General features: G+C 39.9%; 51 protein-coding genes and 1 pseudogene. 16 read left to right on the forward strand and 36 right to left on the reverse strand.

All coding sequences use genetic code 11. The features are described 5' to 3' along the window. Window positions 1-207: 207 nt before the first annotated feature. On the reverse strand, window positions 208-621 hold the full coding sequence (locus tag H5183_RS08905) for a hypothetical protein (protein WP_145241341.1): 414 nt from the start codon (window positions 619-621) through the stop codon (window positions 208-210). Between the two features lie 1,275 nt (window positions 622-1,896). Between H5183_RS08905 and H5183_RS08910 the strand changes: the two genes are divergently transcribed. Next, complete coding sequence (locus H5183_RS08910; RefSeq protein WP_182731485.1) at window positions 1,897-2,358, forward strand: M14 family zinc carboxypeptidase; 462 nt, start codon at window positions 1,897-1,899, stop codon at window positions 2,356-2,358. Between the two features lie 106 nt (window positions 2,359-2,464). Here H5183_RS08910 and H5183_RS08915 read toward each other — a convergent pair whose 3' ends face one another. The 13 genes from H5183_RS08915 to H5183_RS08975 all read right to left on the reverse strand — a co-directional run bounded on the left by H5183_RS08915 (window position 2,465) and on the right by H5183_RS08975 (window position 13,949). Beyond that, the gene (locus tag H5183_RS08915; protein ID WP_182731486.1) at window positions 2,465-3,595 is read right to left on the reverse strand and encodes a PepSY domain-containing protein; all 1,131 of its coding nucleotides are present in this window, start codon (window positions 3,593-3,595) and stop codon (window positions 2,465-2,467) included. A 74-nt stretch (window positions 3,596-3,669) separates the two neighbouring features. Then, window positions 3,670-3,843 carry a TonB-dependent receptor gene (locus H5183_RS08920; RefSeq protein ID WP_182731487.1) on the reverse strand — a complete coding sequence of 58 codons (174 nt, stop codon included), beginning with the start codon at window positions 3,841-3,843 and terminating at the stop codon, window positions 3,670-3,672. Window positions 3,844-4,066: 223 nt separating this feature from the next. Beyond that, window positions 4,067-4,279, reverse strand: a complete 213-nt coding sequence (gene nqrM, locus H5183_RS08925; protein ID WP_149982042.1) for a (Na+)-NQR maturation NqrM — start codon at window positions 4,277-4,279, stop codon at window positions 4,067-4,069. An 84-nt stretch (window positions 4,280-4,363) separates the two neighbouring features. Next, window positions 4,364-5,395 (reverse strand): FAD:protein FMN transferase, encoded by a 1,032-nt coding sequence (locus H5183_RS08930; protein ID WP_182731488.1) that lies wholly within the window; start codon window positions 5,393-5,395, stop codon window positions 4,364-4,366. A 97-nt stretch (window positions 5,396-5,492) separates the two neighbouring features. After that, complete coding sequence (gene nqrF / locus H5183_RS08935) at window positions 5,493-6,722, reverse strand: NADH:ubiquinone reductase (Na(+)-transporting) subunit F (protein ID WP_145241329.1); 1,230 nt, start codon at window positions 6,720-6,722, stop codon at window positions 5,493-5,495. Window positions 6,723-6,741: 19 nt separating this feature from the next. Continuing rightward, window positions 6,742-7,350 (reverse strand): NADH:ubiquinone reductase (Na(+)-transporting) subunit E, encoded by a 609-nt coding sequence (gene nqrE, locus H5183_RS08940; protein ID WP_145241327.1) that lies wholly within the window; start codon window positions 7,348-7,350, stop codon window positions 6,742-6,744. A 10-nt stretch (window positions 7,351-7,360) separates the two neighbouring features. After that, complete coding sequence (locus H5183_RS08945) at window positions 7,361-7,993, reverse strand: NADH:ubiquinone reductase (Na(+)-transporting) subunit D (protein WP_145241325.1); 633 nt, start codon at window positions 7,991-7,993, stop codon at window positions 7,361-7,363. Beyond that, the gene (locus H5183_RS08950) at window positions 7,993-8,757 is read right to left on the reverse strand and encodes a Na(+)-translocating NADH-quinone reductase subunit C (protein ID WP_145241323.1); all 765 of its coding nucleotides are present in this window, start codon (window positions 8,755-8,757) and stop codon (window positions 7,993-7,995) included. Before H5183_RS08950 ends, H5183_RS08945 begins: the two co-directional genes overlap by 1 nt. After that, the gene (locus tag H5183_RS08955; RefSeq protein WP_145241321.1) at window positions 8,750-9,952 is read right to left on the reverse strand and encodes an NADH:ubiquinone reductase (Na(+)-transporting) subunit B; all 1,203 of its coding nucleotides are present in this window, start codon (window positions 9,950-9,952) and stop codon (window positions 8,750-8,752) included. The genes H5183_RS08950 and H5183_RS08955 overlap by 8 nt, the downstream gene beginning before the upstream one ends. A gap of 4 nt (window positions 9,953-9,956) precedes the next feature. Continuing rightward, the gene (locus H5183_RS08960) at window positions 9,957-11,300 is read right to left on the reverse strand and encodes a Na(+)-translocating NADH-quinone reductase subunit A (RefSeq protein ID WP_145241319.1); all 1,344 of its coding nucleotides are present in this window, start codon (window positions 11,298-11,300) and stop codon (window positions 9,957-9,959) included. Between the two features lie 376 nt (window positions 11,301-11,676). Next, window positions 11,677-12,870, reverse strand: a complete 1,194-nt coding sequence (fabV, locus tag H5183_RS08965) for an enoyl-ACP reductase FabV (RefSeq protein WP_182731489.1) — start codon at window positions 12,868-12,870, stop codon at window positions 11,677-11,679. A gap of 100 nt (window positions 12,871-12,970) precedes the next feature. Next, a complete protein-coding gene (locus H5183_RS08970) occupies window positions 12,971-13,282 on the reverse strand; it encodes a BolA family transcriptional regulator (protein WP_145241315.1) in 312 nt (103 codons plus the stop codon). 73 nt (window positions 13,283-13,355) lie between these two features. Further along, a complete protein-coding gene (locus H5183_RS08975; protein ID WP_182719114.1) occupies window positions 13,356-13,949 on the reverse strand; it encodes an alpha-ketoglutarate-dependent dioxygenase AlkB in 594 nt (197 codons plus the stop codon). Between the two features lie 42 nt (window positions 13,950-13,991). Between H5183_RS08975 and H5183_RS08980 the strand changes: the two genes are divergently transcribed. Genes H5183_RS08980 through H5183_RS08995 form a run of 4 tightly spaced genes read left to right on the forward strand, consistent with a single transcriptional unit; the run spans window position 13,992 to window position 17,743 of the window. Beyond that, the gene (locus H5183_RS08980; RefSeq protein WP_145241311.1) at window positions 13,992-15,140 is read left to right on the forward strand and encodes a methyltransferase; all 1,149 of its coding nucleotides are present in this window, start codon (window positions 13,992-13,994) and stop codon (window positions 15,138-15,140) included. A 2-nt stretch (window positions 15,141-15,142) separates the two neighbouring features. Continuing rightward, entirely contained in the window at window positions 15,143-15,697 is a 555-nt protein-coding gene (locus H5183_RS08985) for a YajG family lipoprotein (protein WP_182731490.1), read from the forward strand. A gap of 2 nt (window positions 15,698-15,699) precedes the next feature. Beyond that, window positions 15,700-16,320 (forward strand): peptidylprolyl isomerase, encoded by a 621-nt coding sequence (locus H5183_RS08990; protein WP_145241308.1) that lies wholly within the window; start codon window positions 15,700-15,702, stop codon window positions 16,318-16,320. 43 nt (window positions 16,321-16,363) lie between these two features. Beyond that, the gene (locus H5183_RS08995) at window positions 16,364-17,743 is read left to right on the forward strand and encodes an AmpG family muropeptide MFS transporter (RefSeq protein WP_182731491.1); all 1,380 of its coding nucleotides are present in this window, start codon (window positions 16,364-16,366) and stop codon (window positions 17,741-17,743) included. Window positions 17,744-17,809: 66 nt separating this feature from the next. Here H5183_RS08995 and H5183_RS09000 read toward each other — a convergent pair whose 3' ends face one another. The 9 genes from H5183_RS09000 to H5183_RS09040 form a co-directional block, all read right to left on the reverse strand. After that, complete coding sequence (locus H5183_RS09000; protein WP_016708680.1) at window positions 17,810-18,049, reverse strand: helix-turn-helix domain-containing protein; 240 nt, start codon at window positions 18,047-18,049, stop codon at window positions 17,810-17,812. Between the two features lie 885 nt (window positions 18,050-18,934). Further along, window positions 18,935-19,273 (reverse strand): iron-sulfur cluster insertion protein ErpA, encoded by a 339-nt coding sequence (erpA, locus tag H5183_RS09005; protein ID WP_058560150.1) that lies wholly within the window; start codon window positions 19,271-19,273, stop codon window positions 18,935-18,937. Between the two features lie 203 nt (window positions 19,274-19,476). After that, window positions 19,477-19,869 carry a diacylglycerol kinase gene (locus H5183_RS09010; protein WP_145241304.1) on the reverse strand — a complete coding sequence of 131 codons (393 nt, stop codon included), beginning with the start codon at window positions 19,867-19,869 and terminating at the stop codon, window positions 19,477-19,479. Between the two features lie 29 nt (window positions 19,870-19,898). Then, window positions 19,899-21,602 (reverse strand): ShlB/FhaC/HecB family hemolysin secretion/activation protein, encoded by a 1,704-nt coding sequence (locus H5183_RS09015; protein ID WP_182731492.1) that lies wholly within the window; start codon window positions 21,600-21,602, stop codon window positions 19,899-19,901. After that, on the reverse strand, window positions 21,599-23,278 hold the full coding sequence (locus tag H5183_RS09020; RefSeq protein ID WP_182731493.1) for a phosphoethanolamine transferase: 1,680 nt from the start codon (window positions 23,276-23,278) through the stop codon (window positions 21,599-21,601). The genes H5183_RS09015 and H5183_RS09020 overlap by 4 nt, the downstream gene beginning before the upstream one ends. Window positions 23,279-23,752: 474 nt before the next feature. Beyond that, window positions 23,753-25,045: an ATP-binding protein gene (locus H5183_RS09025; RefSeq protein ID WP_145241298.1), complete on the reverse strand. Its 1,293-nt coding sequence runs from the start codon at window positions 25,043-25,045 to the stop codon at window positions 23,753-23,755. Window position 25,046: 1 nt separating this feature from the next. Beyond that, window positions 25,047-25,736 carry a winged helix-turn-helix domain-containing protein gene (locus H5183_RS09030; protein ID WP_182731507.1) on the reverse strand — a complete coding sequence of 230 codons (690 nt, stop codon included), beginning with the start codon at window positions 25,734-25,736 and terminating at the stop codon, window positions 25,047-25,049. 26 nt (window positions 25,737-25,762) lie between these two features. Then, window positions 25,763-26,194, reverse strand: a complete 432-nt coding sequence (locus H5183_RS09035; RefSeq protein ID WP_259397151.1) for a DUF3019 domain-containing protein — start codon at window positions 26,192-26,194, stop codon at window positions 25,763-25,765. 11 nt (window positions 26,195-26,205) lie between these two features. After that, window positions 26,206-27,039 (reverse strand): MipA/OmpV family protein, encoded by an 834-nt coding sequence (locus tag H5183_RS09040; protein ID WP_145241294.1) that lies wholly within the window; start codon window positions 27,037-27,039, stop codon window positions 26,206-26,208. A 458-nt stretch (window positions 27,040-27,497) separates the two neighbouring features. On the opposite strand from H5183_RS09040, the gene H5183_RS09045 reads away from it, so the two are divergent. The 4 genes from H5183_RS09045 to hemL all read left to right on the forward strand — a co-directional run bounded on the left by H5183_RS09045 (window position 27,498) and on the right by hemL (window position 32,097). Beyond that, complete coding sequence (locus tag H5183_RS09045; protein ID WP_145241292.1) at window positions 27,498-29,180, forward strand: chloride channel protein; 1,683 nt, start codon at window positions 27,498-27,500, stop codon at window positions 29,178-29,180. Window positions 29,181-29,199: 19 nt separating this feature from the next. Continuing rightward, a complete protein-coding gene (locus H5183_RS09050; RefSeq protein WP_145241290.1) occupies window positions 29,200-29,634 on the forward strand; it encodes a CopD family protein in 435 nt (144 codons plus the stop codon). Window positions 29,635-29,770: 136 nt separating this feature from the next. Next, entirely contained in the window at window positions 29,771-30,787 is a 1,017-nt protein-coding gene (locus tag H5183_RS09055; RefSeq protein ID WP_145241288.1) for an aspartate carbamoyltransferase, read from the forward strand. Window positions 30,788-30,816: 29 nt separating this feature from the next. Next, window positions 30,817-32,097 carry a glutamate-1-semialdehyde 2,1-aminomutase gene (gene hemL, locus H5183_RS09060; RefSeq protein WP_149982051.1) on the forward strand — a complete coding sequence of 427 codons (1,281 nt, stop codon included), beginning with the start codon at window positions 30,817-30,819 and terminating at the stop codon, window positions 32,095-32,097. Between the two features lie 71 nt (window positions 32,098-32,168). On the opposite strand, the gene mrcB is transcribed toward hemL, so the two are convergent. The 5 genes from mrcB to H5183_RS09085 all read right to left on the reverse strand — a co-directional run bounded on the left by mrcB (window position 32,169) and on the right by H5183_RS09085 (window position 37,987). Continuing rightward, window positions 32,169-34,517, reverse strand: coding sequence for a penicillin-binding protein 1B (gene mrcB / locus H5183_RS09065; protein WP_182731494.1), 2,349 nt, complete (start codon window positions 34,515-34,517; stop codon window positions 32,169-32,171). A gap of 145 nt (window positions 34,518-34,662) precedes the next feature. Continuing rightward, on the reverse strand, window positions 34,663-34,824 hold the full coding sequence (locus H5183_RS09070) for a YqaE/Pmp3 family membrane protein (protein WP_145241282.1): 162 nt from the start codon (window positions 34,822-34,824) through the stop codon (window positions 34,663-34,665). A 176-nt stretch (window positions 34,825-35,000) separates the two neighbouring features. Continuing rightward, window positions 35,001-36,230 carry an ammonium transporter gene (locus H5183_RS09075; RefSeq protein ID WP_145241280.1) on the reverse strand — a complete coding sequence of 410 codons (1,230 nt, stop codon included), beginning with the start codon at window positions 36,228-36,230 and terminating at the stop codon, window positions 35,001-35,003. Between the two features lie 9 nt (window positions 36,231-36,239). Then, the gene (locus tag H5183_RS09080; protein ID WP_016708666.1) at window positions 36,240-36,578 is read right to left on the reverse strand and encodes a P-II family nitrogen regulator; all 339 of its coding nucleotides are present in this window, start codon (window positions 36,576-36,578) and stop codon (window positions 36,240-36,242) included. Window positions 36,579-36,754: 176 nt separating this feature from the next. After that, window positions 36,755-37,987, reverse strand: coding sequence for a diguanylate cyclase (locus tag H5183_RS09085; protein ID WP_182731495.1), 1,233 nt, complete (start codon window positions 37,985-37,987; stop codon window positions 36,755-36,757). Window positions 37,988-38,255: 268 nt separating this feature from the next. On the opposite strand from H5183_RS09085, the gene H5183_RS09090 reads away from it, so the two are divergent. From H5183_RS09090 to serA, 5 genes are all read left to right on the forward strand, one after another. Further along, window positions 38,256-39,773 carry a S10 family peptidase gene (locus H5183_RS09090; protein ID WP_182731496.1) on the forward strand — a complete coding sequence of 506 codons (1,518 nt, stop codon included), beginning with the start codon at window positions 38,256-38,258 and terminating at the stop codon, window positions 39,771-39,773. A gap of 107 nt (window positions 39,774-39,880) precedes the next feature. Beyond that, window positions 39,881-40,438, forward strand: coding sequence for a hypothetical protein (locus H5183_RS09095; RefSeq protein ID WP_145241274.1), 558 nt, complete (start codon window positions 39,881-39,883; stop codon window positions 40,436-40,438). A gap of 20 nt (window positions 40,439-40,458) precedes the next feature. Then, window positions 40,459-41,055: a 5-formyltetrahydrofolate cyclo-ligase gene (locus H5183_RS09100; protein ID WP_145241272.1), complete on the forward strand. Its 597-nt coding sequence runs from the start codon at window positions 40,459-40,461 to the stop codon at window positions 41,053-41,055. 53 nt (window positions 41,056-41,108) lie between these two features. Next, window positions 41,109-41,762 carry a ribose-5-phosphate isomerase RpiA gene (gene rpiA / locus H5183_RS09105; RefSeq protein WP_182731497.1) on the forward strand — a complete coding sequence of 218 codons (654 nt, stop codon included), beginning with the start codon at window positions 41,109-41,111 and terminating at the stop codon, window positions 41,760-41,762. 13 nt (window positions 41,763-41,775) lie between these two features. Next, complete coding sequence (serA, locus tag H5183_RS09110) at window positions 41,776-43,005, forward strand: phosphoglycerate dehydrogenase (RefSeq protein WP_145241268.1); 1,230 nt, start codon at window positions 41,776-41,778, stop codon at window positions 43,003-43,005. 241 nt (window positions 43,006-43,246) lie between these two features. On the opposite strand, the gene H5183_RS09115 is transcribed toward serA, so the two are convergent. Together H5183_RS09115 and H5183_RS09120 are read right to left on the reverse strand one after the other, a co-directional pair. Beyond that, window positions 43,247-45,331, reverse strand: coding sequence for a pectinesterase family protein (locus H5183_RS09115; RefSeq protein WP_182731498.1), 2,085 nt, complete (start codon window positions 45,329-45,331; stop codon window positions 43,247-43,249). A gap of 64 nt (window positions 45,332-45,395) precedes the next feature. Beyond that, entirely contained in the window at window positions 45,396-46,388 is a 993-nt protein-coding gene (locus H5183_RS09120; RefSeq protein WP_310736579.1) for a pectinesterase family protein, read from the reverse strand. Window positions 46,389-46,875: 487 nt separating this feature from the next. Here H5183_RS09120 and H5183_RS09125 point away from each other — a divergent pair, with 487 nt between their 5' ends. Together H5183_RS09125 and H5183_RS21770 are read left to right on the forward strand one after the other, a co-directional pair. Next, entirely contained in the window at window positions 46,876-49,593 is a 2,718-nt protein-coding gene (locus tag H5183_RS09125; protein WP_145241265.1) for a TonB-dependent receptor, read from the forward strand. A gap of 1,051 nt (window positions 49,594-50,644) precedes the next feature. Beyond that, window positions 50,645-50,940, forward strand: a pseudogene (locus H5183_RS21770) (hypothetical protein); the annotation flags it as partial. 98 nt (window positions 50,941-51,038) lie between these two features. On the opposite strand, the gene H5183_RS09130 reads toward H5183_RS21770, so the two are convergent. The 6 genes from H5183_RS09130 to radA all read right to left on the reverse strand — a co-directional run bounded on the left by H5183_RS09130 (window position 51,039) and on the right by radA (window position 57,371). Further along, on the reverse strand, window positions 51,039-52,253 hold the full coding sequence (locus H5183_RS09130; protein ID WP_182731499.1) for a beta-propeller fold lactonase family protein: 1,215 nt from the start codon (window positions 52,251-52,253) through the stop codon (window positions 51,039-51,041). Between the two features lie 102 nt (window positions 52,254-52,355). After that, window positions 52,356-52,772, reverse strand: coding sequence for a hypothetical protein (locus H5183_RS09135; protein ID WP_182731500.1), 417 nt, complete (start codon window positions 52,770-52,772; stop codon window positions 52,356-52,358). Between the two features lie 128 nt (window positions 52,773-52,900). Then, window positions 52,901-53,221 carry a hypothetical protein gene (locus H5183_RS09140; protein ID WP_182731501.1) on the reverse strand — a complete coding sequence of 107 codons (321 nt, stop codon included), beginning with the start codon at window positions 53,219-53,221 and terminating at the stop codon, window positions 52,901-52,903. An 84-nt stretch (window positions 53,222-53,305) separates the two neighbouring features. Further along, on the reverse strand, window positions 53,306-53,593 hold the full coding sequence (locus H5183_RS09145; protein WP_133469023.1) for a hypothetical protein: 288 nt from the start codon (window positions 53,591-53,593) through the stop codon (window positions 53,306-53,308). A gap of 1,301 nt (window positions 53,594-54,894) precedes the next feature. Beyond that, the gene (locus H5183_RS09150) at window positions 54,895-55,827 is read right to left on the reverse strand and encodes a hypothetical protein (protein WP_182731502.1); all 933 of its coding nucleotides are present in this window, start codon (window positions 55,825-55,827) and stop codon (window positions 54,895-54,897) included. Window positions 55,828-55,985: 158 nt separating this feature from the next. After that, window positions 55,986-57,371 (reverse strand): DNA repair protein RadA, encoded by a 1,386-nt coding sequence (gene radA / locus H5183_RS09155; protein ID WP_182719606.1) that lies wholly within the window; start codon window positions 57,369-57,371, stop codon window positions 55,986-55,988. Window positions 57,372-57,671 lie beyond the last annotated feature (300 nt).

Raw genomic sequence — 57,671 nt, forward strand, 5'->3', positions numbered from 1 at the left:
TACAACTCTAAATAAAAGCGTAAAAACAACGGTTTGAATATTCCTCAGGTAACTTTTTAGCGCCATAAAAAATACTAAGCATCAAAAAAGCAATAAAGGAATTTGAGGGTGTTGGTTGAATCGCAGGAACACTGCGGCTAAGCGTTATTACAGCGGACAGAATCAGCAGATTAGTTAAAAAGCCAAACTATCTATAACGAGTAGCGTTCAACCATTAACAAGAGGTGGAGCACGACAACCATGAGCGCTGTGTACTACTAAAGATGTTTTTGTTTGACGAAAAGCAAAGGCTGCTTTGCGTAAAATAACCCCAGCACGACGCGCTGGGAAAAAGTGAAAAATCAACCAACATAAACCAATGAGTAACTGGCACGACACAACTGGATATGCCAAAAAGCCCAATACATTAATTAAAGATGACTCATATACAGCCCCTTCAGTTAATAAGCTTTTTAGCTCTGTCGCATCTTCAATACTACCATTTACCAGCATGGCTGAATTAATTAATAAAATAACTAATACAGAAAATAGCTCTCGTCCGGCAAAAAGTGCACGCGCACGCAACTGCCATCTACTAAGCGTAGAGTGCGTTTTTGCTGGCGGACAATTTTGCGAATTCAAACGTATATGGCCTTATTGGTTATATATTACGAAGTAAAGCGACTGGCTTTACGCTATTTTCCACTTCGTTGTTATGATCTTCATCAATAAAGTTTCAGTAATTACTGAAATTTCGAGAGGATTATAACAAAGTCAACACAAGCTACAAGTATAAAACAACATAGCGGGCTAACTTTTTATTAATATGTTGAATTGCAGCTATAAAAAAAGCGCCATACTGGCGCTTTAAAAATAACTTAAATGATAATTGGCGGCTTTTAGAAAATAAAAAGCAACTCAAGCTAAGTTATCCCCTAACTTGAGTCGTCTTTTTGACAACATCTTCACACACAATTATAAAGATTCGTTTAATAGCGTTTACCGCTATTGAATTTAGTATTGGCTGCTTCGCCATCTAACTGCGTGTCGGTTAAAATAAAAAGCAACTCAAGCCAAGTTATCCCCTAACTTGAGTCGTCTTTTTGACAACATCTTCACACACAATTATAAAGATTCGTTTAATAGCGTATTCGCTATTGAATTTGGTATTGGCTGCTTCGCCATCTAACTGCATGTCGGTTAAAATAAAAAGCAACTCAAGCCAAGTTATCCCCTAACTTGAGTCGTCTTTTTGACAACATCTTCACACACAATTATAAAGATTCGGTTCTAATATTTTTCAATACGTATTGTAGATTCACTGATGAACAATAAGTTCATTTAATCGCGTGGCAGTAAATAAAAGCAGTTCAAGCTCAGGTTAACTAAACTTGAACTGTCTTTTTGACAACATCTTCACACACAATTATAAAGATTCAGTTTTAGCGTTGTTCAATAAACACTGTAATTCAGTGACAAACTTTCAGTTCGTCCAATCATGTGGCAGTAAAATAAAAACAGTTCAAGCCCAGTTTGTACTAAACTTGAACCGCCTTTGACAACATCTTCACACACAATTATAAAGATTCTTTGTAAGCGGCTTGTTCATTTCGCTTCCTTGAAACTAAATTTAGTGTAATAGCTCAAAGCTTACAACTGATAAAAATAAATCTGATAGATGAAAAAAATTAACTCATAGACTTTAGTCTAAATTTTAACCCTAAAATCAACTTAAATGTTCACAAAAAACTTTATCAAAAGATATTATTTTATAATAAACAATCAATTGAAAACAAAGCCCGCTAAGCATCACAGTTATGAGAAATGATTTCACTTAAAGTGAAGATAATTTTGGACCGATCCAGTTTAATATTATATTCTCAAAAAATTGCAAAATAAGAATAACAGGATATTAATATGATTCGCAAAACCATACTAGTTGGCTTACTTAGTTACTCATTTAGCTTAACTGCCGCACCAATCGCAATGCACCAAATTAAAGGATTAAACAAAGCAGCGATTACACACGCTGATCTTGCTCCTTTACTAGATACGTTAGCTGCTCACCCCAGCATAGAGCGAAAAAATTTAGGTCAATCATTCTTAGGTAAATCAATTGATGTATTTTATATTGGCTCGGGGCCAATCAAAGTTATGATGTGGAGCCAAATGCATGGTGATGAAAATACGGCAAGTGCCGCATTAACGGATTTTTTAAGCTATGCAATCGAAACAAAAAATAATGCATGGCGAGAAAATTGGCAAAACAAACTATCACTGATGATCATTCCTATGGTCAATCCCGATGGCGCACAGCTGCAAACCCGTTTTAATGCGCAAGGAATAGATTTAAACCACGATGCTAAAGCGTGGAGCTAAAGCACACTTTTTACTACGCAACGATAAACACATCGAATACGCCGTATTAGGTAGTCAACTTATAAAACTTTAAATTTAAGTACGTTAGCCCTGTTCTCAGGGCTTGTTATTTTTTGCGATCTTTTTTGGCTGTATTTTTACGTAGATAATAACGATACCAACCTAGCCAAGCCAACCCTAAACTTGCCAACGAGGCGATGATCCATAGTACTTTAAGGCTTAGCCCACCTACACTGCCATTATGCAGTGGATGTAGCCAGTTTTTGATTTGGTTACTTGTTCCTTGCTGCCTAAGATCGAAGACCTTCACTACCTCACCTGAGCGCGGATTAATATCAATATAACTGTTTGGAAAACGTGTCGATTTATCATCACTTACCTGCATGCGCAGTCGATAATAGCCTTGGTTTACGCTGGGAGTTTCTATCCATGCAAGTCGCGCTTTAGGCAGTTGTGTTTGTGCTATTTTCACAGCCTGAGTAACACTAATTTGCGGGTTTGAAAAAGTTAACTGTGGTGCTGGTCTTGCAGCACTTTCGACTTTACCCAGTGCCCAGCCAAGCAAGCCATTGGTCTCTTTGGGCAAGGCTAGCATCGCACCGGTACTAGTAAGAATAAGCAAGGGTAACAACACCACTAAACCGATTGTTTTATGCCAATCGTACATGCGTCCTAATAAAGCAGCGCGGCGCTTAAAACGCAATTGCCTCAACCAAAAACCTGACTTAGGCCACCACGCAACTAAACCTGTGAGTAATAAGAGCGCGCTGCCAATTCCAAGGTAACCGACAATAATTGTCCCTGTACTGCCAAGTAGTAAAGTAAAGTGCAAGTTATACAGCCAAGTTACTAGGTAATCGCCCCAAAATGACTGTCTGAGCAAGGTGCTGCCATCAGCTGACAACCACACCATCATAGGTGCAAAATCCTGCCCTTGAGTCTCTTGAGGGTTATAATAGCGCGCCGGAATGAATTGTTGTTCAGGGGTTACTTCAAACCGCCACGGTCCCAGCTTATCTGGATACTGCATGCGTAATGTTTTTAATGCAGTGTTGTAATCACACGGTTGCTGCGCTGCATTTGCTAATTCCGGATGCAACCAGGTATCTATTTGCGGATAATAAACAAGTGCAGCTCCTGACAAGCAAAGGATCACAAAAAACATGCCAAGGCTTAACCCCAACCATAGATGAAGTCGCCTTGCCAACTTGCGCCACGCGAGTAACTGCTTACCCATTAATACTTAAACTTAATTGCAACAGATATAGCACGACCTTGTGCTGGGCTATGCAGAGTTTACGAGTCATCCCACTATACATATTCATAATACTCATCAGTTAAATTATCAACTTGCGTGCTTAACATCAGTGCCGAATTAACGTCATAAGTTGCTTTAAGCCTAAGTAGTGAAAAGTCACCATATCGTCCTTGGCTATTACTTAGTGCTAATTCGTAATCAGAAAGCGCACGCAGTGTCGCAGCCAAATTTAATTGCGTTGTTAATTAAGTTGTTAATTGATAATCAATGCCTGCAGTGAATAAACGATTAGGAATACATCATATTATACAGTCCATACGAGCTTCACTGGGTGTGACATATTGTCGCAGTGGTCGATTACTTGCCACATTTTAGCCGTAAGTGGGCATTAAAAAAGCGCCTGTTATTAAAGAGGCGCTTTTTAATGTATATTTGCTAGCTATCACGAGCTTATAATATTTGGTTTTCTTTCCAAACTTGCTCTTTTGCCATACGCTTTTTGCGTTTGTCGCATGGGTCATCACAATCACAGGCTTTATCAATGCCTACAGAGCCTAAACCACCACAGCTGCTGGCCATAGATTTCTTTTGCACTATCATGCCCACAGCCATCGCTGCGACAATTAAAAGCAGTAAACCAAACGTAAGAAGAAAAAGTGACATTGCTTAGCCCCTATTGATCAGCAATAAAATAATGCTTGATGATAATCACCAAGCTGTTGCTATTATAAACTGATTTAAACCGCGCTACAAATAGGGTTTAAATGCAGGGCTCGAATAAGTCACTAAGCCATCTTTTGATTTGCCGATCAGATAAACCGGTAAATCATTTTTTTCAGCATAGGCTTTGGCTTTATCCATCCCCATCACAGTCAGTGCTGTTGCAAGGCCGTCAGCTGTCATCGCTGATGGATGCAATACAGTAACCGATACTAGATCATGGCGACTTGGCATACCGGTTGCCGGATCAATTAAATGGCTATAGGTAATACCATCCATCTCATAGTAAATGCGATAATCACCCGATGTCGCAATGCCGTTATTACCCGGCGCTAATACACGGTGCACTTTACGCACACCAGGCTCAGCATCCGGTTGCTCAATAGCGATACGCCAATCTTGATCATTCGGTTTTTTACCTGATACACGTAACTCACCACCAATCTCAACCATATAATCAGTTAAGTCATGGCTTTCTAATAATTCAGCTACTTTATCTATCCCATAACCCTTTGCAGTAGAAGAAAATGATAATTCTAACCCCGCTACTGTTTTCGCCAGGCCTTGCTCAGTCAGTATTAGTTTATCAACCCCAATTTGTGCAACCATGGCTGCGAGTTCTTCATCTGTTGGACGTTTTGTTGGTTTTTTATCAGGACCAAAACCCCATAAATCAATCAGTGGTCCCATGGTCACATCAAGAGTCTTAGTAGACTCACCTAAGCGGATGGACTCGCTTACAACTGCTCTAAAATCACGGCTAATAGGCATAACTTGACCTGTGGGAAGACGATTAAAAGTGTTGATTTCAGAATCATCAATATAAGTCGACATTGATTGATTTATATCTTTGAGCAACAGAGTTACTTCTGGTAATAAATTTAATGAATCCAGCTTTTGTTGCTTGGCGAAGACCTTAATATGGTAAGTAGTACCCATAGTTTTACCTTCAAGGTATAACTCTTGGGGCTCATCATTTTGGCCACAGCCACTAATGAGTAAAGTGAGGGTAAGAAAAAAGATGGCAATCATGCCTTGTCGGTGAAAAACTCTATTCATAGCAGCCTACTTAAGTAATGGAAATAAAAAAGCCCCGTAACATATATTGCTACGAGGCTGATATTCTAACCAAAACTAAACTGTTTTGATACGGGTGTTAGCCACCGAAATCATCTAGTAAGATATTTTCGTCTTCAACACCTAAGTCTTTCAACATAGTGATAACAGCGGCGTTCATCATTGGAGGACCACACATGTAGAACTCACAATCTTCTGGCGCTTCGTGATCTTTAAGATAGTTCTCAAATAACACGTTATGGATAAAGCCAGTATAGCCTTCCCAGTTATCTTCTGGTTGTGGATCTGAAAGCGCGGTATGCCATACGAAGTTATCATTTTCAGCCGCTAGGCCGTCAAAATCTTCAACATAGAACATTTCACGCTTAGAACGTGCACCATACCAGAAACTCATCTTACGCTTAGAGTTCAAACGCTTAAGTTGGTCAAAGATGTGTGAACGCATAGGTGCCATACCAGCACCACCACCTACAAATACCATTTCAGCATCAGTATCTTTTGCAAAGAACTCACCAAATGGACCAGAGATAGTTACTTTATCACCTTCTTTAAGTGACCAAATGTACGATGACATTTTACCACAAGGTAAGCTTAAATCTCTTGGCGGCGGCGCAGCGATACGCACGTTAAGCATGATGATGCCTTCTTCTTCTGGGTAGTTAGCCATTGAGTAAGCACGAATTGTTTCTTCGTCTACTTTTGACTCCAGCTTGAAGAAACCAAAATGGTTCCAATCGCCACGATACTCTTCTGGTACATCGAAATCAGCATATTTAACGTGATGCGCAGGGGCTTCAATCTGAATATAACCACCGGCACGAAACGGTACTGACTCGCCATCAGGGATCTGTAGTTTAAGCTCTTTAATGAAAGTTGCTTTGTTATCGTTAGAAATAACTTCACAATCCCATTTTTTAACACCGAAAATTGACTCTTCAAGTTCAATTTCCATGTCGTTTTTAACATTTACCTGACACGCTAAACGACAGCCTTCACGGGCTTCACCTTTAGAGATGTGATCAAGTTCAGTTGGTAAGATATCGCCGCCACCAGAATGAATGTGTACACGACACTGACCACAAGAGCCACCGCCACCACATGCAGATGATACGAAAATACCTGACTCAGATAACGCGCCTAAAAGCTTGGTACCTGCAGATGTTGTAATGGCTTTGTCTGGATCGCCATTTACACCAATGATGATGTCACCGCTTGCAACTAGCTGAGATTTAGCACCAATGATGACTAAAACTAGCAGTACAACGATAGCGATGAAAACACCAACGCCTAAGAAAATCTCATAACTCATGATTTATCCTCGCTACCTATTAAAGTGAAATGCCAGAGAATGACATAAAGCCAAGACCCATCAAGCCAACAGTGATAAAGGTAATACCTAAACCACGTAAGCCGTCTGGCACGTCTGAATATTTCATTTTCTCACGGATACCAGCAAGCAAAGTAATTGCTAGCGCCCAACCCACACCAGAACCGATACCATAAACCACTGATTCAGTGAAGTTATAGTTACGTTCAACCATGAAAGATACCGCACCAAAGATTGCACAGTTAACTGTGATCAATGGTAGGAAGATACCTAACGCGTTATAAAGTGCTGGGAAGAACTTATCTAATGCCATTTCAAGAATTTGTACAAGTGCCGCAATAACACCGATAAACGTCAAGAAACGTAAAAAGCTAAGATCCGCGTCAGGATAACCAAGCCACTCAAGTGCACCAGGTGCAAGAACCGCATGATAAACCAAGTTGTTAACTGGTACTGAGATACCCAGTACCACGATAACTGCCACACCTAGACCGATAGACGTTGTAACTTTCTTTGATACTGCAAGGAAAGTACACATACCTAGGAAGAAGGCCAAAGCTAAGTTTTCAATGAAAACTGCTTTTACGAATAAACTAATATAATGTTCCACAGTCTGCCCCTTACCCTTTCGCTTCTACTTGGTCTTTCTTATAAGTACGAAGTACCCAAATGAATAAACCAATGATGAAGAATGCACTAGGCGGTAAAATCAATAGACCCATAGGTTGATACCAACCACCATCTTGTACAAGAGGGATGATTTCAACACCAAATAATGACCCTTTACCAAATAGTTCACGAATAAAGCCAACAGTCAGTAACACTACTGAGTAACCTAAGCCATTACCGATACCATCAAGGAACGACATTACTGGCGGCGACTTCATTGCGTATGCTTCTGCACGACCCATTACGATACAGTTAGTAATGATTAGACCAACGAATACAGACAACTCTTTCGCCGTAGCATAAGAGAAGGCTTGTAATACTTGGTCAACAACGATTACCAATGATGCAATAATGGTCATTTGCACGATAATACGTACAGATGACGGGATCTGGTTACGAATAATTGAGATAAAGAAGCTTGAGAACGCTGTTACCAAGGTCAATGCGATTGACATGATTAAAGCATTTTTTAAGCTCGACGTTACCGCAAGCGCAGAACAAATACCAAGTACTTGTAATGCGATTGGGTTGTTTGCCAGTACCGGACCAAATAGGACCGACTTCATTTCTTTAGTATCAGCCATTATTTCAACGCTCCTTCACGTACTCTCGCAAGGAAAGGACCAAAGCCGTTTTCGCCAGTCCAAAAGTCAACTGTGTGATCAACACCATTTGAAGTTAAAGTTGCACCAGATAAACCATCAATTTGATGATCATTTTTAGCGCCGCTTTTTACTACATCAATAGGTAGCTCTTTGCCACCCCATTTAGCAGTCCATTGTGGATTTTGAATTTCCCCACCTAGACCTGGTGTTTCACCGTGCTTATAAAAGTTAATATCTTTAATTGTCTCGCCATCGCTTTCAAGCGCTAAGAAACCATACATAATACCCCAAAGGCCATAACCTTGGATTGGTAAAATGATAGCATCTGTAGAACCGTCTGCTTTTTTCGAGATATATGCAGGAGACTCATGAGTCATACGCTGAATACCAGCGATATCCTTAATGCCCTCTGCTTTTAATGCAAAGCTAATTTTTTGATCAAACTTGCTTTTTTCAAAATCGAAAGCGTCGATTTTAGCCTGAACTGCTTCGCCAGTTTGAGACTCACCTGTTTCCATATTAACTAGGCGAGTTTCGATCTTAGCTTTAAAAGTTTCTGATACAGAACCAGACACATCAATGCCCGCAGCTGCCAAGATATTTTTTTGAATATCTTGCGTTTTGTTAGCTTGCTGTAAAGGGCGAAGCTGAACTGAAGCAAACGATACGATGATTGCACACACTAAACATAGTGCTACAACAACGCTTAGCGTTTTGCCGATTGATTCGTTATTACTAGACATTACGTGCCAACCTCCGCTTGATATTAGCTTGCACTACGAAGTGATCGAACAATGGTGCGAATAAGTTAGCAAATAAGATTGCTAGCATCATACCCTCAGGGAATGCAGGGTTAATTACACGGATCATTACTACCATCACACCAATTAGTGCGCCATATGCGAACTTTGCTTTGTCAGTAAATGCTGCAGACACAGGGTCTGTCGCCATAAAGAACATACCAAAAGCAAAACCACCAAGTACAAAGTGCCAATGCCAAGGCATTGCAAATACTGGGTTAGTATCAGAACCAACAGCGTTTAATAAGAATGCTGTTGCCACCATACCCAAGAACACACCTAGCACGATGCGCCATGAAGCAATACGTACGTAAATGAGGAATAAGCCACCAACTAGCAATGCAAGTGTAGATGTCTCACCTACTGAACCTTGAATGAAACCATAAAACGCATCCCACCAAAGAGCCATGTTGCTGTAATCAAGTGAACCAACAAACGCTTGACCTAGCATAGTTGCACCAGAGAATGAATCTACTGCTGTCCATACTGTGTCACCTGAAATTTGTGCAGGGTATGCGAAGAATAAAAACGCACGACCCGCTAATGCAGGGTTTAAGAAGTTACGACCAGTACCACCAAAGATTTCTTTAGCGATTACTACACCGAATGTAATACCTAGTGCAACTTGCCATAAAGGAATGGTTGCAGGTAGGATAAGCGCGAATAACACAGACGTTACGAAGAAACCTTCGTTAATTTCATGCTTACGCACTGAAGCAAATATAACTTCCCAGAAACCACCTACAGCAAATGTAACTGCGTAAATAGGTAGGAAGAAACATGCGCCATAAAACATTTTAGCGCCCCAGCCGGATTCAGCAGTTAATTCACCACCAAATATCTGGAACAGGCCAACTTGCCAAGAATTTGCTAGTTCAAAACCTTGTGCTAATGCACCAGCGGCCTGATGACCGATATTGAACATACCAAAAAACATTGCAGGGAACGTCGCCATCCACACTAAAATCATCATGCGTTTTAGGTCGATGTTATCACGAACGTGTGTCGCGCCTTTATTTACGTGACCAGGGGTATAAAAAATAGTTGCAGCTGCTTCATACAGCGCATAAAACTTTTCATGTTTACCACCGGCTTCAAAATGCGGCTCGATATCTTCTAGAAATTTCTTTAAACCCATCTCTCTAGCCTTCCTTCTCGATCGTAGTCAAGCAATCGCGTAGGATTGAACCATACTCGTATTTGCCTGGACAAACGAAGGTACATAACGCTAAATCTTCTTCATCAAGTTCAAGCGCCCCTAATGAAATTGCACTATCCAAATCACGGGCAATTAAGTCACGTAATAAAGGCGTTGGCAAAATATCTAAAGGCATAACACGCTCATAGCTACCAAGTGGTACCATGGCACGTTTTGAACCACCTGTTGACGTTGTCATTTTAAATAAACGACTCGGTGTTAGGTGTGATAAGAAAGTACGTGTTACAGAGAATTTATCTGTGCCTGGAGCAATCCAACCAAACAACTCTTTTTCGCGACCTTCAAGTAATACCGATACTTGAATGTGGTAACGACCTAAGAATGCTTGAGGACCTTGTGAAGTAGCGCCCGCTAAAACAGAGCCAGAGATAACACGGTTATCGCCGTCTTCTAATTCGCCTGCAACTAAATCATCTAAAGCAGCACCCAGTTGAGTTTTCACTAAACGTGGGTTTTTAACACGCGGACCAGCAAGAGAAATCACACGGTCTGTGCTAATTTCACCAGTTAGGAATAAGTGACCAAAGGCAATAACGTCTTGGTAACCGATATGCCAAACTTGCTTGCTTACCGATACTGGATCTAAGTGATGGATATGTGTGCCAACAAGGCCAGCCGGATGTACGCCACCAAACTCATGTACTTCTACTTGAGGAATTGATGAGCTAGGTACTTGGCTACCTGCTTGTTTACAAACAAATACCTTACCATCGGTCAGACGTGATACTACAGCTAAACCTGCTTCAAATGCTTGTACATTTTCAGCAATAATCACTGCAGGATCTGCAGCAAGAGGGTTAGTGTCGATAGCCGTCACAAAGATCGAGCTAGGATTTGCATCCACAGCTGCTACTTTGCTGAATGGACGAGCACGTAATGCTGTCCATTGACCTGACTGGATCAGTACTTCTTTGGCTTTTTCACGATCGAGACTCGAAAGTTGCTCAGTCGAGAAAGCGTCAAAGGTGATTTGCTCACTGCCGTTTATTTCAATAACGACAGATTGCAGCACACGTTTTGCACCACGATTAATTTCTTTTACTGTACCAGCAGCTGGAGCAGTAAATAATACACCTGGGTTCTTTTTGTCTTCAAAAAGTACCTGGCCTTTTTTAACTTGGTCATCCACACGAACATGCATGGTTGGACGCATACCAATAAACTCTTCACCTAGCACAGCTACACGTTTGACGGTAGAACCATCATGAATAACTTGCTGAGGCGCGCCCTCTATGGGTAAGTCCAGACCTTTTTTTATGTTGATCATACGCACTTGCACTACATTAACGGAAAGAAACTGAAAAATCGTACCGACCACGTCGCTTTTCTTGATAACCCTAAGCCAAATTCAAGATAACGAAGAACCGCCTGTTTAAATTACAAAACAAGCAACGCAGTAAAATTCCTCACATATATTGCCCGAATTTTAACATCAATCAGGGTCACTATGCGAGTGTAATTATGAAATTTATACGACAGGAGCAGTTATTTAACCTATTAGCCGCATTTGAATAAAATTCAATATAGACCAAAGTGCTATTGCTTGCGAGGTGGGATGGAAATTAATCCGCTAAATAACGATAAAGTAAAATTTATCAATAAAAAAAGTCGCCATAGCGACTTTTCAAATAAACATGGCTGAATTAATCAATCATGTTAGCTATAGCGGCAACTGGATCGACATCTTGTTCATAATCAACAGCATCAATACCAAACCCAAATAAACGTAAAAACTCATTGTGGTAACCCACGTAATCAGTTAATTCGTCTATTGTTTCTGTGGTTACGCTGTCCCACACAGTTTGAATACGCGCTTGTACATCATCTTCCAGCTCTTTGTAGTTTTGGAATAAATGACCGCCGTCATCAAAGCGTGGTGAGTCTCCATAAAGGTTCTCAGTAAATAACGCGTGAATTTGCTCGATCGTGCCTTCATAGGTCCCATCCGCTTTCATTACTTTAAATAGCGCTGAAATATAAAGCGGCATAATAGGAATTGCAGAACTTGCTTGGGTGACCACTGCATTTAATGATGATACATAAGCTTCACCGTTTAATGCTTTAGTTGATTCTTTGATTGCTACGGTTGCGCGATCTAAATCTTCTTTCGCTTTACCAATAGTCGCGTGACCGTAAATTGGCCATGTTAGTTCTTTACCGATATAAGTATAAGCACTGGTTTTAAAGTTATCAGCTAGTACATCAGCCTCTTTTAATGCATCAATCCACATTTCCCAGTCTTCGCCGCCCATCACCTTAATAGTGTTATCAATATCATCTTGGTTTGCAGCTTCTACAGTAATAGCATCAATTTCACGTTTTGAGGTGTTTAAGTTTTTAGTCGTAACTGAGTTACCAATTGGCTTAAGCGTTGATGAGTAAACTTCGCCGGTATTTGGATCAGTTCGACGCGGCGATGCAAGGCTGTATATAACTAGGTCTACTTTGCCTAAATCCGCTTTAATTGTATCAATCGCTTTTTGTTTGATTTCGTTAGAGAACGCATCGCCATTAATATTTTTTGACCATAAACCTTCAGCGTCTGCGGCCGCTTGAAATGCAGCAGTATTATACCAACCTGCAGAACCGGTTTTACGCTCAGTACCTTCTTTTTCGAAGAAAATACCTAAAGTTTTAGCACCGCCACCAAATGCAGCAGTAATACGAGATGCAAGGCCATAGCCAGTTGAAGCACCAATAACTAATACATTTTTAGGGGCTTTTTTTAATGCGCCTTGTTGTTTTACATAGTTAATTTGTTCTTGTACGTGCTCTGCACAACCTACTGGGTGGGCGTTAGTACAAATGAAACCGCGAATTTTAGGCTTAATGACCATTGATCATCCTATATTTATCTCAATAAAAATTAGCGCTAGTTTAAAGGCTAATTGTAAAAATACAGGTCTGATGAGTTTTGTGTACTCTCAGACCTTGCCGCTAATCTAATTTAGAGCCACCTAAACAAGTCGGTGAGTCAGCAACCTGACCACTTTGCTCTGTAAATTCATCAGGAGTAAAAGTATGGATAGCCAATGCATGAATATGATTCGCTAACTCATCTTTTAGCACTTCATTAATTTGACGATGGCGTTGCAATAAACGTTTACCGCTAAACTCTTCACTTACTACAATTACTTTAAAGTGTGAATCGCTACCACGACTATGCATATGGCTTTCGTTCACCACATTAAGGTGCTTACACGCAATCGCATCAGCTAACTTGCTTTCAATCTGTTGTTGCATTGACATAAAACACTCATATTTTACTGGTTATTTATGTGCTTACTATATCAAGGCCACTACTATAAAGGCCAACAAATATTCATTTTTGAAAAATTGTTCGAAAAGTTAAGTTGATTCGAGGGTGTGCCAAACGTGTTTGTTTAGGAAGCGCATGTAGATATTGTTGCTGGCTAAGTCCATTCATAACCAAGCAACTCCCGCTGTGTAACGTAAGCGAAGTGACTTCCTTGGTTACTTTATGTTTTATTTTAAATACTCGTTCAGCCCCTAATGAAATCGATACAATAATAGGCTCATGGCCAAGTTCTGCTTCATCATCGGCGTGCCAGCCCATGCAATCATTCCCATCACGGTATAAGTTAACTAATAAGGCATTAAATCCAACATCAAATTGTTTATTTAATCGTAGTCGCATGGCATCTAATACATCAGGCCATGGTTCAACATTTAATGTCGAACCAGAATAACCGTAACGTACACCAGCATCAGCAATAAAACATTGCATACGTGGAATGGGGTTCGTTTTCCCAAACACGGTCGTTTTTGGTTGCTGCCAAGTCAGTGAGTCGCGTAAATAGTAGAATAAATCGAGACTTTTTTGCGCACTTAACGCTTTTGCTTGGTAGTAAAAGCCATTTGGTAACATATGGGGGTTGGCCTTTTGCCGTTGCATGTTAGAATTTACCTATCATTTGATTACTGATCACTAACTATTATGACCACGCAAGCACAGTTCGGCGATAAAACATTTACTCTTGAACGTTTTCCTTTGGATCAAAAAAACCGTAGCTTACAAGCTTGGGATTCAGCAGACGAGTACCTAATTGACTATGTTACTGAACATTATCCTGATTGTCGCTCTTTGCTGATTTTAAATGATAGTTTTGGAGCCTTGTCTTGTTATTTTAGTAAACAACAATTAACGGTTTGTTCAGTAAACGATTCTTATATTAGCCACCAAGCGGCGGCTTACAACTTAGCAGAAAATAAAATACCAACCACCGCATTTAGCCAGCTAGATAGCTTATCGGCTTTGCCTGAACACGTTGATTTAGTTATTTTAAAAGTGCCACGCACATTGGGCTTCTTGCAATATCAATTATCTGAGCTCAGCGAAGTACTCGCACCTGGCACTCCGGTTATTGGCGCAGCAAAAACCAAAGATGTACATAATTCAACAATTAAAGCTTTCGAGCAATTTATTGGTGAAACTAAAACTAGTTTAGCAGTGAAAAAATCTCGCCTAATTATTAGCCAAGCGGAAGGTGGTTATAAAGCTGCTGATTTTCCTGTTAATTGGCCTCTTGAAGGCACTGATTTTACCATTAGTAATCACGCCAATGTGTTCTCGCGGGATTCTCTGGACATTGGTGCACGGTTCTTTTTTGACTTTTTACCACAAACCAATAAAGCAAAAAGTATTATTGATCTAGGTTGCGGTAATGGTGTGGTGGGTTTGATGACACTCGCACGCTGCCCTAACGCTGAAGTTACCTTTGTGGACGAATCATATATGGCGGTTGAATCAGCACGATTAACTGTAGAGCTCAATATGGAAGATAAGTTTGAGCAATGCCGCTTTATTGAAAATGATTGCTTAACGGGCTTTGAACGTGAAAGTGTCGATGTAGTGTTATGTAATCCGCCTTTTCACCAAGCACAAGCCGTGACAGATCACATTGCATGGCAAATGTTTAAACAAGCCAAAGACACATTAAAAAATGGCGGAGAATTACGTATTATTGGTAACCGCCACCTGGACTACCATGACAAACTAAAACGTATGTTTGGCAATTGTGAATTACTTGGTTCAAATAAAAAGTTTGTAGTATTAAGTGCCACTAAAAATAATGGAATGCTATAGCTATGATGAAATATGTTTTACCTTGTTGTGCTTTATTATCACTGTCGGCTTGCAGTAGTCAGCCTAATCAATTGATCTTAAATCCGCTCTATCAAGGTGGCAAATTAAGCTCAATTAATCAAAGTTTAAGTACCAGTGTTATTGATCTTAGAGGTGACCCAGCAACATTAAAATTAATAACCTCAGACAAAACCCAAACAATTGCCAGCCAAGGCCTTACTGAATCAATTAAAAGTGCCCTTGATAGCGCTCTTAGCCGAAACGGTGCAAGCATTTCAAATCTTGCGACTACTCGTTTTGAAGTTGATATTCATACACTGCAAGCCGTAGTTACTGAAAAAATGATGTCGCATACCAGCAATGCAAAGATTGAATTAGGTGTGCGTGTTATTCGCAGCGATAGTAACTTCAGTAAAATTTACCGTGGTAATGCAAGCCTTGAAGGACCACTAGGTCACGATAGAGCAAAAATTGAAGGACAACTCAATAAGTTGACTGAGCAGTTAATTACCCGCATGGTATCAGACCCTGAATTACTCGCATTTTTAGAAGGTTAACCATGAAACGTCTATTTTTATTATTTATATTAGTGCAACTTAGCCAAACCGCAATGGCAGCGACCGAAGGACGCTTTGTGCAAAAAAACAATATGTTCCCACGAGTTGAAATAACTACCACAATGGGGAAAATCATAGTCGAGATGGATCGCTCAAAAGCCCCTATCACCGTCAATAATTTTTTAACTTATGTGATGGATGGCAGCTATAAAGGCACCGTATTTCATCGTGTTGAACGTGATGTAGAAAACGACCGAGACTTTGTCATTCAAGGCGGTGGCTACGATAAAGAATATGACGGGGTTTATGAAGGCGAACCTATCTTTAATGAAAGCGGTAACGGTTCAAAAAACGATATGTACAGTATCGCCATGGCCTATCAAGATCGTCAACCTCATTCTGGTACTCGTCAGTTTTTCTTTAACATGGACAATAACGACCACCTAAACCCAGGTAAAGACTGGGGCTTTGCCGTGTTCGGTATGGTAATGGAAGGCTACGAAACGCTTGATAAAATCATGCAAGTTGAAACGGGATTTAATGAAAAAATTGGTTATGACTTTGTACCAAAAACCCCGGTTGTTATTTTAAATATAACTGTATTAGAGCCAACCCCACTATAACAATAAAAATAGCGGCCAAACCGCTATTGCCAATGAAGGCGTTATGACTAAAAGCTTGTCGGTATCAGAATATTTTTCGTACTTTAAAGATAAACGACTTATAAATGTGTTTATTTTTGGTATGAGCAGCGGTTTTCCTTGGGTCCTCATAGGCTCCGTGATGTCTGCGTGGCTAAAAGATGAAGGCCTCAGTCGCAGCATGATTGGCTTATTTGGCATTGTATTTGGTGCTTACAGCATTAATTTTTTATGGTCACCCTTAGTCGATAGAATAAAACTGCCGTTGCTATATAACTGGCTAGGCCAGCGCCGTAGTTGGATACTATTTTGCCAATGCTTTATTTTGCTAGGAGTTATTTTACTGGCAGGATTAGATATCACCGCGCATTTAGCCATCGCAGCTGCGTTGTGCTTATTAATTGCTATCGCCTCAGCGACTCAAGATATTGCTATTGATGCTTTTCGTATCGATACCCTCAGTGAAAACGAAAGCCATAAGGCAACCGCAGCAGCAGCAATGGCTACTTCTGGTTGGTGGAGCGGTTATGCTCTGCTAGGTGCTATCCCGTTTTATATGGCAGATATGCCAGGTATTGACTGGCCACAAGTGTATTACTTTTTAGCTATTGTGATGTTATTACTTATGAGTTGTGTATTTTGGGCAAAAGAACCTGAATCTAACCGCGAAGTTGTACATGCAGAACTAGAACGTATTTATCGGCAAAAACTGGCGCTTGGTAAGCAAACACAATTAACTAAAGTTGCGGCATGGTTGGCTGTTACTGTACTTGATCCTTTTAAAACATTCTTCGCGCGTAATGGCGTGAAGACTGCACTTGCGCTGCTCGCTTTTATCTTTTTATTTAAAATTGGTGAAGCATTTCTGGCCCGTATGTCGATTGTGTTTTATAAAGAAGTCGGCTTTTCAAATACTCAAATAGCAAACTATTCAAAGCTCGGCACGGGGCTTATCACCATTGTGTTCGCATTTTTAGGCAGTATTTTTAATCACAAGTACGGCATCGTTAAAGGTTTGTTTATTAGCGGTGTGGCAATGGCTGCTTCTAACTTAATGTTTTCTTGGATCGCTCTCGCAGGCCCGCAAGAACACTTATACGCAATGGCAATTGTCGTCGATGGCTTTACTCAAGCATGGTCATTAGTTGCTATGGTAGCATTTATATCTATGCTATGTGATCGCGCTTTTAGCGCAACACATTATGCTTTATTAGCGTCATTGGGAAATTTAGGACGAACCTTACTTTCAAGTTATAGCGGTGTGGTGATTGATGATTGGTTAGGTGGAAATTGGTCGTTATTTTTTATTTTGACTGCCCTGATGGTAATACCATCACTCATATTCTTATATCTTATTCGGCATAAATTGTATGAATTAGAAAATAGTTATCACGGTAGGAATTAATAAGGGAAAGAAATCATTTCACATCAATGAGAGCGCTTCCCTGCGCTTACAAAAAGAAACTAAATATTAGTCTTCTTTTAATAAGCCTAAACCTTCATATGGGTCGACTTCTAATGCATCACAATAACGTAAAAATTCAATTACGTCTAAACGGCGCTCTTGGTTTTCAATTTTGCCAATAAATGAATGTGGTGTACCAAGTACTTGAGCAAGGCTTCGCATTGTGTGACCTTTCTCGTGACGCTTAGTTTTAAGCCACTTGGTTAGTTTTGAGTTTTCTTCAGAAGAAACTGTTTTACCCATCATAAAAAACATCTCCTACTAGATGATTTAAAGTTAATTAATTAAGAGTGAAATTTGCCCGTCTCACTCTTGGATACATTATATACTATTCAGACTCATGTGAAATAACTAATTTCAGCTGAGTCCCCATTTAAGGAATCAGCTATTATAGATGAGCAGCTTTATTGTTAAAGTCACAACAAAACGCGCGTTCTATAATTAGTTCCTTTTTAATGTAACAAATAATTAATTTAAATAAACCTTTTTTATGATTAATTATTTTTGACTTATAAATTAAATAGTTACATTATTAACTGTCCCTTTATTGTTAGGAGCAAGCGTTTATGTTCAGATTATTGTTTTTACTACCCATTATCCTCTGCTTAGTTTGGTATTTTTTTCTTAAAGCAAATGGCGTTCCGATCAAACAAGGTAAGAAAGGCTTTATATATATTTTAGCGTTTTCTGCAATAGTGTTAGGTTTTTTTATTCTAATGCTCCAAGTCACTCACCCTACATAAATGAGTGACTTAGCCTAAAGCAAGCCAATTTGACGTTCAATTAGCATCTATAAACAAGAAATAACGGCTAAAGCCACATAAGGTACAAAGCTCAGGCCACCAGCAACAGCATCTATTAATGACAATAATCTAGAAGTATTAACTCTGAATAATTGTATGAACTCACGTAAGTATTTTAATCTTGCTACGCGGAACTAGACCTTGTTTTTAAGGAGGATTATTATTGAGTGGGGAATACTTCAGTAAGCTGTTCAGCTACTTTTTGCCCGCGTTAAAAATCATTACGAAATCGGTTTCATTTAATGAAATAATAGCTACGCAGTAATTTTAGATAATAAGATGTCTTAGGTAATAAAAAAGCCGCTAGCTGCGGCTTTAATCAATTGCTTTAAACGCTGAAACTAGCGCCACACCCGCAGGTGGTAGTTGCATTGGGATTGGAAACAAAAAAGCGTGCGCCTTCAAGTCCTTCGGTGTAATCCACCTCACCATCAACTAAATATTGAATACTCATTGGGTCAACCACTAAGGTTACGCCATTTTTTACAATTTCTAAATCGCCTGGGTTTGCTTTTTCATCAAAAGTAAAACCATATTGGAAACCTGAACAACCTCCGCCTGTTACATAAACACGCAGTTTTAGATCTGGATTTTCTTCTTCGTCGATTAACTGTTTAACGCGAACAGCAGCTGCATCGCTGAACTTAATGGGTAATTCTTCTGACATACCATAACCCTCTATACCTACATTGTTTTGATTATCTAATACCCGAGTGTTTTAATCAAGTATAGCGTTTACTTACTAAGCTTTGACGCGATATGCACATTTAAAATCTCATACCAATTAAGCCTGACAACAGAATAATGGCAACGAGCACAATCAGCAGAAAAAGCGCGGTTTTAATTTACTACTTTAATACTTTTTTGGTATCAAAATGGGTAGCTATAGATGGCATAGCCCCATACGGTAGTAAATATACTTAACGATATAAATACTGCTGCTGAGCCAAGGTCTTTCGCTCGACCAATGAGTATATTGTGATCTAGCGTAACTGCATCAGCAAGCGCTTCAACAGCCGAGTTGATTATTTCGGCAAATAAAATGAACACTAAGCTACTGATCAATAAAAATAAATGACTTATCGAAGATGACAAGATGATAGCAAATGGTAGTAATATTATAGCCATTACAAACTCCTGCCTAAATGCTGATTCATATTGCCATGCAGCTATAAACCCCTTATAAGAGCAATGTGTGGCTTTAATAATTCGATTTATCCCTTTACCATTAGGCTTATTTACACTACTGATTACGTTTTTCATCGTTATTCCTAATTATAGTTAAAATGAATTTAAAGACTTTGTTTTACTTGCACCCGCCACTGCCAACTATCAACATTAGGGCCCATCGTAAGAGGTTTAATAATATCCATATGAACAACATTGCCTTCACTTGAATGAGATGAAAACAACCTTGCACCAATACCGATACTCTGTAAGGTTGTATCAGTACTATTAATTGCTGGTGTTTGCCCCCAAGCCTTACCGCTATCGACAAATGCTGCCCATGCAACATTCACCAACTGATATAACTCCCAATGGGGGTTATAACGCAGCTCGGCGCTTGCTGACCATAAATGCTCACCATGTTGATATTGCTCTGCATAACCACGAACTCCGGTGTCTCCACCTAAAGCAAGCGGTATATCAAGATATTGATTTTTTTCTGCTTGCCATTGCGCTTTAAAGTAACCGGCCCAACGAGGTGTTAGGTATTGATACAATTCAAACTCTGCTGCTACTTGTTGGTGATCAGGTTGCTCCCTCTGCCAATAAGCTTTGTAATTTGTAGAAAACAGCATTAGCGTGTTTTGCCATTGCATACCTTTGGATAAAATATTTTCAAGGTGAACACCTTGGCTTTCATCAGTATTTAATGAGCTAATATCTACACCTATTTTGCTTATTAACTGCCAGCCTAAATTAATATCCTCACGATGATCGATAAAGCGAATGTTAGAGAAAATCTGATAATCTGCTTGGCTATATTCCAAACCTATCCAAGGGAAGGTGAACCTTCTATCTGAAGGTAATTCGGCTAATATCGCGCTATCCAAACTTGTAAAACGATGTAACTCTTTGTTGATCCCTAAATGCATTCGCACCGCTCCTAATCGATGCTGAGTTATTAAATGCCCGAAAGCTAAAGTAGACTGCTCAACTTCATGAGAGAATTGCCATGCAAGCTCACCATTTTGATAAATACTGTCACGACGATTTTCTTTGAGTATTGACGCCAAATGTTGCTGCTTAGATGATTGCTGATAAAAGGGCTTTGAATAAGCAAGGTAGGTTTTTTGTCCATCATCATTATCAGCAAATTCAAGTTCAACAGTTGATTGTTTAGGAAAACTAAGCGGCATACTAAAAGCAACTTGATAGCCTGATCGCAGGTGGTCTTTTTTATATTGCACACCTGCATGAACCCCTAAGCCTAAGAAATTATCTTCTTTAAAACCAAAAGCATATTTATTATTGCCGGCACGACGACCAAAACTAATATAAGGCACTAGTGACCAAGTATCCCACGTTTCAACTTTAAGCTCATTTTCTTGCTGACTCTCGCAATCCTCAATCAAGCTAACTCGACTTTTACGCAAAAACGAATACTGATTAAGTATGCGCTCAGTCTCAGCAAACTGCGCTCTAGAAATAACGTCAGCCTGAGTAAAAGGAAGTAGCTTTTCCACAACATGCTGTTGGGTATTAATATGTAACCAGTTAGCTAAACTGTGCAGATATAAGCTGTCTGGTTGACTCTCATCAAATACAGGATGGCTAATAAGTGTGAGCTTATCTATCGTAACAGACTCTTCACTATCAGCTTTTGACGCGCACTCAACTTCCTGACCACTTACAGTAAAGCTATTAATAAAAAACGCTATAAAGCTGGCTTTAATTCCTTGATTGATTAGCTTTTTAAATCGAGATCTTAGCTCATTACCTATATTAAACTTACTATGGTGCAACTGTTGAGACAATTTTATAGTGTTCATTTATCGTCCCCCTTCGGCTTTAGATAAAAAAGAGGCGGGGTTACTTTAAACTCATCAGCAATGTTGGTATTAACTTCAAAAAAGGTCAGTAGAGTATTCGCAATGGTGTCATGTGAATAAGCGTCATCCTGATGTGCTTTAGTTTTTTCAATATCAATATAAGGAGCTGAAAACCAAGAAATAATAGGGACATGTGTTTGTGCATCGGGCGCAAAAGCATAAGGCATACCATGTAAATAAAGCCCGTTTTCACCAAGTGACTCACCATGATCACTGACATACAGCATAGCGGTGTTATATTGCACAGAATTGGCTTGCAGAAGCTTGATCACTTCAGCTAAAAAATAATCTGTATAACGGATTGCATTGTCATATGCATTAATTATTTCGTGCTGACTGCACTCTGATAACTCTGCTGATTGGCAAGCAGGTGTAAAAAACTCAAACTCGTTCGGGTAACGTTTAAAATAAGCAGGCCCGTGATTACCCATTTGGTGTAAAACAATAACGGTGTCTTGGGTGTGTTGATCAACGTATTGCTGTAAATTAACCAACATGCCAACGTCACGGCATTCCACATCACATACTGTATTAACCTCTGAACTGCGATAGTTTTGATACATCAGCCTATCGGCAACACCCTTTGAGCTAGAGTTGTTGTCACGCCAGCTTACTCTCACTGAACTTGCAGCGAGTACATCAAGAACGTTTTGAGTATACTTAGCTTTGCTCACAGTAAAATCATCACGACCAAAAAATGAAAACATACAAGGCACAGACACTGCTGTTGACGTACCGCAGGAACTCACTTGGCTAAAATTAATGAGTCCCGCTTGCTTTGACATATTTGGCGTAGTGTCGCGTGAATAACCATTTAAACTGAGGTGGTCAGCCCTTACTGCTTCACCGACCACTAAAATCATTAATTTAGGTTTTCGCGTGCTGCTACTTTTAGTTATCTGTGTCGTGAGGCTGATAAACTGTTTCGAGTTTAGTGATGCGGTTTGTTCTGCTAAATAATCGAATACCGAGTAAATTGGATATAAAGGATTAGTGTAATAACGAAGCTCTTTATGTAGACGAAAAAAACTGGTGTATTGCGCACTAAACGGCGCGATAAGTATGGGGATCAACACCATAATCATGGTAATACTGATAGCCTGTTGACGCAGTCGTTGTAACCAAGTGATATTTTTCACTTGTATAAATAACAATAAAGCCGCGGGTAAAATAGCCATAAATATAACTCGACTGAACAATCCTAAATTAATTATTTCTTGTGCTTCAGCGAGGTTGGTTTCAGCAACATTTTGGATCATCGTTTTGTCAACCAACACCCCTAATACAACGCCATAATAATCAACCATTGCAGCAATCAATAGCATCACAAACACCACGACTTTGGTGGGTAGTAAAATATTAAGAACAAACATCACGAAAAGAATAAGACTCAAAAGCAACAGACTTAACGAGATAATAAAACTCAAGTTTTCTTGCCAAGAATATAAAGCGTTGAGTTTGTCAAAGAACACTGTATTTGCCATTAAAACGATAAATACTGAGCAGCTGAGTAATAAAGTAAAAGGAGAGATAATACGTTGCTCTTTAGCTTTCCCCATGGTTTCATTTAGTGAATAAAACTTTGATAATAAATAAGTAAATGTAATTTTTTGCATCTTGTTTTTAGCCCATTCCATTGTTAGGAAATAGCTTAACCTGATGAAAAAATCAGAGCTGTATGAAGATGTTGTGACGTGTACGGATGTGCGTTCAAAACTTTTAGAATGTAGCTTTATGTACAAATTTGTTGCGGTAATTTATGAGGAATAATTAACTTTGATTACGACACTCTGATACAACATCTTCTTTGCAAAGTATGCCAAAATGATGAAACTTTAAGAAAGGGAACGCCATATGTGAATTAAATAACCTGAACTTTGGTTAAGATACTTGCTAATAAATTAATTTAAAATGAATACTTTTATTCTTCAGCCGGAAGTTTTCAGGGAGAACAAGGCGAATTTACGCGTAAATAGCTCGCCCATTGTAAGTAAATTCAACGCAGTTCGCGTTGAAAATAGCTGCTGATGATAGATTTATTATCGAAAGCTCAAGTTCAGTACTTAGCAGCGATGAGTTTTTAAGTCTAATCAGTGTGATGCTCGCTTAAAAACCACCTTAAACTTAGCTCCACCTAACACTTCTGATTGACTAATAGACACTTTGCCACCATGCCATGCGGCAACTCTAACAACAATAGCTAACCCCATTCCATAACCTTGTTGAACGGTGTCGCTTTCACCTCTGGTAAACGGTTTAAATACGTGTTCGCGCATTTCTTTTGAAATGCCTGGGCCATCGTCTTCAATACACATGCTCACACTATTACATGTTTGCTGTGTTGTTATCCGCACGTGCTTAGCTGCATATTGCTGTGCATTTGAAAGTAGATTATTAATTAACATTGCTAAATAATTCTCATCACCATCAATGATTATATTTTCCTTGGCTAATTTGGCTATATCCATTGCAACCGAACAAGCATCACTTGAAGTAAGGTTACGCACAGCTGATTTTATCAAAGCATTTAAGTTTAGAGGCATGCGTTTAACTTTAATCATTTTCTGCTCTAAACTGGCGTAATTAAGTAAAACGGCAACGAGATTTTCCATTTCTTGAATATCTCGACTCAAATGACGGACATACTTTTCTTTGTTTTTTGGGTTATTCGTCTCGCCAAGGGCTTCAATACCAAAGCGCAATCGAGCTAATGGAGTTCGTAAATCATGTGACACCGCGTTACTTAATAATTTGTTATCCTTAATTAGAGTATTTATCTGCTCCGCCATAAAATTAAACTCATTTTCAATATCAATTATATAAGACGAATTTGAAATATTAATACGAGCAGAGAAATCACCTTCACCAAAGCGTTTTGCCGTATTTCTTAGTAGCTGTAATCGTTTAATTAAAGGGCCAAGCCAAATAAAGGCACACAGTAAAACCCCCAAATAAAATATGGTTGTTAAAATAATTTGTAGCGCGAGATTATCTTGTTGCTTGCCTTGCTGTGGGATACTGAGCGTCAATACTTGTTGCTGAGTTTGTAATAGCTTATTTACGGTGATCAACTCAGCAGATTCAAGAACCAGAGGATGGCCCTGACTGAAACTATCTCGCAAACTAATAGGTAAAGGAAATTCAGATATGGGCGTTAGTGTTAGTTGTTGCTGGTTTTGCTGTTGCCAGGCGCTTACAAATTGTGCAAGATTACCCGTTTCTTCAAGCGTATTTGCTAATGAGTTAATTATTTGCCTATAAGGGCTAAATTCATCCGTGTTTTTTTTATGCTGATACTCGTTAAAAAAACTATCTAAACCCCAGCCTAAAAATATAATTGCAGAGAGTATTACGACGACTAATGAGACGATCAGCTTCTTCACATTAGGACCAAGCGTCTGCTACAAATAAATACCCTTTACCCCACACAGTTTTGATCCTGCATGGGTTATTAGCATCATCACCAAGCTTTTTTCTTAATCTAGATACAATAATATCAACACGGCGATCAAACCCGTCATAATCAATACCACTGAGTTGATTAAACAACTCCGCACGGCTAACAACTTGACCTGCAGATTGCGCTAGATACCAAAGTAAATCAAATTCGTTAGATGAAATTGCAACAGGCTGATCGTGTAGCCTAGTAGCACGAGAATTAGCATCAATACTCAACTGACCAATTTGTATATGATTTTCGGTTAGATTTGCAGTGTTATGATGGGTTTTTAAGCGTCGTAACAAAGCTTTAATTCGAGATAGCAATACCCGTGGTTTCACCGGTTTTGTTACATAATCATCAGCCCCTAATTCTAACCCCAAAACTTCGTCCATTTCATCATCACGGGCAGTCATCATTAAAATAGGCCCATGATAAAAGTTACGTACTTCTTTGCATACATCAAAACCATCTTTTACAGGCAACATAATATCTAACACAACAAGTTCTGGAATATCGCTTTTGATTAATTCAACCGCCATATCCCCCCGATTAACTAAAGTAACCAAATAACCATGTTCAGTTAAGTAATCACTAAACCATTCGGCCAAAGACATATCGTCTTCAACTAACATTATATGCTGAGGATTTATCTGTTCGATCAAAATAACTTCCACCTTGATTTAGGCCGTTTAGAGGATTCAAATACCCATGACACTGTAATAATAACCGTAGCGATATTGTTATTCTGTTTACTTTTTCGAAGCGCGTAGTGACGAGTTGAATCTGATTGAAAATCAAAACTGAATTCAGCATTGTTGACTTGCGTCCAACATTCTACGTTACGCAACTCAGACAGCTCGACTAAGCAATAATCGCCAAGCTCTTCTTGATGCCATTTAAAAGTAACCTGCTGATAACACGTTTGCCCTTTTCGCAGTGCAACACAACGCTTAGGTGTAACAAGTAATTCGTTTTCTTTGCGCGAATGGTTCGCTGCGTATGCACTACTCATTGCCAACTGAAACAGAAAAAATAAGCCCAAGTAAATAATAAGTTTACTCTTTAAGCTTGTTTGATTAGTTAGCGTCATTGTTTATCCACTTAAAATACATAACTAATGCTTGAACTTATACCAGTATAAAAGTCTTGTTGCTTACTAAATAGCGGGCTTTCGTTGTAACCGAATTCCGAACCAAAGAAAACTTCTGCACGCAGCAATACGTTTTCTGAAATAGGATAAGTTAAGCCTATTGATGAATCAAAATTGAGGGAGGATTTGCCGTCATATGCTGCAAAATTAGTCCTTGCAGCTTCTTCTTCTGAAACGCCATAATAATAGTCATTAAGCTTGGCTTGGCGAAACGACAGCGCGAAAATGCTATGAAAGTTCAAATTTCTTATTTGCCAGTTGCGACCAATGAGAGCAGAGGCTACAGCACCGCCATTTCTGCTCGTTAAACCTTGTTTAAGAGTCAATTGCACAACATTTTCACCAATGTAGCCCGTTAATCGACCTCCGATCATAGTGTTCACATCCCGCTCTTCTATACCTTCAAAATTAACTTGGTTTTCTTTTTTTCTTAACCCTGAGCCTGGTCCTGTTAAAATAACATCGAATGACCAGTTTTCTCTATTGTATGCGGTGTAGCCAAAAACAAGTGAATCAGGCGCTTGGTTGGCAAAATCGACAAAAAAGTTATGCCAATTATAACTTCCGATGAGTGTGATACCGATATCAAGATCTTCTTTATCATCAACATTAATAATTGAACGATTAAAAGCATTTAGTCCTAAACCGACTTCAAAAAAATTTTCAGGCTCACTGCTTTTATCGATATTTAAACCAATCTCTCTTGTTAAGTCTGCGGCATAACTAAAAGACGAAAAACAAAATAATAAAATAACGACTAGTAGGTGTTTGAGCGGTGAATACATTTACGCCGACTTCCTTATTGATTAATCACCCATCCATTATATTCTTTGATACCTAAAAAAACGTATCAAGATGCTGAGTATGTAACAAAATGTAGACTCTAAGATTACATTAGCTAAAATAAAAGTACCTAAATAATAAACAACCTAGTTAATCTAATCAATTTAAAAAATTGCTTAAGTACAATTGATAAACCTAAATTAAGCTAATAAGAAGTTTTGCTAGGAAGATGGCGGTGCAGCTATAACTGATCGATAGAGCTGCGACCTAACTTTTACTTTTAATATGACCTGTAAAATATTTTCTTTCATTACTAATATCGGGCCTCTAGTCATCACTCGGCCCACTAATTTAACCAAGAGTAAATCCTTGGTTATGTGTAGATAATTCTAAAATCAAAAGGACTTACTGTCACACTTTTGATAAACTGCCCGCTGAAATAGGTGGCGAGGAAATATGCATGTGGCTTGAAACGCTTAGGCGTCGCTTGGCAAAGCCAAAAACATCGGTGCAATTGTGCTTACTCGGCGTAAGTGCTGGACTCATTGCGGCGTTTTTGATCATTCTATTTCGCTTAACTATTCTATTTTTCCAAGGTTTGTTCCTTGAAAATCCTGACGATTTTACTACCTTACCGCCTCTTGAGCGGGTTTTAATGCCTATTATTGCTGCCTTTTTAATTGCGCTATTTGCTGCTTTGACTGGTTTTAAACATTATCGATTAGGTATTCCCTTTGTTATTCACCGTATTAAACGCCATTACGGGCAAATGCCGTTATACAACACGGTAAATCAATTTGTCGGTGGTGCACTGGCATTGATCAGTGGTTTCTCGGTTGGCCGTGAAGGGCCATCTGTACATATGGGCGCAACCGGTGCAAGTTTGCTGGCCGATAAATTACATTTGCCTCATAACGCCATGCGGACACTCAGCGGTTGCGGGGTTGCAGCTGGTATTGCCGCATCATTTAATACACCACTTGCAGCTGTTATTTTTGTGATGGAAGTGGTGCTTAGGGAATACAAAGTACATATATTTGTGCCAATAATGCTCGCTGCAGTCACTGGTGCACTGGCGACGCAGTTTGTATTTGGTGACGCATCAGAATTAGCACTGATCACAGTGACGGCATTAAGTGGCTGGCACTATCCATTTTTAATCCTGTTTGGTATGGCTTTGGGCGCGGTTGCTTATGCTTTTAACCAAAATCTAATGTTGATCATTCGTACCTTCAAACCTTTGAGTATGTTTCCACGTTTATTGCTGGCAGGTCTGATTGCTGGCGGCATTGCTTATATGGTGCCACAAGCGATGGGTTCTGGTATGAGTGCAATAACTTTGGCCGTAGAAAGCCCTGATGATGTGCAACTATTAACCACTATTTTAATTGCTAAATTACTGGCGACATTATTTGCCATTGGCTTGGGTATTCCCGGCGGGATCATTGGCCCAGTGATTGGTTTAGGCGTACTGATGGGCACTTTAATGGCCTTTTTTGCACAATTTATTAGTCCCGGCGTTGATATCTCTGGTACTTATAGCGTCTTAGGCATGGCAGGCTTATTAGCTGCCACCTTACATGCTCCACTGGCTGCTTTAACTACGGTAATGGAGTTAACCTCAAGTCCTGAAATAATCGTGCCGGCCATGTTAGTTATCTCAGCGGCATACGTCACCGCATTACAAGTATTTGGCAATCGGTCGATATTTTTACAGCAGCTCGACTTTCAAGGTTTAGCCTATCATGTCTCCCCTGCCACCGAAGCACTGCAAAAAGTCGGGGTGATGGACGAGATGGATGAAAACTTCAAACTACTCTATTCAGATGATAAAGAACAAATAGAAAGCACCTTAAATGCTGTTGATAGCCAAACCCCGTTAATTGTTTATGATCCTGAAAATGGTTATCGCCTTGCAGAATATGATTTAAGTTTAATGTCAGATCAAAATATTTCGATCAACTACATCAGCTTGCAAGGGATCAGCAGTCAAGCTACTTTGGCCGATGTGTTTGATGTATTAAAAGATAAGCGCAGCGGAGCTGTGTATATTTATAACTTACTCGATAATCAACAAATTATGGGAATAATGCGCTGGGATCAGATCCGCCACATTCTTACCATACGTAATAGCTTACTGTAACTAACAATAAGAGAACATTATGAGCGCGCTACTGATCTATAAAGCCTTACATGTATTTTTTATGATTGCCTGGTTTGCTGGCATATTTTACTTACCCCGCCTCTTTGTTTATCACGCTATGAGCGAAGAAAAGTCCTGTAACTCCATGCTCAAAGTGATGGAGCGACGGTTACTGTATTTTGTGACGCCATTTGCAGTACTAACGGCGGTGTTTGGCGTGCTGACAATTGTTGAATATGGCCGCGACTGGTTTAAATACAGCATGTGGATGCACTACAAATTAGTATTAGTGATCGTGCTATACATTTACCATGGCTATTGTTTTAAATTACTGGCGGATTTTAAACACGACCGTAATACTCGCAGCCACCGCTTTTATCGTATTTTTAACGAACTACCGGTATTAGTGCTATTAGTCATCGTATTTTTAGCTATAACTAAACCCAGCTTGTAAAATTTGCTATATACCCAAACCACTTCAAGATGCAGAAACTCGCTTCTTGAGGTGGTTTGGGTATAATATTGCGCGATTGCGTGCCCATCGAAGATGGTTAATCGCGCCCCTTTTGAATGTGATAGGAACAGCCCCCATGTTAAGTTTCCAAGGTGAAAATATTCTTTCTGTCAATCAGCTCGATCGCGACTGTATTGAACGTATTTTTGCAGTAGCCAAAAAAATGGAGCCGTATGCTAAAAAGCAAAAACGCACCAATGTATTAGAAGGCGCAATCTTAGCAAACTTATTCTTTGAGCCAAGTACCCGTACCCGCGTAAGCTTTGGTACAGCCTTTAATTTATTAGGTGGTTTAGTTCGTGAAACAACGGGGATGCAAAGCTCTGCATTAGCCAAAGGCGAGTCTTTATACGATACCGCGCGCGTTATTTCAGCTTACGCCGATGCGGTCGCTATGCGCCATCCTGATGCAGGCTCAGTGGCTGAATTTGCTACTGGCTGCTCAGTGCCGGTGATCAATGGTGGCGATGGCCCTAACGAGCACCCAACTCAAGCATTACTTGATTTATTGACAATTGAGCGTGAACTACATCGCTTCGATCAAAAAATAGATGGTATGCATATCGCCCTTGTTGGTGATTTAAAATACGGTCGTACCGTGCATTCATTATCAAAATTATTATGTCATTATAAAGATATAAAATTTTCGATGGTGGCACCTGATGGCTTACAAATGCCTAGCTATATTCTTGATGCCGTCGATAATGCGGGCCATAAAATTGAAATCGTCGATAAAATGGAAGGTAACTTAGCCGCCGATATCGTCTATCAAACCCGTATCCAAGAAGAACGCTTCCCATCGCAAGAAGAAGCCAATAAATACCGTGGTGGTTTTAGAATTAGCCAATCAATTTATAACACCCACTGCAAACCAAACTCCGTGTTAATGCACCCATTACCACGCGATAGTCGTATAGAAGCCAATGAGCTTGATAACGATTTAAACCTTAATGACAATTTAGCTATTTTCCGCCAAGTACAAAATGGCGTGTTAATTCGCATGGCGCTGTTTGCATTGACACTCGATGTTGCCGATAAAGTAGAGCAATACGAAGTTGCTGTGCCTTGGTTTAGCCGTAAACGCGATAGTTAATTTTAACGTGACAACTAATAGGATTTTTTATGACAATTAGCCAAGATTTATTTGCCCGCGCACAACAATCGATTCCCGGTGGCGTTAACTCTCCAGTACGTGCATTTAATGGCGTTGGCGGCACACCGCTATTTATTACCAAAGCCCAAGGCCCATTTACATTTGATGCTGACGGCAACCGTTATATTGATTATGTTGGCTCATGGGGCCCGATGATCATGGGTCATAATCACCCAGCTATCAAACAAGCAGTGCTTGATGCGGTAGAAAATGGCCTAAGTTACGGTGCGCCAACAGAAGCTGAAATTCTAATGGCTGAAAAAGTAAAAGAGCTAGTACCATCAATCGAAAAAGTTCGTATGGTAAGTTCTGGCACAGAAGCGACCATGAGTGCAATTCGCCTTGCTCGCGGCTTTACTGGCCGCGATAAAATTTTAAAGTTTGAAGGCTGTTACCACGGACATGCTGATTCATTATTAGTGAAAGCGGGTTCTGGCGCATTGACTATGGGCGTACCAAACTCGCCAGGTATCCCTGAAGATTTTGCCAAGCATACATTAACTGTTTCGTTTAATAACCTTGATGAAGTAAAAGCTATTTTTGCCAAATACGCTGACGAAATCGCCTGTATTATCGTAGAGCCAGTTGCTGGTAACATGAACTGTATTCCACCAGTACCAGGCTTTTTAGAAGGCCTGCGTGCAGTATGTGATGAATATAAATCAGTGCTTATTTTTGATGAAGTAATGACCGGCTTTCGCGTAGCCCTAGGTGGTGCACAAGCCTATTACAACATCATTCCAGACTTAACCTGTTTAGGTAAAGTGATTGGCGGCGGCATGCCAGTAGGCGCGTTCGGCGGTAAAACTGAGATCATGGATTACATCGCTCCTGTTGGCCCAGTTTACCAAGCAGGCACTTTATCAGGTAACCCAATTGCTATGGCTGCGGGTCTAAAATCGCTAGAGTTACTGTGCGTTGAAGGACTACATGCTGATCTTGAAGCAAAAAGTAAAGCAATCTGTGAAGGTTTTGAAGCCGCAGCAAAAGCTGCAGGCATCGCCCTAACAACTAACTATGCCGGTGGTATGTATGGCTTCTTCTTTACTGAACAAGAGAAAGTAACCACTTACCAACAAGCAACTCAGTGCGATTTAGAACGCTTTAAAAAGTTCTTTCACTTGATGCTTGAAGAAGGCGTGTATTTAGCACCATCAGCATTTGAAGCTGGTTTTGTTTGCTCTGAACACTCTGAGCAAGAAATTGCCGATACAATTGCAGCAGCAAAAAGAGCTTTTGCTAAGCTTTAAACTATTAAACATAAAAAAGCCCGCAAGGGCTTTTTTTATGTCTAAAATAAATACCTGCTCCAGTAATTACTTTACTGACAGCTAGGCCTTGGCTCAAATTCACTGGCTCTAAGTGGCAGTTGAATTACTTTACCGCAGCCCGGTGGCGCTTGCTTACCCGTTAATTCATTAATAAAAGCCCAGCGAATTGAAGGCGGACGAGTATCTGCTATTGCCTCAGGGTTGAGCGGCTTAAGATAACGAATATACGTTTCTAATGCACCAACACTGCCCGTTAAGCCTGTACTTTTATTATCATCACGACCAAGCCAAGCAACGGTTACTGTATTTTGATCAAACCCTGCATACCAACTATCACGTAGATCATTACTGGTGCCCGTTTTACCAGCCAGCTGAATTGATGGGAAATGGGCATTTAAACGTTTAGCAGTGCCATCTTTGGTGACTCGCTTCATCGCGTATTTAGTCATATAAACAGCGGCTTTATCAAAACGCGGTTCAGAACTAACTTGATGCTGATAAAGCACACGCCCAACAGAGTCGGTTAATGCCGAAATAGATGTTAATTGACGGTATTCGCCATCAGCCGCCAACGTGGTATAAAGCTGTGCGACTTCAAAGCTCGACATTTCAACGGCACCAAGCAGTAATGATGGATAATGTGATATTTGCTCTTTAGCGCCGAGTTTATTGAGTGTGTTCGCTACTTTATCAACCCCGACATCAAGTCCCAAGTTGACCGCAGGAATATTGATACTTTGACTAAACGCTTTATATAGTGGCAGCATACCGCGATATTGATGATCAAAATTCTCTGGTTGCCATACTTTGCCTTGCTCATTAGTCACTTGTACTGGCGAGTCATCTAACAAAGTAGCTAAGTTATAGTGCGGTAAACCCAAAGCTGTTAAATACACAGCCGGTTTAACTAACGATCCTGTGTTGCGCTTAGTATCAAGTACGCGGTTAAAACCTAAAAAGCGCGGATCGCGTCCCGCAACTAAAGCAGATATACCGCCTTTCTCTACATTCACTGAGATCATCGCCGCTTCAAGCTGCTCTGTCGTGGCGCGTTTTTCAAGGTAAGGTAGGCTTTTTTCAATTGCCTCTTCCATTGCCGCTTGTTTTTGGAGATCAAAATAAGTGAATACACGCACGCCCGCATCGAGTACTTCTTGGTCCGGTAGTAATTTTTTCAGCTCACGATCCACCAGCTCTAAATAACCAGGATACGATTTAGGCAAGCTGTCTTTCATAGGTGCAATATCAATTGGCCGCTTTAATGCAGCACGGTATTCGCGGGTATCAATTAATTTATTATCAACCATCAAACGTAGCACTAAATCACGACGTTCCATAGTGCGTTCAGGATAACGGCGTGGATTATAATATGAAGGGCCTTTCACCATCGCAACGAGTAGTGCAATTTGATCGAATTCAAGCTCATCAACAGGCTTAGAGAAGTAAAACTCAGAAGCTAAGCCCATGCCATGCACACCTTGGTTATACGATTGACCAAGGTATACTTCGTTTAGATAAGCTTCTAAAATTTGATCTTTTGAATAGCGATAATCTAAAATTAACGCGATCAACGCTTCGTTAAATTTACGGACCAGCGTACGATCACGGGTTAAATAAATATTTTTTGCCAGCTGCTGGGTTAACGTACTACCGCCTTGAACTGTACGCCCTGCTTTAATATTGCTGTATAAAGCCCGCATAATCGAAAACACGGATACACCGTGGTGCTGATAAAAGTTCTGATCTTCAACCACTAATAATGTATCTGTAAGCATCGGCGGGAATTTATCCAACGGCACAAACTCTCGATCTTGTTTTGAATCATTGCCTATGCGCGCAATTTGTACTGGCTCTAATCGAGCATTGTTTAAACGCCTGCCAAACTTATCTTTAATACTCGCGAGTTTTTGTCCTGCAAAGCGTAACTCAATAACCTGTGCTTGCTCTAAGCCATCATAAAATTCAAATTCACGACGGAAGATTTTAATACTATCGCCCGCTTTTACATACTGACCAGTTCGACTTAACTGATTGACCGATGAATAGTTTAGCCTATCAAGCTCCCACACCACTTCTTGGCTAGATAAGAATTGTCCTGGGTAAAAACCCATTGCTCGTGCATAAACTTGTGCTGGTAATTGCCATTTATTACCTTCAAATTGACGCGTAATTTTGGCATCTAGATAAATTAAATATAAGCCCATCGCAACAATACCAGCTAAGCTTAGTTTCCAAAAAATAGACCAGACTTTGCGACCAATTCCACGTTTTTTTATATTCGCTGCAGACGTATTTTTAGTCGAAGTTTTTTTCACCGACTTAGACGCTGTGCTTGGTGCTTTCTTTGCCGGGCGTTTTGATGGAGTTTTAGTGGAGCGGGAGTCTTTTTTATCAGCCATTGACGTTGCTATTTATTTCCAGAGTTAAATTTACAGGTGCGAGCTTAGCATATAGCCTAACACCTGCAAAATTAACCTTGACTGAAACTACTTGCCCCGAACTTTGGGCATTAAATCTTTTAACCTCAGTTGCGGTGGCTTAATTTTAGCGTGTACACAACCACAATGAGTGGATCATTGCCGGTATAAAAAATATAAAGCACAAGACAATATTAATAATCAAATCTTTACCCACACCCGCTTTCAAAAACACAGCAACAGGTGGTAAGAATATAGACAAAATAATCAGTAATAGTTTGTTATCCATGCTTAACCTTATTTGTAGTTGGACTAATTTTAAGCATAGTTACTTATTGTGATTTTTGCTGTTTTAATAAACTTTAATTAAAAAAATTTAGCCTCTGCGTAAGTATAAAAAAAGCCCTAATCTAAATTAGGGCTTTGTATTGAACACACAATGATTTTAAAACTTTTTACTTTTAATTAGTTACTACGTACCGAAACAAACTCAGGGTAAGCATCAATGCCACAATCGTGTTGATCCATACCGTTTAGTTCTTCTTCCTCTGTTACCCGGATACCCATGGTTTTCTTAAGTATTGTCCACACAATAAGTGAAGCAATAAATACAAAACCTAAGATACATACTAAGCCAATTAACTGGTTCACTAGGGTTGCATCAGTATTTGATACTGGCACTAAGAGAATACCCAAGATACCGCACACACCGTGCACTGAAATAGCACCTACAGGGTCATCAATTTTAACTTTGTCTAGTGCTACAATGCTAAACACCACTAATGAACCACCTAAAATACCCAGTAAGCAAGCAAGTAAAGGTGACGGTGATAATGGATCAGCAGTGATAACAACCAAGCCAGCAAGCGCACCATTAAGTACCATAGTTAAATCTGCTTTACCCCACAACACTTTACAAACAAACAGTGAAGCAATGGCACCGGTTGCCGCAGCAGCGTTAGTATTTAACAATATTTTACCTACTGCAGTCGCGTTTTCAGCATCAGAGATAAGTAATTGTGAACCACCATTAAAGCCGAACCAACCCATCCATAAAATAAATGTACCTAATGTAGCCAATGGTAAGTTAGAGCCTGGAATTGGATAAATTTCACCATTTTTACCATATTTTCCTTTGCGAGCGCCGAGCATTAATACACCGGCAAGTGCTGCAGCAGCGCCTGTGCCGTGAACAATGGCAGAGCCTGCAAAATCAACAAAACCCATTTCAGATAAGAAACCGCCGCCCCATGTCCAGTAACCTTCAACTGGGTAGATAAAACCAGTTAACACTACCGCAAAGGCTAGAAAAGCCCACAACTTCATGCGTTCAGCAACCGCACCCGATACAATCGACATAGCGGTTGCAACAAATACGACTTGAAAGAAAAAGTCAGATTCTAAAGAATGATTAGCATCAGCGGCTTGGGTGCCAATAAGCCCACCTAGAGATGGAATTAAGCCACCTTCAGCGTTGTCTACATACATAATGTTGTAGCCAACTAGTAAGAACATGGTACATGCGATGGCATAGAGCGCCACGTTCTTAGTTAAAATTTCAGTGGTATTTTTTGAACGCACTAAGCCCGCTTCGAGCATGGCAAAACCTGCTGCCATCCACATTACTAAAATACCCGACATTAAAAAATAAAATGTATCTAACGAAAACTTGAGTTCTACGATCGTGTTTTCCATAAAGCCCCCTTAAATTGCTTCTTCATCTAATTCACCCGTACGGATACGGACAATTTGATCTAAGTCGTAAACGAAAATTTTGCCGTCGCCAATTTTGCCTGTTGATGCAATTTTGGTAATGGTCTCAACGACCCGTTGACAATTTTCGGTACGAGTAGCAATTTCCAGTTTAATTTTAGGAATAAAATCAACCTGGTATTCAGCTCCGCGATACAACTCTGTATGACCTCGTTGACGACCAAAACCTTTGACGTCAACAACTGTCATCCCCTCAATGCCTAAATCAGCTAGCGCTTCTCGCACATCATCTAATTTAAATGGCTTTATTATTGCACTAATCATTTTCATAGTGGCCCCCTTCGGACGCTTATTGTTATCCTGTTTGCTAAGACAATCCAACCTTTGTGCCACTATTTTTAACGTTTTAAAAACAACAAATTACATAATAAAAACAAATTAACCGCATAAAAAATGCACCATACAGGTGCATTTTTTTAACATATTAGCTGAACTGGTGCAGCAGCCTAGCTTTGTCTGACGACACAGTCTCTACTTTGTTCTTTAGCTTGATACAAAGCCTTATCAGCTAGGCGCATGGCACTTGTTAACGTAACATTTTGAAATTTTGTTAAACCTATACTTACCGTAATTGCAAATACATCACCATTGATCACAAAATCATACTCAGACAACCGCACTCTAAACGCTTCAAGTAAAGAGTACGCTTGTTCCAAATCTAAATTAGTTAATACAACCGCAAACTCTTCACCACCGACACGGGCAACGGTAAAATCTTTAAACGAACTGCGTAATAAAGACGCTACTTGCTTTAAAGCCTGATCCCCAGCTTCATGGCCAAATTTATCATTGATCGCTTTGAAAAAATCAATATCGAGTAATGCTAAACTATTGTTAGACGATGTTTCTTTTAGCAGTTTTTCGGCAAATTGATAAAAATAACGGCGATTATAAAGATTAGTTAAATCATCGCGAAAGGCACTTTCTTTAATATCTGCTATCAGTGACAGCTGCTCCATAGTCTGTAATACACGACAATGGAACTCTTCATTCATAAAGGGTTTGGTTAAAAAATCATTCGCGCCAAATTTAATAAACCGTGCAGATAAACCATGCTTACCCGCACCTGACAAACCAATAATAGCTAAATCATCACGACCACGAAAATTTCGCACCGCCTTAACAAGCTCAAAGCCATCCATTGTCGGCATCGCATAATCAGTTAGTAACAATTTAATCTCGGGATCATTTTTCAGTATTTTTAGAGCTTGCTCACCATCATGCGCATCTTGCACATCAAACAGCTGCTTTTCGAGCATTTGCTTCATTAATGAACGACTTAAAACTGAATCATCGGCGATTAAGGCTTTGCAACCTTGATTACGTAATAGCTGCGCCACTAATTTAACCGCATAATGATATGAATCACGATTATCTTTAATTACATAATCAACGACCCCAAGCTCTAATATTTGCTGGCGCTTATATTCATCGATGGTAGATGTTAGTACCACTGTAGGGATAGCTTGCGCCAAGGTATATTTAACAACTTCGCCATTCATCGCATCAGGCAGGGTTAAATCGACCAAAGCAAGTGTGTACTGATGCTTCGCAATGAATTCTTTGGTCTCGGCAAGTGACCAGGCAAAATCGACAGCAACATCAAGATAATGAGCTGATAAGTGTCGCAACACCTGCTGGACCACTTTACTATCTTCAACAACTAAAACTCTTTGCATATATCTTCTCTACACTTCAGGTGGACATTGCGAGGGTAAACTTTTTACGAATAAAAAAACTAAAAGTCATAACAGGCGGTAATATACTTTATTATTAGCTTGAGCAAAATATATTGCTGAAAATATACGCATAAAAGCATAGCCTTTGCATTACTGATAATATTTATGTCTAGTGCTCACCGATTAATATCGTCGTCTAGTCTCATTCCCTTTGTTATTTGCTTAAAAATTATCTTTAATAGGTTAACTATTGTTTAAAGGATCCACCATGAAGCTTATTAGTATCATTAGTGTCTCTGTGGCCATACTTACTTTGAGTGTAAGCACAGTCAGTTATGCAGAAAATCAACGTCGTATCGATGTCGATAGTAAAGTTGTCACTGAACATAAAGCGCGCATCAATGGCGAGCGTTTTTCATATACCGCAACCACAGGCACACAACCGGTATGGGATGACAGAGGCGATGCCGTTGCTACATTGCAATACACTTATTATGAACGCGACAAAGTTGACGATCGCACTAAACGCCCATTATTAATTTCATTTAATGGCGGACCTGGTTCTGCATCAGTATGGATGCACTTAGCCTATACTGGACCACGGGTATTAAAAATTGATGACGAAGGCTACCCTATTCAACCGTATGGCGTCAAAGATAACCCATACTCAGTGCTTGATGTTGCTGATATCGTTTACGTTAACCCAGTAAACACTGGCTACTCGCGTATTCTTGAAAACGATAAAGGTGAATTACCAAGTAAAGAGGCGCAAAAAAGCATGTTTTTTGGTGTCAATGCCGACATTAAATACCTAGCAGAATGGTTAAACACCTTTGTAAATCGCACAGAGCGCTGGCGCTCACCTAAATTTTTAATTGGTGAGAGCTACGGCACAACCCGCGTATCAGGCCTTGCCCATGAATTACAAAACAGTCAATGGATGTATATCAATGGTGTTGTGCTGGTTTCACCAACAGACATTGGTATTAAACGCGACGGTCCGATAAAAGCAGCTAACCGTCTACCTTACTTTGCTGCAACGGCGTGGTATCACAAAGCTTTAAGCCCAGCATTGCAAGCTAAAGATTTAGATGAATTACTACCAGAAGTTGAAGACTTTACCGTTAACAAGCTAATTCCTGCACTTGCTAAAGGTGGCTTTATTAATGATCAAGAAAAACGCGCTATCATTAAACAAATGGCACTGTATGCCGGTGTATCTGAAAAGTTTGTTGCGCAAAACAACCTTGATATTCCTACCAACTTCTTTTGGAAAGAACTACTACGTGAGCGCGGTCAAACGTTAGGCCGTCTAGATTCGCGTTATTTAGGCATGGACAAGCGTGACGCTGGCGAATCTCCAGACTACTGGGCTGAGCTAACATCATGGTTGCATTCATTTACACCAGCCATCAATCACTACTTACGTGAAGAGCTTAACTATAAAACTGACGTAAAATATAACCTGTTTGGTAATGTACACCCGTGGGATCGCAGCAATAATAACACTGGTGAAAATCTGCGTTTAGCAATGGCGCAAAACCCATACCTCAATGTGATGATCCAATCAGGATACTATGATGGTGCCACTAACTACTTTGATGCTAAATACACTTTATGGCAACTAGATCCAAGTAGTAAAATGCGTGATCGCCTAAGCTTTAAAGGCTACCGCAGTGGCCACATGATGTATTTACGCCATGCAGATTTAGAAACATCAAATAACGATTTACGTGATTTTATTTTACAGTCACTACCAAAAGAAGGTGAAGCTGCGAAGTATTAAACAGCGCTTAAAACCACTGGATTAAAAAAGCCCGTTTTTACGGGCTTTTGTTTATCGATAATTCGGATATACTCAAACTATTGATTTTACGTTTTTGGAAAACACAGATGACTGAAAACTTCCGTGTTATGTATGCAGGTCTAGCTCAAGATATTGAGCAATCGAATGCAATTAAACAACTGGCTGTAAAGCTCAAAGCCCCTGAAAGTAAAGTAGCTGCATTTTTTGAAAACAAACCCCTATTTGCGCCTTGTGAAAAAGAAAAAGCACTCAAGCAAGCAAAGCTACTTGCCAGCGTAGGCATCAAAAGTAAACTGCAACCAATAACCAACAACACACCAGCGGTAAGTAGCAGCGATACAACCAACCAGCGAGATGAGCGTATTTTTAACGCCCTTGATTACATCACCAGTAGTTTAATTCGCATCGAAGAAAAACTCGACGACCTAGAGCAACGCTTACCAGCCACAACCCAACAACCAGATCCTGATGAAGGCGACGAGTGGCAAACTGACGACCTATTGCTAGATGAAGAGCTGACAACGCCGATCAAAAAACGCAGTAACATGCTGCTGTATTCACTTATAGCTATGGTTGTTGTCTTGCTTGTAGTACTAGGATTGTCGTTTGCATTCCCTGATTTATTCAGTTTTATGGATAATTAACAGATAAAGCAAAAATAAATATGAGCGAAAAAAGAGCACTGATCCGCCAACAAATCCGTAAAGCACGTAACTCACTGTCAAAATTCGAGCAAAAAATTGCCGCAGAATCGCTTAAAGTGAATTTTACTCAACACTTAAAACAGCAAAAAACTATTGAAAATGCCCATATTGGCATTTATTTTAGCAATGACGCAGAACTAGATACCTCATTGTTAATAAAAGATCTTTGGACTAAAAACCACGCCCTTTACCTACCTGTAATCCACCCATTTAACGGCACTACTTTATACTTCCAGCGCTATGAAGAAAATTCACCCATGAGGGCAAATCGCTATGGTATCTTGGAGCCTAAGTTAAATTGTAGTCAGATATGCCCACTAGCGGAGCTTGATTATCTGCTAATGCCATTAGTTGCATTTGATGATAACGGTAACCGTTTAGGGATGGGGGGTGGCTTTTATGATAAAACTTTGGCGTGCTACGAAAAAGAAAACTGGCAAAAACCACAACTGATTGGCCTTGCACATCAATGCCAACATGTTCCAAGTTTACCGGTTGAATCGTGGGATGTACCATTAAATTACATAATCACACCACAGAAAATCTACCATTGGTAAGCAATTTATTTATATACTAATGGCAACCCCTCTCACCTATTGAGCACATAATCATGACACAAGATGAATTAAAAAAAGCAGCTGCTTGGGCTGCACTCGAATTTGTAAAAAAAGACACCATTGTGGGTGTTGGCACAGGCTCAACTGTAAACCATTTTATTGATGCATTAGGCTCAGTAAAAGACACCATACGCGGTGTGGTATCAAGTTCTGACGCTTCAACCGAAAAACTAAAAGCACTCGGTCTTGAAGTATTTGAACTCAATGATGTTGATGCCCTTGACGTGTACGTTGATGGCGCAGATGAAATAAATGCGCTGAACGAAATGATCAAAGGCGGTGGCGCAGCACTAACCCGCGAAAAAATAGTCGCAGCTGTAGCAAAACAGTTTATATGTATTGTTGATGAAACAAAAATAGTGGACACCTTGGGTGAATTTCCACTGCCGGTAGAAGTTATTCCAATGGCACGCAGTTATGTTGCTCGTGAACTGCTTAAACTAGGCGGCGATCCAGTTTATCGCCATGGCGTGGTAACAGATAATGGTAACGTTATTTTAGACGTACATAACTTGTCGATCAGCCAAGCAAAAGATTTAGAGCTGACAATTAATCAAATTGTTGGCGTAGTAACCAACGGCTTATTTGCCCAGCGTGGCGCAGATAAAGTGATTATCGGTACCAAAAATGGGCCGCAAATTAGATAAATAGGATGAGGATATGAGTAAGGTATCGTTGGCAAAAGACAAAATTAAAATTCTTTTGCTTGAAGGTGTACATCAAAGCGCTGTAGAAACGCTAAAACGTAACGGCTACAGCAATATTGATTATGTAAAAACCTCATTGCCTGAGGACGAACTAATTGAGCGCATTAAAGATGTGCATTTTGTAGGCCTTCGTTCTCGTACTCATATTTCTGAAGCTGTACTTGAAGCGGCAGAAAAACTGGTTGCCGTTGGTTGTTTTTGTATCGGCACTAACCAAGTTGATTTAAGTGCCGCCCGCAAGCGCGGTATTGCAGTATTCAACGCACCGTTTTCTAATACCCGCTCTGTTGCTGAGTTAGTACTTGGTGAAATTTTACTATTGTTCCGTGGTATTCCAGAGCGTAATGCCATTGCCCACCGTGGCGGCTGGTTAAAAACCGCCAATGGCTCATTTGAAGCCCGTGGTAAAACTCTAGGTATTATTGGTTATGGCCACATTGGTACGCAGCTAGGTATCATGGCTGAAAATATCGGTATGAACGTTGAATTTTACGATATTGAAGACAAGCTAACCCTAGGTAATGCCACACAAGTACATAACCTAACGCAGCTACTGCAACGCGCTGATGTTATTAGCTTACACGTACCTGAAACACCGCAGACTAAAAACCTGATTGGTAGCGCGGAAATTTCAGTGATGAAGCAAGGTTCAATTTTGATCAACGCCTCACGCGGCACTGTAGTTGATATTGACGCCCTAGCAGAAGCACTTCGTGATAAAAAAATCAGCGGCGCTGCCATCGACGTATTCCCAGTTGAGCCAAAATCAAACGATGAAGAATTTGTATCGCCACTACGCGAATTCGACAACGTAATTTTAACACCACACATTGGTGGTTCAACTCAAGAAGCGCAAGAAAACATTGGTATTGAAGTAGCGGGTAAACTAGCAAAATACTCAGATAACGGCTCAACTATAACTGCTGTTAATTTCCCTGAAGTATCACTGCCAGAGCTTGCTAACCGTAGCCGTTTATTACACGTACACCACAACCGCCCAGGTGTGTTAACCCAAATTAACCAAGCGTTTGCCCAGCACGGCATCAACATCGCCGCGCAATACTTGCAAACAGACGAAGCGATTGGTTACGTAGTAATAGACGTAGATACCGACCACTCTGAAATTGCACTAAAAGAACTAAGTGCAGTAGAAGGCACGATCAGAGCACGTATTCTTCACTAACAGCTGTCAGCTGGTCAAAAAATAAAAGCCGTGCTTGTTAAATCAAGCACGGCTTTTATTTGGATGAAGAATAATACTTTTTTCAACCTTAGCCGATGAAATATTGCCAGTTTTATTGTCTGTATTAAACAAGTTTCACTTAAGTTACATCTTACTGTATTTGCTATAACGGCTCGCTTTTAAGAATATTTTCACAACTCGGTCAAAGATTTCTCTATTACTAAATTCCTCAATAGAGGCGTTAGCGAGGGTTTTCCTCTACCAAAACCTTATTGAGAAACGACGCAAGTACGCTGCGCATTTCGTCTACCCAAGGGTGAAATAGCCAAAAGGTGTGCGGTGTATCGGGTATGGTATACACTTGTTGATGGACGTTGTTTTTAATTAGCTGCGCTACAAAAGCATCTCTGCCAACATGAAAACGGTCATGGGAAGAGTTAATAAATAATGTTGCTGGAGTATGTTTACTTAAATATTCTACCGGCGAAACCGCATGCCAACGTTTTGGCTCTTGTGCATAACGCCCACCTAACCAAAGCGCTGCATAAGAAATCTTTCCAGGTTTATCTTCAAACATCCTCGCCGCTGTTGAGGTTAAATCAGCCACGCCGTCAATGTTCACGATTGCTTGCACTGCTTCGTAAGGCGATTTTGTATCGTGATTGGTACTCATGGCCCCGAATAACGTGGCCATATGAGCACCAGAAGACGCCCCTAACACCGCGATTTTTTTGGTATCTATCATATATAATTTATGATGTTGTTTTAGCCACTTAATCGCATCGTTGATATCTGCCATTGCAGCTGGATAGAGCGCCATTTTAGAGGTTCTATATTCGACACTTACCGCCACAAAACCTTGGCCAGCTAACCAGCGTGCCGTTGGCGTTTGATGAGACTTGTTACCAGTCCTCCATCCGCCGCCATGGATCATTACGACCAACGGTTTAGCCTGCTCTGCTTTATTAGGATAAAATAAGTCAAGGTGCAGCGTTGAGCCATCCACCGTTTTGTAAGCTAAGTTGTAATGTTCGCTGATGGACTGTGCTGTTTGCTCGATATTTTCCGGTTTGTTTATCGGACTAATAAAAGGAAACTGTTTCTTGTTTTTTCGATACTCACTTTCAATGGTGTACTCAGCCATTTCACCACTGAGTGAACTGACAACCTCACGCGTCGATACCTGCTGTATTGCTTGTTGAATACGGGGAGATTGATACCATTTACCCAAGATATTTTCCCAAGTAAAAGATGCTGCTTTACTCTCATTTAGCTGTCTTCTATTCGTTGTTATAAATGCCCCAGGACCGGAAGAATTGTACTCAAAAAAACGAGCATCTTCTGCACGAAACACCTTTTTCCCACCGGCTCTAGCTGTTCCTTCCATTGGATGCCAAGCTTCTTGTTGAATATGCGCTCCCATCCAAGTATCTATAAATACTGTTTGTCCTATTGCATTAGGATCTGCATACCTTCCATCAGGGAATGTAGTTGTAGGATGCCAAGGTCTTCCTAACCCCATACTATTGTCTTGCACGCCTTCCTCTGCGCTAAGAGCACAATCAATAAAAACCAGACCAAATGCTTGCTCAATATTAGTACTTGGTGCAGTAATAAAACCTATCGGTAACTGTTTGTTAGGTCTAGCCCGAGTCACTATGTTCGACTTATAAAAAACGGCGGCTCCGCCCCCAAAAATAAAGTCAACATGACCACTTATGGTATTATTGATAAATAAAGATCTCCCTGCTTTCGTGTAAAGAGTATCTTGATATCCACTGATTTTTACATGATTAAACAATGCTTTATCACTACCATAGTCGGTCAATACAGCCACTGCTTGTAGACCTGATACACGTTTTGGATCCTCGTTACTCAGCGCATCGTAATACGCAAAGTCAAAGGTGTTCTCAATATGCAAGTTTTCAACACTAAAATTGGGTGATTTAATAGTTAACGTGGCTGAGTTTGATGTTCCTAGGTTGCCACCATTTACTGTTGCTTTTCCTGAATAGTCATCAAAATATAATCGAGTAGTATCAGCCCCTGCACCTGATAACGTAATAAAAGGTTTGTTAATAACGAGTTTTTCATAATAGTCACCAGAGACTATTTTAATAATATAGGGCTGAGATAAATTATTAGGTGCTTGCTCAATAGCTTGTGCAATGGTGGCAAAAGCGTGTTCATTGTTTTTATCAACAATTGCATCAACTCGTGGTGATACGAGTTCATTCGCAGATAAGCTTTGACATATAAGTCCAAAGAAAAATAATAAGCCCTGAATAGTACCGCTTATTGTTTTTAACCGACCATGTAACTGCATGTGAAGTTTTCCTTACATAGTAAAAATAGCATGTTTAAAGTAGGCCTGTGGCGAGTAAGTAAGATCATTTTTTACTAACTATATTTGGCTGCCAGCCACGCATCACGTTTTTAATGGTGTAGTCTTGCGCTTCGACTTGACTCAGTTGATGCGCCCAAGCCACTCGCTTAATACTATTAGTTCCCAGCCCTGAGTTATTAAACTCAGCATAAAAAACGGTTTCCTGTTTACTAACATCCCCCCAATTTTGCCAACCTTCAGGAGCAATATGCTGACCTAAGTCAGAGTTAATAAACACAGTTTTAGCGTGGTGTCTCCAAGGACGGCCAAGATAAACTTTATCAACAGCAGCACTGGCAGTTAACTTCACACGATTAAACACAAATCCAAACGCCTGATTTTTAGGGGTAGAAGCAGCTGTAATATAAGAGTTACTGAGTGACTTAACTTCACAGTCTTCGAACATTGCTGTGCCTTCACCAAAAATAAAGTCTGTGGTGCCTTCGATATAACAATCTTTGAAATACGAGCGAAACCCTTCGCCAGCTAGGTACAAGGAATCTTGATGGCCTTTGATAGCTACGTTATTTATGCTTACTCGATCAGCCTCGATATGCAAAGCAACAGCCTGCCCAACCGCGCCTGCACTATTAATAATAGTCAAATTTTGGGCGCTAAAGTCATTCCCTCGCACCATTAATGTATATGTGTGAAAGGTACTATTTCGACCTAAATTTATCTTATTAAAATGGTCGTCATAGGTAATAATTGTATTTTCTTTACTTTCACCTATTAGTTTTATTCGTGTATTCCATGAGTAAACTTCTACCTTTTCTGCATAAACGCCATTTTTAACGAAAATACTTATGTCATGCCAAGGGTAAGTTTTACTTGCATTGATTGCTGCCTGAATGGAAGTAAAATCGCCCGTACCATCTTTGGAGACTACCATCTTTGTGGCGTACTCTTGAGCCACTACCGATCGCGCCCCAAATGATACAAGAAACAATGTAATTAAAAGCGCTAAAGGACTTGTTCTTTTGTTTTTTGTAATCACTGTCGTAACCACCCTTTTATTATTGATATCACAATCGCTCTCATCTTATGGGGACAGCAACTGAACACCTGTAGCCATAACTTTTACATAGCAGTCACAGTTTGCAACATAGCTGATTATCTGTGAACGAAGTTAGCATGTAACGCAATTCCAACTAATTGGACTGGTATTTATCCAAAAAATCTTCTTCAATACTTATTTCTAACAAACTATGCTACCGGTGGCAAATTTATTTAAATATCATTCCCTAAAAAAATCAGCGTGTTATTTTTTACAAAAATAAAGCTCGCAGATCTAACGATACAAATCATACATTATATTAACAAACAACTTGACACCAAACTGCCACCGGTGGCAATCTGATAAAAATAAATTTTATTAGTGGTAACTTATGTAAACAAAGTAACAGCATCTCTACTTTTAATTTAACGCGCTACCTTATCAAATAGTGCGCAATTTAATCTTTCTTTGTTCCAAGGAAGCAATAATGAAACTAACACACACATTTATAAAAAGCTTAATTGCTACTAACGTGCTTGCCGCCCTTACCGTAAGTTCATTCTTTAGTAACGCTCAAGAATCTCAACCAGCAGCATCTGAGGATGTTGAGGTCATTGAAGTAAAAGGCTTTCGTGGTTCTTTAATTAAAGCCTTAGAAGCCAAACGAGATGCAGCTAATACTCGTGAGTCAATTATGGCTGAAGATATTGGTAAGTTTCCAGACTTGAATGTGGCAGAAGCCATTCAGCGAGTTCCTGGAGTGGCAATATCGCGCGAAGGTGGTGAAGGTCGTAATATTGTTCTACGAGGTTTTAGCCCGGGTTTTACCCGAACTACGCTTAACGGTATGGAAGTACCCGCAGGAAGTGATGGTCTCGATTCTGGCGGCGTAACTGTTAACAATAGTCGAGCCTTTGACTTCCATGTATTTGCATCAGAGCTTTTCAACCGTATAGATATTCAAAAAACGCAAACAGCCTCGATTGAAGAAGGTGGTATTGCTGGTACAGTCGATATGTACTCTGCACGCCCTTTTGATAACCCCGGCTTCAATTCGACCCTGTCACTTAAAGGTGGCTATAATGATTTAACCAGTGAAGTTGACCCTAGGTTTGCTTTCTTAGCCAGTAATACATTTGCTGATAATACCTTTGGTGCACTTTTTTCGGTCGCAGTATCAGATAGAAGTGTGCGTCAAGAAGGCTTTGGCAGCGTGCGCTGGGAGCCAACAAATCGAATTGGTAATGGCACATGGGGTGACACTTCTGGGCTATCGACCATCAACGGAACGCCTAGTAATTACTGTGGTGCTGAAGAAGCTATATCCTGTTTATGGGTACCTCGGTTACCGCGGGCTGATTTTTTCGGGAATGAGCAAAAACGTATTGGGGTTACCGGTTCTTTGCAATATAAGCCTAATGACGACATGTTATTCACATTGGATATATTGCATTCTGAGTTAGAAAATGATCGCAGAAACTACAACTCTATGGAGTGGCTAGTTAATCGTGGTGCTCCGGGTGATTTCCAAGGTCAAAGCCCCGTTTCGTTTACGGTCGATGAGTCGGGTAAAGTCCTTATTGCTGGCAGTTTTGAAAATGTCACCTCATGGTACGAAAGCCGATACCAGGTGTCCGATTCGATATTTGACCAGTATGTATTATCTGGCGATATTCAACTTAATGATCGCTGGTCGCTTGACCTTATGGCTGGTATGGCTAAAAACGACGCTGACAGAGAGGAAATTCGTTATTACTACCGATCGGTTCCCCACTTCTACTCCTATGATTACAGCAGTGGAAATGCAGCGACAGTAGATTATGGCGATTACGATACGACCGATCCTAATAACTACCTTGATGCAGTCAATGCCTCTAATCGTAGTGACGATGTTAAAAAATCAAATACCACAGTGAAACTGGATCTCGCTTATGCCGGAGATAGCTTTGATATAAAAACCGGACTTGCCTTTAATGACAGAGAAGTAGAATATCGAACGGCAGATGGTGACTTTACTCCCTTTGATCCTTCAAAATATACAACCCCATTTCCGTATTCGGATTTTGGTAAAGGCTTAGATGGCGCTACTTTGGCTCCTTTTCTTGTTGCTGACTTTGATAAGCTAGAGGCCGACGGTATTCTTACTCATAATTATACCAATAATGCAGCTCAAGGCTGGGTGGTAGGTGAGAAAACACAAGCCCTTTACCTTGAATTAAACAGTGATCATGAAATTGGTGACATGTATCTTCGTACTAACTTTGGCGTGCGCTATGTCAACACTGAGGTCACTTCTGAAGCCATTATAAACAATAGTCCTTTGTCGGTTACGCGCGATTACAATAACTTCTTACCATCGATGAATTTAGCACTTGAAGTCACCGATGATATAGTGACTCGTTTTGCTTATGCTCGCAGCATGACTCGCCCAAGTCTAGGTAGTTTAAATATTGCTTCACCGCAGTTTGGGTATACGACTTTTACTGTAGGTAACTTAGGTAATCCTGGACTGAACCCTTATGAATCAAATGATGTTGACCTGAGTGTTGAATGGTATTTCGCAGAAGAAGCTGTTGTTGCTTTTAATGTTTTTAATAAAGACATAGTGACCTCTCTTGATACTGAAGAAGTAGAAAAACTGGTAGACGAAGAGTTTTGGCCATCTATTTACGCTGATCCTCAGTATATAGCCACAGCCCCCCTAGGTGACCCCGCATCGCAAACCTATACACACCGCATACCAGTCAATAATAACGACGGCTATAGCGTGACTGGTTATGAGCTGATGTATCAACAACCCTTTATCTTTTTAGACGGTTGGCTGTCTAACTTTGGTGTGGTTGCTAACTTCACACATGTAAGCGCACAAGACTCTACAGGCTTGTCACCCAATTCTTATAATGCAACATTGTATTATGATGAAGAAAACTATGGCGCTCGTATATCACTAAACAAACGCGATGATTACCTACTTCAAGAGCCAGCCGGAAACGGCCATGCTCAAGAGCGTAAGTTTGGTCCGACTCATGTAGACGTATCTGCATTTTATAATGTGAATGAAAACATTTCGCTTTCACTGGAAATTATTAATTTAACAGACGAAGTTGAACGTATATATGGTACCGGAGACGGAGATCTCAACTTAACGAGAGAATACAGCCATACCGGTACACAATACTTTATCGGCGCAAGTTATACATTTTAGTAAACTGCAACGAATCAGTGTCTATTTGAGCTGATAAAAAAGCCCGCAGATACATAAAATATGCGGGCTTTTTTGTATCTAGCTTTTATGTAATGTTTGTAAAAACCCATAAAGATATGCAAAAAAGTAGGCTGCAATGAGATTGCAATAATCGATTACTGAGTAACGCACCTTATATGTATTTGCCTTAAGCTACTTGCTTAACAGCCACATCGACAAACGAAGTAAACGAATTTGCTTATTGAATTAGAGTTGATTTAGAATTGACCGTCACTGTATAAAACGGTCAAAAAGAATACTAGTGCCTATTGACCGAGTTAAGGCTCATATGTGTTAAGTTGCACCCACTCAGCAAGTTGCAGCATTTTGTGCACAAGTTTTCTTTATACCTAACTCTTCATGAAAATGCGTTGTGACACTAAAAGTTAATACAAAAATAATAAAACCCAACAACCAGCAATTACACTCTTTTAATTTAAATTTACCACGCCAAAAAGCTGTTATGAAAATGACGAAATTTCTAAAAGTGAAGATAAATGTGATAAGTAGGAACACAAAAATGATAATTCCAGCTGTACTCATAATTTTCCAGTGCAACTAACGAGCCTGTAGAATAACTCGTTTTTAATTTATTTTTATTGATGCATTAACCATAGCTGAGTTCCTATTTTGATTCAATCGACAACTGACTTTTACGTAAAATATAAAAAGAGGATTTGCTGTTGCTTTAATGGGCGTTTTGGAAGGGATTGCAGGTGTTTAAGTGGCTTATTTGGAGAGGTAGCAGCTTATCTTTATTAATGCGTCCTGTTTTGCAGCTTTTCTATATTATGAACTAAGCAATATAGTTGCCGCAGTATGAAGTGAAAGCATTCACTTTCATTTGACCGCGTAAGGTCAGTTTGTTCATGCCTTTATTGACTGTAATATTCCGCTGTTTATTTAAAGGAATGCAGGCTCTATACAGCCTAGTCGTTTGCCATTCCTTCAATAAAAAGCTGCCGTCGCCCCATTGGGCTGTCTATTTTGACTTTGATTATTATAGCTAACGGTGGATTTAGATCTCTGGATCCGCCGTAGGATAAAAATGTGCTACTGGCGACAATGGCACTATTTATAAGGAATAGCACGCACTAAAGTACGCAGTTTAATGAAATTGGGTGTTAGCGAACGACTCGCCATTGCATGTGGTATCACCAGTACCAAAAGTAGGCGCTTGGAAGCGAAGGTCCTTGTAGAAGCTCAAAAACAAAAGGGATTAACATTGCATTAAGCAATGATTACTTAGCTTCACAAGGGTTAGTGTCATTGAGAGATATTTGGATCAATATTCATTACGGGAGATGAACCGCCCATTGCACTTCCTGCTAATAAAAAGCGCATGATGGGTGGTGTGGGGGCTGGAGGTTAGAGACCTCCGGCTACCCGATTATGTTTCGTGACATTTAAATGGTCTTTATTTTAAAGATGAATAGCGAATTACCTTTACCTGTCGCAACCAATAGATGTTGATTATCTTCGGTAAGAGTAAGGGATGAAATCCTCTTTAATTCATTATCATGAACACTTAATAGCTTATTCTTATAGCTAAGTCGTCCATCAACTCCCGCACTAAATAAATATAGACCGACACCCGACTCCCCGGCTGCATAAACTTTTGAGCCGTCAGACGATATCGCTAAGCTACTTGCTCCCTCTAGACCGGAACCGCCAACATCTAAATGATCTATTGCCTGCAAAAATGTATATTGTCCAGTATCTAGTTTATGAAAAACAACAAGAGAATCACTTCCTGCGCAAGCGACATACAAAAACTCTCCATTTGGTGAAACAACAATTTTTTGTGGATTAATAAATTTCTCCACACCCGCAACGCCATTTTTTAATACTTGTTTTACCAATAAGTCACCTTTGTCATCTCTATCAAAAATAGTTAATTGATGACCATCAAAACCTAGAACATATAATTCATTATTTAATGGAGATAAAGCTACAGCAATAGGTTTCCCCAAGTTATTGTCAAGCGGTCTGGCGTCTTTTATTACTCGATTAAAAGTAACCTTTTTATCCACCATTATATCTAAAATGGAGATGGCATTGCTCATATAACTTGCAACAAAGAGTTGCTTTTCGTTGCTAGTCTTGACGATATCCCAAGCACCTAGAAGACCAAGGTTATCCAATTCACCCACTGGCACATCACTATCAAATACTCTGTCATAACTTAGACCGTCACTGATAAATTGGCTAAAACGGTAACTACTATTATTTTGAGAAAATCTGCTTAAGGCACCATCATAGAAGCCAGTAACAACTACTTGATTACCACGATCAAAATAGGTAACACCAGAAGCACCTTCTAAACCATTTATATTGGTAGAGGAATTTTCAAACACTTGACTGAAAGTCAATTTAAAATCCTTGTCCAAATTGAAAACAGCGAAAGCATTATCGTCTCCACTGGACACAAAAACCTTAGAATTATCTGAAAGAACTTTAACGCTTCTGGGGTTACCCAAACCATCAACATCGTTAACATCATCTTTTAGTATTTGGATGAGCTGAAGACTCTCTATCCCACTAGCAGTAACATTAGCAACATTGAAGTTAACTAGCATTATGAAGATGAGTAATGAAATCAGCTTTTTATTGTTACACATTAACTCTACACTCTCTCAGAAACATAACGCTTTAAACAGCGGAAAGTCCGAGCGTACAGGCCGTTGTTTGGCCTGCGAGGGATTTTCCGATGATTTAACTTGTTATACAACGATTTCACCACTTTGTGATGCAGAAGATTGTCTAATTAATATTAACCCAGCGATGAAAAGTAACGAAGTTTCCATAGAGAAATATATAGTAGTTGTAATGGTATAAAGTACACCTTCGTCAGGTAGCAAACCATAAATTGATGAGCCAATATAGAGAGTTGAACAAATTACACAAACTACCTTTAACCATATCCGCTTTTCAATTTTAGCCAGATAAAACAAGGCGGCTACGTAAATAATAGAAACAAATGGGACATACGGCTGAAATGCATGAAGGATGTCTCGGCTCTTTTCTGGTTCTTCCAAAACTAAAGCAGCCCAAAATGGATTGATAAACCCAATAAGATTGATAAGAAAAGGATTTAGCAGCAAGCCAACTAAAAACAGTTTTAACGAAATATTCAGCAAATGCAGTTTCCTAAGTTGTATAACGCCTTGCTCATTTGCGCAGCGGTTGTAGTGGATTTTTGTGCAACAATGAGCGAAGCGAATGCACAAAAAGGAACGTAGACCGCTGCGTCAAATGGAGCAATTTGTTAAGTGTTGGTGGTAATGCAGAATAGTAAGCTCGCATTACTTACCTCCGGGTTTTCCTCCCACTCTGTGTGGGCCTGCATAATAGTACTTTTTATAATTGCTATTGCCGATTTGTTTGGCATATCTTTCAGATCAGCTGTGCCCTGATACCTTTGGGAGAGGCCAACATTACCGTCCTCATATTTTAGCCATCCTTCCCATCCGAGTACTTGCGTATTACTTTGCTCAAAAAGATAAAGTAGTTCCTTGGCATCATTGTAGCCAACTACAAGCTCATCCTCTGACTCAGATCGTTTCTTTATATCTTCGAAGCTATACATGTTTGTGACACTTAACGCCCCAAGCAGCGGAAAACGCGAACGCTTTGGCGCAGCCAGTGAGTGGTTTTCCGCTGGCTTGGCTTGTTAGCTTTGTATATCAATTTCAACAATTTGAGCCTCTGTAAATATACTTTTTGCTTTTTCAAACACGATATCTCTATTGGCTGGGTGAACTGTAATATCTATTGCGTTATCTGATAACGTAAAAAGTGTAAGACAACCAGCTATTTGAATTTTTGATATATCCGACTTTTTTATCAATCGTCCTTTGGTGTTATAAAAACGGGAGTAAGAATTTGTTCTTACCTGCACGTTTGTCCCTAAATCGTTAAACGTTCTTTCTACTTTATCCAAAAAGTTAATAGGGATCATAGATTCCAACTTTATGACCAATACAAAGAACAGTACGGAACCAATCACAAAAATAAAAGTGTCGATAATGCCTCCGCAAAGCTAACGCCGCGCTCTGCGGCAATTTTGAAGCGCAGCGAAAAATTGTCCGGCAGCAGCGCCTTGTTAGAGCTTGTGGCTAGATAGTAATGCATTGATATATTTAACCGTTTTAATGCCTGGGTAATCTAAGTAACTTTCACCTTTTGGAGCTACGCCTCTTTTGTACTTCGGATATGCTCTGCGATAGTAACAGTCCCAGTAGCTATATACCCTCTGCCTAGTTTTCTCATAATGATTGGGATTCTCAGAGATATAGGCGACTAAGTTTGCTTTGTTGATTTCACCTCGACTTTCGTAAATAACCTCGATAATCTCAATTACGTACTCACCCAAAAGCTGAAGTATATAAGGTGCTGTAAACGAACTGTTTGAAGTTATAAACTCTTTCAAACACCTTTCCCTCACAAAGCCATCATGATGTCGAGAAAACAAACAGAAAACCATCTCCTTTTGAATAGGTGATAATTTCTTAAGCATACCGAGCTGGCCTGCATCTGCATAAATTCTCGTCGGTATAGTCAAAGTATTCGTTTCGAAGGTTATCTCGAATGGCTCGTATGACTTATGCTTCGAGCCAAGATCGAGAGTGTCCTCAATAACTTTTATGTCTTCTTCTAGATGGCCCGGAAACCTACCCGACAACTTCTCGATATACATTCTCGTATGCTCTAACAGCTTATTCAAAGGATCTAAACCCACAAGTTGCAGACAGAAAATCCTTTGAGTTTTTTAATATTTTCAGTCTAACTCTGTATCTAAATGTAAATCAAGGGATTTATCTTTGTTGTTATTTTGTTATTGTAAATTACAAGAAATAAACCCGCGAGTTGTTAAAAAAAATCAAAACTGTTTATGAATACAGGAAAATAAAGCAGATAAAGATACGCGTGTCGCTCATTTTCCTGAATATGGGAGCAAACAACAGCTTGATTATTCAATGAGTTATTATCCTAAATCTATATCAACGTCAGTTTCCCACTTGAAACAATCTCTAAACTTTAATTTTCACCGTTGGGTTTCGTTGCTCTGAACCACAACCTACGATAATAAATTTTACGCCGACCTGCTTTGGTTTTTCCTAGTTCCTAGCGCCTAAATCCTAGTCCCTCACCCGAATCGCCCATAAAAAAGCGCGAGATTAACTCGCGCTTTAAAATAACTCAAAACTGTATTTTGTCTTAAACTTACCGCTTAAGGCTTACAACTTATAGCTCTAAGAGCTATTCGCCCTTCGCTTTTAAATTTATAAACTCTGCCAATTCTTCTGGTTGCCCCATTAGGGTGAAGATCTGTTGGTTAATTTCGGTCATGGTTTGCCCTTCTGGCAAGCTTGCTGACACGGTTAATGAGCTTAAGCCTTGCGTGAAGTTTTTAATCGCATCACTCAGTTCCTCGCTGACTGGCGCTTGTTGTAGCTGCATATTGACCATTTGCTGCATTTGCTCCAGCGTCATACCTTGCTTTTCAAGCGTTTGTTCGACGAGTGCTTTAAATTCACCTTCGTTATTGAGGGCAATTTCGATGCTGCGTGGTTCAAGCTCTGCAAGCGCCTCCATTAGTAAGGTTTGTTGCTGTAATTGCTGCTCTAAAGTCGGCTGTTGACTACCTAGTTGTTGCTGCATTTTGCTCAGCGCCAATGAAGCATTCATCAATGCGGTTGATTTTGCTAGACCGAGGTTAAAATTAAGGCCTACAATATTTTTAGCATTAAGCGCAAAGTCGATATCACTATCACCTGATTTTTCATCATAGTTCATCAATGTATGGAGATCATAGCTAGCAGCAGCGAGTTTATTGTTAGCGTCTGGTGGTAACTGCGCTAAAAAATGCTCACTGAAGGTAAAGTTTTTTATGCTCAACTCGGTACGAGGAGCAATTTTATCTACTTCGTATCCCGCCACTTCAATGCTCGCAATATTAGCAACCGGCTGCTGATCAAAACCAGTGATTTGCATATTTGATATTTCAACACTTTGCCCAAGCACGCTGGCCGAAATATCTTCATAACTGGCTGTTACACCCATTTGCTGGCTCATTAATGCAAGCTGACGATCAACTTCTACTTTAACTTCTTGAGTCAGTGCATGATTTGCATAGCTAACACCACCGATAGCCGCAGCGACAACAACAGCAACAATTGCGAGTTTTTTCATTCTATTTCCTTATTACGATTTCTATTATCACCGTTGTTATTTAGCTTAGTCTCTAACGGCTTTAGACTTAAGATTTTGCTAAGCGTATCATTCAATAATACCTTTGATAAGGCCTAGCATAAGTAAGTGCAAATTGATTTGCACTTTTTTGAGCGTGGCTAATTAATTAAACTTAGCAGTTCATGCACTGTTTTAACTGGGGTTATCTTAGCGCCTAACCCTTCCATTGATTTATGGTAATTACGAAATGGAATAAATATTTCGGTAAAACCATGTTGGGCAGCTTCTTTAACGCGTGGCACGCCACTGTCGATTGGCCGTACGTCACCGTTTAAACTCAGCTCGCCCATTATGCAGGTGGTACGCGGTACAACAAACTCATTTAAGCTACTGAGTAAGGCAGTCACTAAGGCTAAATCGATACAGGTTTCGGTTTCATCAATTCTCAGCCCGCCAACAATATTAAAAAACGTATCATGAAAGATTTTGGTTTTAGTGTGCTTGCGTAAAATACCAGTGAGCATTTTTATTCGGTTCATATTTAAACCTACGCACACTCGCTGTGGAAACTCCGCCTCGGTTTCGGTAGTTAAACATTGTATTTCGAGCAACAAGTTGCGGTTACCTTTTCGAATGCAAGTAATGGTTGAACCGGGTGAGTCGGTACTTGATCCCGATAAAAATATTTCACTGGGGTTATCAACACTTAGCATACCGCGTTCGCACATTCTAAAAATGCCTACAGTATCAATGTCACCAAAGCGGTTTTTATTGGCGCGCAAGGTACGTATTTGCCCATCGTTAGTGTCGATATGTAATAACGCATCAACAATATGCACTAAGGTTTGCGGCCCCGCTATTTCATTATTTTTATTTACGTGGGCAATAATAAACATAGTGACGTCGTTTTGCTTACAGTACTGTGTAAGCGCTTGCGCGGCACTTTTAACTTGTGACGGTGAACCTGGGCTGCCGTTTGCGGTATCAGTAACAACCGCTTGAATAGAATCGATTACTGCAAACTTGATGTTATTTTTTTCAAGCTCGTCGATAATGGTTTCAACACTGGTTTCTGATAACAAATACAGTTCGTCTGGGTTGTAATCGAGTTTTAAGCGATTAACACGATTTTTAAATTGCGATAACGACTCTTCTGCGGTGCAGTAAAGTGATGGCATACGCTGTGACATGCGCGCGACTAAATCCGATAATAAAGTCGTTTTACCTGCTCCGGGATCGCCTGAAATAATATTCACAGAACCTGTGGTTACGCCACCTGATAATACTCGGTCAAGTTCACCAATACCGGTTAGTTGCTTTTCGGCTTCGGTGGTTGCGATGTCATTAATTTTTTTCGAGCCACCGCCAACGCCACCAGCATAGCCGCCAACAACGCTGCGCGTTGCTGCTTTTTTAGTTTGCCCTGCTGAGGGCTTAAATTCGGCTAAGGTATTCCATGCGCCGCAGCGACACTGTCCTTGCCAGCGTTGGTAGTTCATTCCGCATTCGGTGCAAACAAACTCTATTTTTGCCGCTTTTGCCATTAACTTTTGCCTACCTTCGTCATTTTGAAATCATTTATGTCCATACTAGGATGATCTTTAATTTATTGTTACGTTATCGTGCGCTGAATATTGACCTTGCCAATAAGGCAATTCAACGCCACAATCGAGATATATAAAAAAGCAAGGTTTATCACTTTTACTTTAGGGCATATTTTTTGCTTAATCTTTTTAGCTTGGGCTTTTTTGATTAATAAACTAAAGTAATGAGCCATTTATTTGGCAATCTCATAATAATAAAAATTAAAGATGGTAACTCATTACACCGCACATGCTGCAAAC

It is taken from the genome of Pseudoalteromonas sp. SR44-8, from assembly GCF_014163635.1.
GTDB classification, from domain to species: Bacteria; Pseudomonadota; Gammaproteobacteria; order Enterobacterales; family Alteromonadaceae; genus Pseudoalteromonas; species Pseudoalteromonas rhizosphaerae.

What these genes read in the sequence shown, in the direction of transcription:
- H5183_RS09075 (WP_145241280.1), bottom strand. Translation starts at nt 36,230, where the DNA reads ATGGAAAACACGATCGTAGAACTCAAGTTTTCGTTAGATACATTTTAT.
- H5183_RS08930 (WP_182731488.1), bottom strand. Translation starts at nt 5,395, where the DNA reads ATGAATAGAGTTTTTCACCGACAAGGCATGATTGCCATCTTTTTTCTT.
- hemL (WP_149982051.1), top strand. Translation starts at nt 30,817, where the DNA reads ATGACAATTAGCCAAGATTTATTTGCCCGCGCACAACAATCGATTCCC.
- H5183_RS08970 (WP_145241315.1), bottom strand. Translation starts at nt 13,282, where the DNA reads ATGTCAATGCAACAACAGATTGAAAGCAAGTTAGCTGATGCGATTGCG.
- H5183_RS08945 (WP_145241325.1), bottom strand. Translation starts at nt 7,993, where the DNA reads ATGGCTGATACTAAAGAAATGAAGTCGGTCCTATTTGGTCCGGTACTG.
- radA (WP_182719606.1), bottom strand. Translation starts at nt 57,371, where the DNA reads ATGGCAAAAGCGGCAAAAATAGAGTTTGTTTGCACCGAATGCGGAATG.
- H5183_RS09150 (WP_182731502.1), bottom strand. Translation starts at nt 55,827, where the DNA reads ATGAAAAAACTCGCAATTGTTGCTGTTGTTGTCGCTGCGGCTATCGGT.
- erpA (WP_058560150.1), bottom strand. Translation starts at nt 19,273, where the DNA reads ATGTCAGAAGAATTACCCATTAAGTTCAGCGATGCAGCTGCTGTTCGC.
- H5183_RS09140 (WP_182731501.1), bottom strand. Translation starts at nt 53,221, where the DNA reads ATGTATAGCTTCGAAGATATAAAGAAACGATCTGAGTCAGAGGATGAG.
- H5183_RS09030 (WP_182731507.1), bottom strand. Translation starts at nt 25,736, where the DNA reads ATGTTAGTTGAAGACGATATGTCTTTGGCCGAATGGTTTAGTGATTAC.
- H5183_RS08995 (WP_182731491.1), top strand. Translation starts at nt 16,364, where the DNA reads ATGACTAAAAGCTTGTCGGTATCAGAATATTTTTCGTACTTTAAAGAT.
- serA (WP_145241268.1), top strand. Translation starts at nt 41,776, where the DNA reads ATGAGTAAGGTATCGTTGGCAAAAGACAAAATTAAAATTCTTTTGCTT.
- H5183_RS09085 (WP_182731495.1), bottom strand. Translation starts at nt 37,987, where the DNA reads ATGCAAAGAGTTTTAGTTGTTGAAGATAGTAAAGTGGTCCAGCAGGTG.
- H5183_RS09015 (WP_182731492.1), bottom strand. Translation starts at nt 21,602, where the DNA reads ATGAACACTATAAAATTGTCTCAACAGTTGCACCATAGTAAGTTTAAT.
- H5183_RS09045 (WP_145241292.1), top strand. Translation starts at nt 27,498, where the DNA reads ATGTGGCTTGAAACGCTTAGGCGTCGCTTGGCAAAGCCAAAAACATCG.
- H5183_RS09125 (WP_145241265.1), top strand. Translation starts at nt 46,876, where the DNA reads ATGAAACTAACACACACATTTATAAAAAGCTTAATTGCTACTAACGTG.
- rpiA (WP_182731497.1), top strand. Translation starts at nt 41,109, where the DNA reads ATGACACAAGATGAATTAAAAAAAGCAGCTGCTTGGGCTGCACTCGAA.
- H5183_RS08950 (WP_145241323.1), bottom strand. Translation starts at nt 8,757, where the DNA reads ATGTCTAGTAATAACGAATCAATCGGCAAAACGCTAAGCGTTGTTGTA.
- H5183_RS08915 (WP_182731486.1), bottom strand. Translation starts at nt 3,595, where the DNA reads ATGGGTAAGCAGTTACTCGCGTGGCGCAAGTTGGCAAGGCGACTTCAT.
- H5183_RS09050 (WP_145241290.1), top strand. Translation starts at nt 29,200, where the DNA reads ATGAGCGCGCTACTGATCTATAAAGCCTTACATGTATTTTTTATGATT.
- H5183_RS09010 (WP_145241304.1), bottom strand. Translation starts at nt 19,869, where the DNA reads ATGAAAAACGTAATCAGTAGTGTAAATAAGCCTAATGGTAAAGGGATA.
- mrcB (WP_182731494.1), bottom strand. Translation starts at nt 34,517, where the DNA reads ATGGCTGATAAAAAAGACTCCCGCTCCACTAAAACTCCATCAAAACGC.
- H5183_RS08975 (WP_182719114.1), bottom strand. Translation starts at nt 13,949, where the DNA reads ATGCAACGGCAAAAGGCCAACCCCCATATGTTACCAAATGGCTTTTAC.
- H5183_RS08985 (WP_182731490.1), top strand. Translation starts at nt 15,143, where the DNA reads ATGATGAAATATGTTTTACCTTGTTGTGCTTTATTATCACTGTCGGCT.
- fabV (WP_182731489.1), bottom strand. Translation starts at nt 12,870, where the DNA reads ATGGTCATTAAGCCTAAAATTCGCGGTTTCATTTGTACTAACGCCCAC.
- nqrM (WP_149982042.1), bottom strand. Translation starts at nt 4,279, where the DNA reads ATGTCACTTTTTCTTCTTACGTTTGGTTTACTGCTTTTAATTGTCGCA.
- H5183_RS09020 (WP_182731493.1), bottom strand. Translation starts at nt 23,278, where the DNA reads ATGCAAAAAATTACATTTACTTATTTATTATCAAAGTTTTATTCACTA.
- H5183_RS09145 (WP_133469023.1), bottom strand. Translation starts at nt 53,593, where the DNA reads ATGATCCCTATTAACTTTTTGGATAAAGTAGAAAGAACGTTTAACGAT.
- H5183_RS09115 (WP_182731498.1), bottom strand. Translation starts at nt 45,331, where the DNA reads ATGCAGTTACATGGTCGGTTAAAAACAATAAGCGGTACTATTCAGGGC.
- nqrF (WP_145241329.1), bottom strand. Translation starts at nt 6,722, where the DNA reads ATGAGTTATGAGATTTTCTTAGGCGTTGGTGTTTTCATCGCTATCGTT.
- H5183_RS09000 (WP_016708680.1), bottom strand. Translation starts at nt 18,049, where the DNA reads ATGATGGGTAAAACAGTTTCTTCTGAAGAAAACTCAAAACTAACCAAG.
- H5183_RS08960 (WP_145241319.1), bottom strand. Translation starts at nt 11,300, where the DNA reads ATGATCAACATAAAAAAAGGTCTGGACTTACCCATAGAGGGCGCGCCT.
- H5183_RS09095 (WP_145241274.1), top strand. Translation starts at nt 39,881, where the DNA reads ATGACTGAAAACTTCCGTGTTATGTATGCAGGTCTAGCTCAAGATATT.
- H5183_RS08980 (WP_145241311.1), top strand. Translation starts at nt 13,992, where the DNA reads ATGACCACGCAAGCACAGTTCGGCGATAAAACATTTACTCTTGAACGT.
- H5183_RS09090 (WP_182731496.1), top strand. Translation starts at nt 38,256, where the DNA reads ATGAAGCTTATTAGTATCATTAGTGTCTCTGTGGCCATACTTACTTTG.
- H5183_RS08955 (WP_145241321.1), bottom strand. Translation starts at nt 9,952, where the DNA reads ATGGGTTTAAAGAAATTTCTAGAAGATATCGAGCCGCATTTTGAAGCC.
- H5183_RS09070 (WP_145241282.1), bottom strand. Translation starts at nt 34,824, where the DNA reads ATGGATAACAAACTATTACTGATTATTTTGTCTATATTCTTACCACCT.
- H5183_RS08910 (WP_182731485.1), top strand. Translation starts at nt 1,897, where the DNA reads ATGATTCGCAAAACCATACTAGTTGGCTTACTTAGTTACTCATTTAGC.
- H5183_RS09130 (WP_182731499.1), bottom strand. Translation starts at nt 52,253, where the DNA reads ATGTGTAACAATAAAAAGCTGATTTCATTACTCATCTTCATAATGCTA.
- H5183_RS09080 (WP_016708666.1), bottom strand. Translation starts at nt 36,578, where the DNA reads ATGAAAATGATTAGTGCAATAATAAAGCCATTTAAATTAGATGATGTG.
- H5183_RS09100 (WP_145241272.1), top strand. Translation starts at nt 40,459, where the DNA reads ATGAGCGAAAAAAGAGCACTGATCCGCCAACAAATCCGTAAAGCACGT.
- H5183_RS09040 (WP_145241294.1), bottom strand. Translation starts at nt 27,039, where the DNA reads ATGTATTCACCGCTCAAACACCTACTAGTCGTTATTTTATTATTTTGT.
- H5183_RS09055 (WP_145241288.1), top strand. Translation starts at nt 29,771, where the DNA reads ATGTTAAGTTTCCAAGGTGAAAATATTCTTTCTGTCAATCAGCTCGAT.
- H5183_RS09035 (WP_259397151.1), bottom strand. Translation starts at nt 26,194, where the DNA reads ATGACGCTAACTAATCAAACAAGCTTAAAGAGTAAACTTATTATTTAC.
- H5183_RS08990 (WP_145241308.1), top strand. Translation starts at nt 15,700, where the DNA reads ATGAAACGTCTATTTTTATTATTTATATTAGTGCAACTTAGCCAAACC.